This is a genomic window from Actinoplanes oblitus (genome assembly GCF_030252345.1).
GTDB lineage: Bacteria > Actinomycetota > Actinomycetes > Mycobacteriales > Micromonosporaceae > Actinoplanes > Actinoplanes oblitus.
Map to the genome: position 1 here is coordinate 7,030,749 of NZ_CP126980.1, position 57,671 is coordinate 7,088,419.

Here is a 57,671-nt window from a genome sequence, read left to right on the forward strand (position 1 = left end):
ACGTCGCCAGGCGACGGCTGGCGACGCTGGTCGCCGAGCTGTCCGCGCTGCCCGACGACGCCGACGAGCTGGACGCGTTCGTCGACGGGGTGTGGCATCACTTCTCCGCCCCGCTGTTCTGGGCCGCCCTGGAGTTGTGGAACGCGGCCCGCACCGACGCCGAGCTGCGCACCGCGCTGATGCCGGTGGAGAAGGAGATCTTCGGGGTGCTGCACGAGCGGGCGAGCGCGCTGCTCGGTGACGACCCGCGGGTGCCGACAGTGGTGCAGATGACCTTCGAGGTGATGACCGGCCTGGCGATGACCGGCATCGTCAGCGGGGAGCTGGGCCACCGCGAGTTGTTGATCCGCCGGTGGAAGAGGGCGGCCGCGATCCTGCTCGGCCGGCGCGCCCCGGACACCCTCGTCGAACGCGCGAAGGGAACCTGAGGATGTACGAAGATCCGTTCGAGACCGCGGAACGCGCCACGTTACGGGAGGCGATGGCCGCCTTCGTACGCCGGGAGGTCCTGCCGTTCCTGGACGACTGGGAACGGGCCGGCGAGATCCCGCGCGAGCTGCACGCCGGCGCCGCGAAGGCGGGACTCTACGGCGTCGGCTTCCCGGAGGAGGTGGGCGGCGACGGCGGGGACACCGTCGACATGGTCACCGCCACCGAGGCGTTCCTGGAGGCCGGCGGCTCCTCCGGTTGCCACGCGGCGCTGTTCACCCACGGCATCGCGCTGCCCCACATGATCGCGTCCGGCGACCCGGAGCTGATCGATCGGTTCGTCCGCCCGGCGCTGGCCGGACGGAAGATCGGCTCGCTCGGCGTCACCGAGCCGGACACCGGCTCCGACGTCGGCGCGCTGCGGACCACGGCGGTCCGCGACGGCGACGACTACGTGGTCAACGGCGCCAAGATGTTCATCACCTCCGGCACCCGGGCCGACTTCGTGACCACCGCGGTGCGTACCGGCGGGCCGGGCTCGGCCGGGATCAGCATGCTGGTGATCGAGCGCGGCACGCCCGGCTTCACGGTGTCCCGCAAGCTCGACAAGATGGGCTGGCTCTGCTCCGACACCGCCGAGCTGTCGTTCGCCGACTGCCGGGTGCCGGCCGCCAACCTGATCGGCGCGCCGGACGGCGGGTTCCCGCTGATCGCCCAGGTCTTCGTGCCGGAGCGGATCATCGCGGCGGTGCACGCGTACTCGATAGCGCAGCGCTGCCTGGACCTGAGCCTGGAGCAGGTGCGGCGCCGGGAGACCTTCGGCCGGCCGCTGATCAGCCGGCAGGTGGTCCGGCACAAGCTGGTCGGGATGCGGCAGCGGATCGAGCTGGCCCGCACCTTCACCCGCCGGGTCGCGGCCCGGCACGCCGCCGGCGAATGGGTGGCCGGCGAGGCCTGCCTGGCCAAGAACGCCGCTGTCGAGACCGCCAAGCACGTCGTCGACGAGGCCGTCCAGCTGCACGGCGGCATGGGGTACCTGCGCGAGTCCGAGGTCGAGCGGCACTACCGCGACAGCCGCATCCTCGGGATCGGTGCCGGCGCCACCGAGGTGATGACCGACCTGGCCGCGAAGATCTTCCAATACGACCACTGACTGTTGCCTTTCCCGACCGCTAACGATAGACATTTGTGTCTGTCCGATAGGGATCGTGGAGGGTGCCGTGACGGAGCCGAACGACTGGGTGCCGGCGGGGATCGACGTCAACCAGCCGAGCGCCGCCCGGGTCTACGACTACTTCCTGGGCGGGGCGCACAACTTCGCGGTGGACCGGGCGCTCGCCGAGCAGATCGCCGCGATGACGCCGAACATCGGCGAGACGATGCGCTCCAACCGGGTCTTCCTGCGCCGCGCGGTGCGCTACCTCGCCGAGCGGGGCGTCCGGCAGTTCCTCGACATCGGCTCCGGCATCCCGACCGCCGGCAACGTGCACGAGATCGCCCTCGCGGCGGCCCCGGACGCGCGGGTGGTCTACGTCGACATCGACCCGGTCGCCGTCGAGCACAGCCGGGCGATCCTGGCCGGCATCGACGGCACCGGGGTGATCCTGGCGGACGTGCGCGACGTGGACCGGGTGCTGGCCGAGGCGGCGAAGGCGGGACTGGACTTCAGCCGGCCGGTGGCGGTGCTGCTCGCCGGGGTGCTGCACTTCGTGCCGGACAGCGACGACCCGGCCGCGCTGGTGGCGGCGCTCGGGGCCGCCGTGGCGCCGGGCAGCTACCTGCTGATCTCGCACGCCACGGCGGACGGGCAGCCACCCGAGGTGGTCGAGGCACAGCGGCTCTCCGGGCGTACCGGGACCGAGATCGTGCTGCGCCCGGCGGCGGTGCTCGCGACGTACTTCACGGGTTTCGATCTCGTCGAACCCGGTCTGGTCTTCATCCCGCGGTGGCGCCCGGACCCGAGCGACCCGGTCGACGAGCATCCCGAGCGAGTAGGCGCGTACGCCGGAGTCGGCCGCAAGGGATGACCGACTTCGCCCAGCTCTGGCGGGAGCGGGTGGCACCCGAGGGTTTCGTGCCGCTGGACGGTGCCGCCCTGGAAGCCCTGCTAGACCGGCTCACCGGCCGGCTCCTCGAGGACGATCCGGACGCGGCCCGCGAGGTGGGCGCCGAACTGGTGCACGCCCACCTGACCGATCCTGCCGTGCTCGCCGCCACCATCACCACGATCGGCGCGGCCCTGCCCAGCGCGCGGCCCGCGGCGATCCAGGCCGCCGTCGCCGAGGGTTTCGCCCAGGCCCTGCGCGCGGCCACCATGGCCGAGCAGGAGCGGCTCACCCGGGCCGTGCTGGACGCGCACGCCACCGCCGAACGCGCGTTGCGGGCCAGCGAGTCCCGGCTGCGCGCGATCTTCCACAACGCCGCCGTCGGCATCGGGGTGAGCACCATGGACGGCCGCATCGTGCGGGTCAACCAGGCGTTCGCCGACCTGCTCGGTTACACCCCGGACGAGCTGTGCGCGATGACCGTGCCGCAGCTCGCCCACCCCAGCGACCAGCCGGGCATGTGGCGGCTCTACGACGAGATGCTCCGCGGGGAGCGGGATCACGTGCGGCTGGAGAAGGCGTACCCCCGCAAGGACGGCACGGCGGTCTGGACCGAACTGACGTCCTCGCTGATCCGCGACGAGGACGGCACCCCCGAGCTGACCATGGTGATGGTGCAGAACATCACCGACCGGCGCCGGCTCGAGGAGAGCCTGCAGTACCAGGCCGGCCACGACCCGCTGACCGGCCTGCCGAACCGGGTGATGATCGCCGCTCACCTCGACAAGGTCTTCGCCACCGCCGGCCGGGTCGGGCTCTGCTACCTCGACCTGGACGGCTTCAAGCGGATCAACGACACGCTCGGCCACCAGGTCGGCGACGCCCTGCTGGTCACCGTCGCCGAGCGGATCGCGGCGTGCGCCGACGAGCCGTGCCGGATCGCCGGCCGGATGAGCGGCGACGAGTTCGTCCTGGCCGTCCGCGACCCGTCCGGCCCGGCCGAGATGCGGGACCTGGCCGAGCGGCTGCTGGCCACGCTGACCAGGCCGTACGAGGTCGGCCGGCACCGGCTGCGGATCTCCGCGAGCATCGGCGTGGTGGACAGCGACGTGTCCAGCACGTCACCCGACGAACTGATGAAGGCCGCCGACCTCACCCTGTACGTGGCGAAGTCCGAGGGCAAGGCCCGGTTCGTGATGTACGACGCGGACCGCAACGCCCGGCAGGCCGCCCGCTACACGCTGGCCGCCGCCATCCCGGACGCCCTGGACCGCGGCGAGTTCACCGTGGTCTACCAGCCGCTGGTGTCGTTCACCGACGAGCGGCTGTGCGGTGTCGAGGCGCTGGTCCGCTGGCGGCACCCGGTGCTCGGCACGCTCTCGCCGGACACGTTCATCCCGCTCGCCGAGGAGACCGGGGTGATCGTCGCCCTCGGCCGCCACGTGCTGCGCCAGGCCTGCGCCCAGGCCGCGTCCTGGACCGGCGTCTTCGTCAGCGTCAACGTGACAGTCGCGCAGGTCCGCGAGCCCAGCTTCCCGGCCGAGGTGGCGGCGATCCTGGCCGAGACCGGGCTGGACCCGCGCCGGCTCGTCCTGGAACTGACCGAGAGCGCCATCATGGACACCGACGGGGCACCGCTGGCCGCCCTGGACGGCCTGGCCGCCCGCGGTATCCGGATCGCGATCGACGACTTCGGGACCGGGTACTCGAACCTCGCCTATCTGCGCCGCCTGCCCATCCACATCCTCAAGCTGGCCGGGCCGTTCGTGGAGGGGCTGCGCGCGTCGTCATCGGTCGACGAGCAGATCGTGCGGACGATCGTGACGCTGGCGCACGCGCTGAAGGTGACGGTCACGGCGGAGGCGGTCGAGACGCGCGACCAGGCCGACCGGCTGCGGGAGCTGGGGTGCGACACGGCGCAGGGCTATCTGTTCTCCCGGCCGCTGCCCGCCGAGTCCCTGCTTCCGCTCCTCCAGGAACCCATTTTCAGTACGCCGTGAGCACGGCCCCGCGGGCAGCGCCCCGAGCGCGTCCCGTGGAACCGCGACACCATGCCGTGCCCGACCGCGCACCCGCTTCGTTGAGCCGGGCATGTCTCGCACGCTTGTCCTCGCCGCTGCCGCCGCCCTCGCCGTCACCCTCACGGGATGCTCCAGCGGATCCGACTCGACGATCGCCCCGGCCGCGCAGAACTCCCCGCCACCGGTCGCCGGGCAGCCGCAGTCCGACCTGCGGGCCAGCATGGAGGCGCAGCTCGGTTTCCCGCCGAAGCCGGACGACCAGACCGCGCGGGCCTACCTCGCCGACCTGAAGAGCATCGATCCGGCGCTGGTCGCCGCCGGCACCCCGGACGCGCTGGTCAACCGTGGCCGCGACCAGTGCCGCGATCTGAAAGTGCGCCCGCAGAAGGACTGGACCACCGCGGCCAGCCAGCGGTTCACCACCCCACAGGCGCCCCGCGGCCTGGACCCGGCCGCCGCCGAAAAGATCATCAAGGTGGTCCGGATCCGCCTCTGCCCGACGTTCTGACGCGGTGACTCCCGGCCGTCGACCGACGAGGGCCGGCGATGACCTCCGCACGGGTGACGACGGTGGCGATCGCCCGGGCCGCCGGCCGGTCCGTCCTCACCGTCTCCCGGTGCCGAGGGGGCCGGACGGCGTCTCGCCGGCCACCTGCCGGACGCTCGCGGTGAGGTCATCGAAGAGCGCCTCCGGAACGGCGTCCACCAGCCGCCGCCAGTACCCGCTCCCGCAGGCCCACGCCGCGGCGATCGCCTCGTGCACCGCCCGCGGATCCCCCGCCGGGGCCGACGCCCGCCGCACCGCGGCCACCACCTCCGGCGGCAGCTCCCGCTCCGCCGCCCGGGACGGTGTCAGCCAGTGCTCGGTACGCCCCTCCGCCAACCGCGCCATCCACAGCAGATGCCGCTGCGCGTGCGCCAACGCGTCGACAGCCCGCAGCGTCTCCCCGCGCCGGGCCACCTGGTGCGCCAGGACCAGCCAGTTCGCGAACCGCCCGCACACCCGCGCGGCGTCCGGCAGCGCGGCGTGCGCCGGCAGCGACGCGAGAGCGGTCCGCAGCTCACCGGTGCGGTCCACCACGATCATCCGCTCGACGTCCGCGCCACGCGCCGGCCAGGTCGCCACCGACCCGATCTCGGCCGCCGTGGCGAAGTGGAACTCCCCGCGCAGCAGCCCGGGGAAGAACACCACGTGCGCGCCGAACTCGTTGACCACCACGTGCCGGAACTCGGCGATCGTTTCCAGCCACGCGACCGGGTCCGCGAGCGGCGCCCCGAAGAACAGCCAGTACTCGATGTCGCTGTGCTCGTCCGCCTCGCCGCTCGCGAACGACCCGTAGGTCAGCGCAGCCACCAGCCGCTGATCGCGGCGGCAGAGGTCGCCGACCCGCTCGATCAGCTCGTGCTGCCGCACCTCAGGCCATCAGGATGTCGTCGACCTTGACTGTGCAGTTGCTGACGTGCACGCCGTACTTCTCCACCGCCTCGATGACTCGCGCGCGCACCTCGCTGGTCACCTCGGCGACCACCTCGCCGGCCCGCAGGCAGAGCACCACGGTGATGTCCACGTCGATGCCGTCCACCTTGGCCGTCACCCCGCGCGTCGCGTCGCCGACCTTGTCCAGGCCGACCTTGTCGAGCACCGCGTTGAAGAACCGGGCCACGTCCCCGCCGAGCTCGGCCACCCCGGGCACCGACTTGGCGGCCGCCGCGGCCAGCTTCTCGATCACCTCACGCTCGAAGACGGTGTCCCCACGATAGGCCGCGACCTCGATCACCTCGGCCCCGCCGTGCTGCGGCGGCACCGGCTTGGCGACCGCGGGAAGGAACATCTCCTGGGTACGGTCCGCGTGGAACTCGGACTCGTCGTTCATCGAGCGATCCCCTGATTCGATAGGTGTGCCGTCAGCCTACAAGAGATCAATTCCTCGGCCCGGTGCCGAGTGCTCACCCGCGAAGCGCCGATCTCGAGGCACCACCCCGGCTGGTCCTCACGACCCCATCCCCGCCCCGAACACCCACCACAACCAGCCACCGAACCCCGGCTGGCACTCACGACCCTGTCACCGCCCCCGACACCACCACCACAACCAGCCACCGCACCCGAGCTGGCACTCACGACCCTGTCACCGCCCCGGACACCACCACCACGACCAGCCGGCGAACCCGGGCTGGCACTCACGGTCCTGTCAGCGCCCCGGATGGCACCACCACGACCAGCCGGCGAACCCGGGCTGGCACTCACGGTCCTGTCAGCGCCCCGGATGGCACCACCGCGACCAGCCGGGCGGTGCGGCGGGGCGCGTGCAGGGGGCGTACCGGAAATGCCGGACGGCGGCCGGAAGCGGGCGACCCACCGGAACCCACCGGGTCTGACCAGTCGAGGTCAGTCAGCCGGTTCCGGGGCAGAAATGGTCCGTTGCGGATGAGGTAGCGGGAACCCTCCGGCGGTGCACTGTGTCCATGTTCGATGACAACGGATCGTTCCTGCTGGCAACACTGGAGTTCTTCATCTTCCTGGCCTGGTTCATGTGCCTGTTCTGGATCTTCGGCGACCTGTTCCGGAGCAAGGACCTGGGCGGCTGGGGAAAGACCCTCTGGACCCTCTTCCTGATCTTCCTGCCGGTGATCGCGATGCTGGTCTACCTGATCGCCCGCGGCAACGGCATGACCGAACGCGCGATGGCGCACCAGGTTGAGCTGCAGCAGCGGCAGGAGGCCTACATCCGCCAGGTCTCCACCGCCACCCCGGCCCGTGACTCCGGCGCGGCCGGCGAGATCGCGGCGGCCAAGGAACTGCTCGACGCGGGCACCATCAGCGCCGCCGAGTTCGAGCAGCTCAAGAGCAGCGCCCTGCGGAAGACCCCGGCAACCGCCTGACCCCGCCCCCGGCGACGGCTGGCCGCCGTCGCCGTCCGGGCCGGCGACTACGATCGGTGCTCGTGTCGAGCGTCGCGGAACTGACCGAGCGGGTGCGCGCCTTCGCGCACGAGCGGGACTGGCAGCAGTTCCACACCCCGAAGAACCTGGCGATGGCCCTGGCCGGCGAGGTCGGCGAGTTGCTGGCCGAGCTGCAGTGGCTGACACCCGAGCAGTCGGCGCGGGTGATGGCCGATCCGCTGCTCGGGCCGCGGGTGCGCGCCGAGATCGGCGACGTCACCATCTATCTGGTGCGGCTGGCCGACGTCCTGGGGATCGACCTGGTCCAGGCCGCCACCGAGAAACTGGCCGAGTCCGCCACCCGCTACACCGTCGAGGCCGCCCGGGGCCGGGCCGACAAGATCAAAGACGTTTGACGGTACGGCGATCGTCCGCCCCCCGCAGCGTCACGCCGGTCCGGTCCAGCAGTTCGAGCAGCGGAACGGCGACCCGGCGGGTGGTGTCCAGTGCCCGCCGCGCCTCGCTCGGCGTGAACGGCTGCGGCCCGCTCGCCAGGATCGCCGCGGCGCGGGCCGGTGCGTCGGCGGGCAGCACCACGTTCGGCGCGAGCTGGACGATCAGGCCGAGGCGTACGGCGGCCCCGAGTTGGCGGGCGCCCAGGCCGAGCTCGGCCAGCCGGTGGGTCTCCGGCGCCGCGAACGGCCGCTCCGGGTCGAACGCCCGCCGTACCGCCGCCAGCAGTTCGGCGGGGATCCCGGACCGGGCCGGCGCGACCCGCCCGCCGTGCAGGGTCAGCGGATCCGTCACGAGCGCCTCGACGAGACTCCGATCAGGCAGCCCCAGTTGATGGCGCAGCATCTCCACCGGCATGCCGGGTTCCAACGGATTTTTCTCGACATAGTCGGTGACCTCGTCGGCGAGCCGTGCGCCCAGGCCCACCCAGTATTCCGGGTCCGCGAACCAGTCCCCCGCCACCGGCTCGCCCAGTGCCGGTTCGGCGAAGCCCATCCGCACCAGCTCGTCGCGCCGCATCAACCGCCGTCGCCGCAGCTCGCCACCCAGGTCGGCGCTGCCGTCCATCCCGGCCAGCTCGGCGGCCCGCGCCGCACCGGCCCCGCGCCGCCCCAGGCCGGGCGGCGCGACGTCGAGCACCGTCACCCCACCGGACACGTGATGCCGCCCCGGGTCCCGCAGCAGCGCCCGATCCCCGATCCGCAACGGCAGCGGCCGGTCCAGCCGCAGCCGGGCGGTGTCCACGCCGAGCGGCCGCACCCGCACCGGCACCGCCGCCGACCCGAGGTGCAGCGTGACGGTCTCCGGCAGCGACGCCACCGCGTCCCCGCGCACCCGCACGTCGACCAGCTCGGTCAGCCGGAACCGCCCCGGTGTCAGCAGCGCCTCCCCACGCCCCACGTCGGCCCTGTCCACCCCGCGCAGGTTGACCGCCACCCGGGCCACGGCACCCACCTCGTCCGCCGGCTCCCCGAGACACTGCAGTCCCCGGACCCGGACACCGCGCCCCGATCCGGCCAGCTCCAGCACGTCCCCGGTACGCAAGGTGCCCGCCCCGAGCGTCCCGGTGACCACCGTCCCGGCGCCCCGGATGGTGAACGCCCGGTCGATCCAGAGCCGCACCGCCCCGCCCCGATCCGCCGCCGGCAGTTCGGTGACCAGCCGGTCCAGGGCCGCCCGCAGCTCACCGATCCCGGCGCCGGTCACCCCGCTGACAGCGACCGCCGGCACCCGTCCGAGCGAGGTCTTCGCGATCTCCGCCAGTGCCGCCTCCGTCGCCGCCGCCGGATCCGCCAGGTCCGCCCGGCTCACCACCAGCAGCCCGTGCCGGACCCCGAGCGCGTCCAGCGCCGCCAGGTGCTCCGCCGACTGCGGCATCCACCCCTCGTCCGCCGCCACCACGATCATCGCCGCCGGCGCCGGACCCACCCCGGCCAGCATGTTCGGCACGAACCGCGCATGCCCCGGCACGTCGACGAACGCCACCGTCGCCCCGGACCCCAGCCGCGTCCACGCGAACCCGAGGTCGATGGTCATCCCCCGCCGGCGCTCCTCCGCCCACCGGTCCGGCTCCATCCCGCTGAGCACCCGGACCAGCGTCGACTTCCCATGATCGACATGCCCCGCCGTCGCCACCACGTGCACCCGGCGCCCACCTCCGTGAATACGACTCCAGCCGATCAGATCACCGCTCGCCGGCCCGGCTCACGCACCCGCACGTGGCGCGCTCGCGGCGCATCGGCGGATCGCGGCGGCGAGGGTGTCGTCCGCCGCCGCCGGTACGCAGCGCAGGTCCAGCAGCAGCCGGCCGTGTTCCACCCGGCCGACGACCGGGGGATCCGTGTGGCGGAGCGGCTCGGCGTACCCGGACGGCAGCGACAGCGACCACGACGGAAGCTGGAGTTCCGGCGCGCCCCCGCCGCCGACGACCGCTACCGAGGGGACCACCGAGGCGTCGGGATGGTTCAGCCGCGCGCACAGGCGGGTGGTGCGGTCCCGCAGCTCGTCCGCGTCGTAGCGAAGCGCCTGCCGGGTCGGCGGGAGCGGACCGGCCACTGTGGCCTGCAGTGCCGCGAGGGTCAGCTTGTCCACCCGCAGCGCCCTGGCCAGCGGATGCCGGCGCAGGCGCTCGACCAGCGCCGACGATCCCAGCAGCAGTCCGGCCTGCGGGCCGCCGAGCAGTTTGTCGCCGCTGGCGATCACCAGGTCGGCGCCGGAGCGCAGCGTGCCGGCGGCATCCGGTTCGCCGGGCAGCAGCGGGTCAGAGGCGAGCAGTCCGGATCCGATGTCGACCACGACCGGTACGCCCAGGCCGGTCAGCGAGGCGACCGGGGCCGCGCTGGTGAAGCCGCGCACCACGAAGTTCGACGGGTGCACCTTGAGGACGAAGCCAGTCGCCGGGCCGACGGCGGCCGCGTAGTCGGCGGGCGACGTGCGGTTGGTGGTGCCCACCTCGCGCAGCCGCGCGCCGGTCGATTCCAGCAGGTCGGGCAGGCGGAAGCCGTCGCCGATCTCCACCATCTCGCCGCGGCTGACGACGATCTCGCGCCCGGCGGCCAGCGCGGTGGCGGCCAGCACCAGGGCGGCGGCGCCGTTGTTCACCACGTGCACCGCCTCGGCGGCCGGTACCGCGGCGGCCAGGGCGGCGAGGGCGGTACGGCCGCGCCGGGCCCGCTTGCCGGTGTCCAGGTCGAACTCGACGTCGGTGTGCCCGCCGGCCGCCACTATCGCGTCGAGCGCCGCGGCGGACAGCGCGGCCCGGCCGAGGTTGGTGTGCAGGACGACGCCGGTGGCGTTGAGCACCGGCCGCAGGCCGCCGGCGGTCGCCGGGAGGGCGGTGACGGCGGCGTCCGCGACGTCGGTGGGTGCCAGCTCGCCGGCCCGGGCCCGCTGCTGGGCGGCCCGGACCGCGGCCTTGACCGGCTCCCGGCCGAGCCGCTCCACGGCCGCGCGCAGGCGCGGGTCGGCCAGCAAAGCGTCGGTCCGCGGAATCCCGCGCCGCCGGTCCACACCGGCCTGCCCCGCGGCGACCGAGGCGGTCCCGGCGGAAGCGGTCCCGGCGGAAGCGGTCCCGGCGGAAGCGGTCTCGGCGGAAGAAGACCCCGCGGCAGTGGACCCGTGGGAAGCAGAGCCCGCGGCAGCGGAAGACGGCCGATCCACACCGACCTCCCATGGCGCAGCGGAAACAGGCTGGCGGAGGCGGACGGGAATCGAACCCGCCTGACCCGGATACCGGGTCACGTCGGTTTTGAAGACCGCGAGGAGCACCAGCAACCTGAACGCCTCCGCGATCACCGTATCCGACGACGGAGGTCCTAGTGTGTAGCGGTATGACGCGTCTGACCCAATACGCCCACGGCGGCGGCTGCGCCTGCAAGATCCCCCCGGGCGAGCTGGAGCGGATCGTCTCCGGCTTGGCCGGTGCACCGCGGGACGCCAACGCCGAGCTGCTGGTCGGCCTGGACGGCGGGGACGACGCGGCTGTCGTCCGGATCGCCGATGGCACCGCCGTCGTGGCGACAGCGGACTTCTTCACCCCGGTCGTCGACGACGCCTACGACTGGGGCCGGATCGCCGCCGCCAACGCCCTCTCCGACGTCTACGCGATGGGCGGCACCCCGGTCGTCGCGGTCAACCTGCTCGGCTGGCCGCGCGACGTGCTTCCCATGGAGCTGGCCGCCGAGGTGCTGCGCGGCGGCCTCGACGTGGCCCGGACGGCGGGTTGTCACGTGGCCGGCGGGCACAGCGTCGACGACCCGGAGCCCAAGTACGGGATGGCGGTCACCGGCGTCGCCGACCCCGCCCGGCTGATGCGCAACGACGCCGGCCGCCCCGGCCTGCCGCTCACCCTGACCAAGCCGCTCGGCATCGGCGTGCTCAACTCCCGGCACAAGCGGACCGGCGAGGTGTTCCCGCAGGCCGTCGCGGCGATGACCGAGCTGAACCGGGACGCCTCGGCCGCCGCGCTGGCCGCCGGCGCGGTCTGCGCCACCGACGTGACCGGTTTCGGTCTGCTCGGCCACCTGCACAAACTGGCCCGGGCCAGCGGTGTCACCGCGCGCGTCGAGGCGGCCGCCGTGCCCTATCTGGACGGTGCCCGGCAGGCGCTCGCCGACGGCCACGTCAGTGGTGGCACCCGGCGCAACCTGGACTGGGTCCGCCCGCACGCCGACCTGGGCGGCCTCGCCGAGGACGAGTTGCTGCTGCTCGCCGACGCGCAGACCGCCGGCGGGCTGCTGATCGCCGGCGAGGTCCCCGGATACCCGGTGATCGGCGAGTTGCTGCCGGCACAGGAGGGCGTCACGCTCACCATCCGCTGATCAGAACCCGCTTCGGGTACGCCCGGAGCACCGTCCCATGGGGTGCCCACGGGACGGTGCTCACCGCGTACCCGAAAGCGGGTTCTGATCGTGGTGGGAGGGACGTCCTGCGACTACTTGACGATCAGCTTCTGGAACTGGGCCTTCACGTCGGCGGACTTGACGTCGACGTCCATGTGGCGCGGCGGACCGAGGTCGGTGCCGAACGTCGACTGGTAGTGCACCGTCTCCGGGCAGCTGGAGCCGCCGAACTGCATCGTGGTGTTGTAGACCACCCGGCCGGTGCGGATCTCGATCGCCTTCACCGACACCTTGACCTTGTGGAACGTCACCTTGTAGCTCGGACCGGACCCGTAGTTGCTGCGGTAGCTGCAGGTCTGCACCGAGGCGCCCTGGGTGTCGGCGCCGATGCAGACCACCAGCGTCGCGTTGGTGACGTCACTGGCCGACCAGCCCTTGGGCAGCCTGCCCGACTGCCCGGAGTTGCCGTAGAACAGCGCCCGGTTGGTGCCCTTGCCGTACGGCTTGGCGGCGCTGTACTTCGAGGGGCTGCCGCAGTACGTCGGGGTGCTGCTGCCGCTGCCGGTGGCCAGCTTCTCCTTGACCGTCTTCAGCTCGAGCTGGAGGTTGGCCCGGGCGATCCCGGCCTGCGCCTTCGCCTTGCCGCCGTCGTTCGGGTACGCGTCGATCAGGTGCTGGTAGACGCCCTTGGCGTCGGTCCACTCGCTGGCGGCCATGAACGAGTCGCCGCAGCTGAGCAACGCGGCCGGCTCCTGCTTGGCCACCAGCTCGGTGGTGCGGTCCAGCGTGTTGTTCGTCTTCGGCCGTTTCGCCAGCCAGTCCATGATCGTCGCGGTGTCGCAGCCGTCCTTGGCCGGCAGCTGCGTCATGAACTTGTCGACGACCGCGTCGGCCATCTTCTCGTGCCCGGGCAGCGTGGCCAGCACCGTGTTGATCTGGTTGAAGCCGGTGTTCAGCTCGGTGACGTCGGCCTCGGTGACGCCGGAGGTGAGCGTCTCGCCGGCCTCGGTCAGCTGGCGGCAGGCCTTGACCGTGTCGTCGCCCTCGGCCGCGAGCGGGGCGTCCGCCATCCGCAGGCCGAGCCACACCTTGTCCAGGCTCTCCATCGCGTGCTTGCAGTCGCCGCTGGCCTGGGCGTCGTCGACGGTCTGCCCGATGCTGCCGGCCTGCACCCGCAGCAGGCCGAGCACCAGCAGCACGACAGCGGCGGCGGCACCGCCGACGATCCGCTGGCGCAGCTGGGTGGCCGGCTCGACCGGGCCCTTGGCCAAAAAGTAGCCGTGCGCGATCATCGCGAGCCACCAGAGCACCGCGACGATCTCGATCAGCACGGTGTGCACCGACGGGACGACGAAGAACAGCAGGATGAAGCTGACCAGCAGGGTCAGCACGCCGAACGCGGCGCGGCGCATCATGAAGTAGCCGATGCTCAGGAACGACGCGTTGGCGAGCGCGACGGCGAGGCGGTCGGTCTTCTTCGGCTCGCGCGGCGGGGCCGGCGGCATCGGCTGCGGGGCCATCGGGGCCTGCCAGCCCGGCTGCGGCTGCTGCGGCCAGCCCTGCTGGGGCGGGTAACCGGGCTGCTGCGGCGGGAAGCCCGGCTGCTGCGGCTGCGGCGGGAAACCGGCCTGCTGGGGCTGCGGCGGGAAACCGGCCTGCTGGGGCTGCGGCGGGAAACCGGCCTGCTGGGGCTGCGGCTGCGCCGGCCAACCCGGCTGCTGCGGCCAGCCCTGCTGCGGATGCGGTGGCTGCTGGGGCCAGCCCTGCTGCGGCGGCCAGCCCGGCTGCTGCTGCGGGGGCTGCCAGCCCGGCTGCTGCGGCCAGCCCTGCTCGGGGACGGGCGGCTGCTGGGTCCAGGCCGGCGGGGGCGGGAAGGCGGTCGTCGGCGGCTCGGCCTGCGGGTCCGCGGGCATCGGTGTGGTCGGCGGCTCGGCCGCCGGCACGACCGGCTCGGTCGGCTGCGCGACGGACTCGGTCGCAGGTGCGACCGGCTCAGTCGGGTGCACCACCGGCTCGGTCGGCGGCGCGACCGGCTCAGTCGGGTGCACGACCGGCTCGGTCGCCGGCGCGGTCGATTCAGTCGGGAGCACGGCGGGCTCGGCCGGCTGCGAGGCGGGCTGCGCGGACGGCATCGGCGTGGTGGGCGGCTCGGCCGCCGGGGCGGCCGCGGCCGGGGCCGGCTGGTCGGCTGCTTGCGCGGCCGGCTGCTCGGCCGACGGCGTGGCCGAGACCGGAGTGGTCGGCGGCTCCTGGTCGGATGCGGACTGCTGATGCGGCACCTGCGGCGGCTGCCCGTCCTCGGACGGTGGCGGCTGCTGCGGCGGTTGCCAACCGGACGGCGGCTGGGTCATGGTGCTCCCCCGAGCTGAAGGCGTGCGGACAAGGCGCTACGGATCGAGTCCGTCACCTCCCCCGTGACCGATGGGCAATCCATCGACCAGATCCGCAGCGTACCGGACCCCTGCCAGGGAGTTTCTCAACGGGTATTACGCGGTTTTCCCGGATTGGGACAGCCGTTCCCGTTGCGGCACCACCGTGTACTTCGGATCCTTCGCCGACGCGACGCCGGCCTCGAAGATGCCGAAGCGGGTGGCCAGCGACGCGGTCAGGAGCGACAAACCGGACAGTACGGAGACCGTCCGGCTGCGGCGGCCGAGCACCGCCCCGGCCACCCCGGCCGCGGTCAGCGCCCGCCCGGCACGCAGCAGCCGGCCGGGACGCCCCTGGGCGTACGGTTCGCTCAGCATGCCCCGGCCCGTCTCGACGCGGTGCGCGCCGTACAGTTCGAGCGCCGCGCCCAGCACCGCCATCCGGCGGGCCGGCCCGGCTTGCGCCACCGGCGCCGCGAGCAGTCCCACTCCGGCGCCGCTGGCCAGCGCGCTGCCCGCGAAGATGACCGGCAGTTCCCGGTACGCCCCGTGCCAGCTGGGCGTGGCGGTGTCGGCGAGCAGCACCGCCGTGTAGGTGGCCAGCGCCGGCGCCACGGCGGCCGCGGCGTACTGCCCGGCTCGTCCCAACTGCCGCAGGCCGGGGATCCGGGGCGCCACCTCGGCCGCCGCCGCGATCCCGGCCGCCCCGCCGAACGCGCTGAGGATCCACGTACCCATCGACATCGGCGAGGTGGGTTTGGCGACGCGCAGCATGTGGTGGAAGCGTTCCGGCCGGCCGAGGTCGTTGACCAGGAAGTACGTGCTGGCGGCGAGCGCACCGAGGGCGGTCAGCCGGCCGGCGCGGCGCAGCGCGGGCCGGCCGGTGGCATCGCCTCCGGCGGCCAGCATCGCGGAGCCCGCCGCCAGCCCGCCGGTGAACAGGTAGGCGGCGATGTCGTGGGTCCAGACGGCCGGCCGCACGATGGGCCGGCCGTAGTAGGAGCGGAAGTCCGCTTTCGGCACCATCGGCCGATCTCTCACGGTTTCCCTCCCAGGAACGAGACGACCACGGCGGCGGCCATCGTGAGGCCGACCAGCCCGGCGCGTTTCCACATCTTCGGCAGGTCGCGGGTGGTCACGATCGGGTCCGGTGGCAGGCCGTACACCTCGGGCTCGTCCAGCAGCAGGAAGAACGCGCCGTCCCCGCCGACACCGTCGTCCGGATCGTGCCCGTACAGCCGCGCCTCGGTCACGCCCTGCTCCCGCAGCGCGGCCACGCGGTGCTCCGCCCGCCCGCGCAACTCCGCCAGCTCACCGTACTGAATGGACTGTGTCGGGCACGCCGTGGCGCACGCCGGCATCAGGCCGTCGCCGATCCGGTCGTAACACATCGTGCACTTCCACGCCCGGCCGTCGCCCTCGCGCTGGTCGATCACGCCGTAGGGGCAGGCCGGGATGCAGTACCCGCAGCCGTTGCAGATGTCCTCCTGCACCACCACCGTGCCGAACTCGGTGCGGAACAGCGAACCGGTCGGGCACACGTCCAGGCAGCCGGCGTGCGTGCAGTGCTTGCACACGTTGGACATCATCAGCCATTGGAGATCGCCGCCGGTCGCGGCCTCCTGAAAGACGTCGACCGTTTCGGGCACGCCCGGAGCGACGCCCCCGTGGTTCACCGCCACCGCCGGCTGTTCGATGAACGCCACGTGCCGCCACGAGTTCGCGCTCAGCCCACCGGTGTTGTCGTAGGAGTGCCCGAGCAGGTTGAACCCGTCGTCGGGCACCGCGTTCCACTCCTTGCAGGCCACCTCGCACGCCTTGCAGCCGATGCAGACGCTGGTGTCGGTGAAGAAGCCCATCCGCGGTGGCGCGTCCGGGTACCCCGCGTCGGGGGCCGGATCGAGCGGGCCGTACAGGCTGTTCTCGCCCACTCAGCGCTCCCCGGTGTCCAGGCCGGCCCGTTTCCGGTACCCGGCGACGTACGCGAGCAGTTCCGGGCCCCGCGGCCGGCGGCCCGGCTGGATGTCGCACGTCCCGACCTTGCTCTCCTGGATCAGCACGTTCGGGTCGAGGGTGATCCCGATCAGGTCGTTCGCCGAGTCGCCGGTGACCAGCCCGGCGCCACCCCAGTGATAGGGCATCCAGATCTGGTGCAGCACCCGGCCGTCGACGCGCAACGGCGTGAGCCGATCGGTGACCAGCACCCGGGCCTCGATGGCGGCGCGGGTCGTGACGACGTGCGCCCAGCCGAGGTGCTCCAGCCCGCGCTCGGCGGCCAGCTGCGGGGAGACCTCGACGAACATCTCCGGTTGCAGCTCCGAGAGGTACGCCAGCTGGCGGCTCATGCCACCGGCGGTGTGGTGCTCGGTCAGGCGGCTGGTGCTGAAGACGTACGGAAAGACCTCGGAGGTCGGGTTCACCGGGTTCTCCGGGCGGTCGTAGGTCTTGCGGGCCGGGTTGGCCTGCTGCCCGTAGAGCGGGTTGCGCACCGTCGACTCGGCCGGCTCGTAGTGCGTCGGCAGCGGGCCGTCGATCAGGCCGCTCGGCGCGTACAGCCAGCCCTTTCCGTCGCCCTGCATGATGAACGCGTCGTCGCCGGCGATCGCCTCGACACCCGACGCGCCGTCCGGCGGGCGGTAGCCGGGCGCCTTCGTCTTCTCGAAGTCGGGCACGTCGTAACCGGTCCACTCGCCGGCCTCGGCGTCCCACCAGACGTACTTCTTCCGCTCCGACCACGGCTTGCCGTCCGGGTCGGCGGAGGCGCGGTTGTAGAGCGTGCGGCGGTCGGACGGCCAGGCCCAGCCCCACTCGGCGGCCACCCAGTCCTGCTCGCCGCCGGGTTTGCGGCGGGCGGCCTGATTCACCCCGTCCTTGAAGACGCCGGAGTAGATCCAGCAGCCGCAGGCCGTCGACCCGTCGGCCTTGAGCGCGGTGAAGCCGGGCAGCGGCTTGCCGGTGGCGACCTCGTACCCGTTGATCTCCTTGAGCACGCCCTCGCCGTCGTCCGGGTCGTAGTCCCAGTTCAGCTTGAGCAGGGCCTGGTCGCGGGGCAGCGTCGAGCCGGCCAGCCGCTCCCGGAGGATCCGGCCGAGGTGGTGGAAGAACCACAGCTCGGAGCGGCAGTCGCCGGGTGGGTCCAGGGCTTTCTCCCGCCACTGGAGCAACCGGTGGGTCTGGGTGAAGGTGCCCTCCTTCTCGGCGTGCGAGGCGGCCGGCATGAAGAACACCTCGGTCCGGCACTCCTCGGGGACGATCTCGCCGGTGGCGACCTCGGGACTGTCCTTCCAGAACGTCGCCGACTCGATCATGAACAGGTCGCGGACCACCAGCCAGTCCAGGTTCGCCATGCCGAGCCGCTGCGCCTTGCCGTGCGCGGAGCCGACCGCCGGGTTCTGGCCGAGCAGGAAGTACCCCTTGATCTTGCCGTCGATCATGTCGAGGACCTGCTGATACGTACCGTGGTCGCCGGTGAGCCGGGGCAGCCACCCGAACCCCCAGTCGTTCTCCGCGGTCGCCGCCTCCCCCCAGTACGCCTTGAGCAGGCTCACCGCGTACGCCTCGGCCTCGGCCCAGAAGCCTTTCTGCTCGGGGTGCCGGATCGCGTCCACCCACTGGCGGAACGTCTCGTGCTGCGTGTGGTGCGGCATCGGCAGGTAGCCCGGCAGCAGGTTGAACAGGGTCGGGATGTCGGTCGAGCCCTGGATGCTGGCGTGCCCGCGCAGCGCCATCACACCGCCGCCGGGCCGGCCCATGTTGCCCAGCAGCAGCTGGATGATCGCCCCGGTGCGGATGTACTGCACGCCGACGCTGTGCTGGGTCCAGCCGACCGAGTAGACCAGCGCGGTGGTGCGCTCCCGGCCGGAGTTGCTCGTCCACGCCTCGCAGACCTCGAGGAACTTGTCCCGCGGCACGCCGCAGACCCGCTCCACCAGCTCCGGGGTGTACCTGGCGTAGTGCCGCTTGAGGATCTGGTAGACGCAGCGCGGATGCCGCAGCGTCGGGTCGCGGGGCACGTCGGCGGGCACCGGCGGGCCGTGCGACTCCTGCTCCAGCCCGGAGGCCGTCTCCCGGTCGATGTGCGACTCTTCGTGATCCTGGACCGCGTCGTCGTCGTGCTGCCCCTGGTACGCCCAGCTGGCCTGGTGGTACGCGCGGGTCTCCGGGTCGAAACCGGAGAACAGCCCGTCGAGGTCCTCGGTGTCCTGGAACTCCTCGCTCACGATCATGGACGCGTTGGTGTACGCCACGACGTACTCCCGGAAGTCCTTCTCGTTGCCGAGGATGTAGTTGATCACCCCGCCCAGGAACGCGATGTCCGCCCCGGCGCGCATCGGCACGTAGGTGTGCGCGAGCGCGCTGGTCCGGGTGAACCGCGGATCGATGTGGATCACCTTGGCGCCGCGGTTCTTCGCCTCCACGACGTACTGGAAACCCACCGGGTGGGCCTCCGCCATGTTGGAGCCCTGGATGATGATGCAGTCGGCGTTAGCCAGATCCTGGAGGAATCCGGTGGCCCCGCCGCGGCCGAAGCTGGTCCCCAGACCGGGGACGGTGGCGGAGTGTCAAATCCGCGCCTGATTCTCGATCTGCAACGCGCCCATCGCGGTGAACAGCTTCTTGATCAGGTAGTTCTCTTCGTTGTCCAGCGTCGCGCCGCCGAGGCTGGAGATGCCCATCGTCCGGTTCAGCGGGCGGCCCTGGTCGTCGGTGTCCTCCCAGGTGTCCGCGCGGGCCTTGAGCACCCGGTCCGCGATCATCTCCATCGCGGTGTCCAGGTCCAGGGTCTCCCAGTCGGTGCCGTAGGGCCGCCGGTAGAGCACCGTCTTCTGCCGGCGGTCGCTGGTGACCAGGCTCTTGCTGGCCGAACCTTTCGGGCAGAGGCGGCCCTTGGAGATCGGGCTGTCCGGATCGCCCTCGATCTGGGTGACCTCGCCGTCCTTCACGAAGATCCGCTGGCCGCAGCCGACGGCGCAGTAAGGACAAACCGAGCGGGCCATCGAGTCGGCGGTCTCGGTGCGGGCGGTCAGACTCCGGGACCGGGCACTCTGCACCGCGGCACCACGACCCAGCGGGTCGGTGCCGGTCAGCTGCCGATAGACCGGCCAGCCCTCGATCCAGGTGCGGACACCCATGTGATCGACCCTAACCCGGTTCGGATGACCGCGCACGGCTTGGCGAACGTGCCAGATACATGTTCGAGTGGGCGGTTGCCGGTCGTCGTCACTAATATCGTCCCGTCCGGTCACGGAGGGGAGGCATGGATGGATTCGGAGCGCGACGACGCGGAGCGGGCACGCAGCCCGGGGCCGTGGGACACGCCGCCGCCTCGCAAGGCGGCTGCCGCGCCGGCGTCCGCTGATCCTCCCGCGCCTCCTCCGCCGTCGGGTCCTCCGCCGTCGGGGTCTCCGCCGCCGGGGTCTCCGCTCAGCCGCTCGTCGGGCAAGCACCGGAGATCCACCATTCCGTCCCGGGCTCCTGCGCCCGAGCCACCGGCGCCGGTCGAGTCGCCACCGGCCGCGCCTCAGTCCCCGGCCACTCCCCCGGCGCCACCTGCCGCGCCACAGCCGCCACCCGCCACTCCTCAGTCGCCATCGGCCGTGCCCCAGTCGCCGGCCCCTCCCCTGGCGCCACCCGCCACGCCGCAGCCGACCACCGCGACCTCACCGCGGGCCGCGACGTCGCGGCTGGCGAACCCCTGGGCCACGGCGGCTCCGCCACGGGCCCCGGGGCCGGGCACGCCGCCGCCGCGCGGCCCGGATCCGAGTGCGCAGGCGCCTCGCCGGCCCGAACCGGTGACTCCCCCACCACAGGCTCCGGCACCGATCACGCCGCCACCTGTCGCTCCACCGCCTTCGTCCGGTTCCCCGCCTCGGCGGCCGCCGTTCGCCGCCGTTCCGAGACAGCGGCCGTCCGAAACGACGCCGCCGGCTCCTGCTCGCCGCCAGCGCGCGGAAACCCGTTCCCGGCGTGAGGACGCTCCCGGCTCGGCGACTGACTATCCGCAGAACTCCGCCGTACATGCGCCCGCGCCGGTCGTTCACCCACCACCGCCGGCCGCTCCATCGCCGGCTCCAGCCGGGCCTCCGCCGCCGGCCGCGTTTCCGGCGGCTCCGGGCGTGCACTCGCCGCCGGCCGCTCATTCGGCGGCTCCGCCGGCCGCCTATCCACCGGCCACTCAGCCGGCTCCGTCGGCCGCTTATCCGCCGGCCGCTCAGCCGGCTCCGTCGGCCGCTTATCCGCCGGCCGCTCAGCCGGCCGCTCCGGCGGTGCATTCGCCGCCGGGCGCTTTTCCGCCGCCTCCGGAACGCCAACCGGCTCCGCCGCCCGGTGCCTGGGAATCGCCGCCGGGCCACGCCGAGCCCGTACCCCGAATGCTCGTTCCGCTGCCCGTACCGCACAAGGAAACCGCGCGGAAAGCGGCGCTGGATCTGCCCCGGCGACATCTCGTGCTGATCTGCGTCGCGTTGCTCCTGGCGGTGGCCGCCGCCGGCAGCCTGGTCTATCTGCGGACCCGATCCGGCGATTCGCCGGACCCGAAAGCCGCCGCCGCGCAGGCCGCGGCGGCATTGCGTGGCCAGGACGCCGCCTCGCTCAAGGTGACTTTCTTCGACCAGACCGGATTGGACGTCACCGGCGATCTGACGGTCACCGCGGGCGGGACCGCGCAGGGCACGCTCACCGACGCGGGTGGCGGAAAAGCGGAATTCCGCGCTGCGCGCGACGACACCGCGATCCGCGGGGACGAGGCGTGGTGGGCACGTCGCGACGCCGCCCGGGTCGGGGCGTTGAAAGGCCTTTGGGTACGCCCGGAAGGGCTGGCGTTCCCCATCGAAACGCCCGCCCTGCAACCCGAATCGCTGGCCGGAATGGTGGACTGGGTCCGCAATGACGGGACAGCCGCGTCCGACGTGACCTCGGTCGCCGGCCAGCCCGTGGTGGGATTGCGGCGCGGCGGGTGGACGTTCCTGTTCAGCCGGGCCGAGCCGCACCGGCTGGTGTGGTTCGGCGGTGCGGTCCAGGACCGGGCGCCGATCGCGCCGCTGCAGCCGGGGACCGCCGCCAGATACCGCTCGTCGCAGATGGCGCCGCCGACGCCGCCCTACGTGAGCGCGCTGGTCGATCCGGCGCCGGCGGACGCCCGGATCGCCGATTTCCCGGACGACGCCGTGGTCGAGGAGAAAGCCACGGTGAAACGACCCGCCTTCGACGTCACCGTGAATGCCACCACCTGCCGGACGACGACCTGCACCTGGTCGGTGACGGTGACCAATACCGGTTCCGCGGCCGGTACCGCCTCGGTGGTCGCGTCGGTGTCGCCGGGCATGCCGGAGACCCGGGTCATCTCGCTGGGCACCATGCAGCCGGGCGCGATCAGGTCCACCGCGACGATGAGTTTCCGGAATCCGGCTCCGACCAACCGCGACGTGTCCGCCGACTACCGGGCCGAAGTGTTCGCCAAGGAGTTGCACGGCCCGAACCTGAAACTGATCCGGCGACTCCAGGAGAGCGGTGTGGTCGTCGGCCGCTCGGAAACGCTGACCGGCCTCGATCCGAGCCAGCTGCCGACAGCGCTACTGGTCCTGGACGCGATGCGCGCGGCGCCGCATTTCGACGCCGGCAAGGCGGTCGACGCGATGGAGAACGCGGTCACCTACGGCGCGTTGCCGGAACTCGGTGAGCTGGTCCGCTCCGGCCGTCTGGAGAACCCGGAGATCCTGTACCCGAAACTGCAGAACCTGATTTTCGAATACGACACCGGAGCGCCGGGGACACCCTTCCACGAGAAACTGGGCTCGCGGCGGCAGTTGCAGATCGCCGCCGGCATCCTGCTCGAGGACCCGGCCGCGAAGGTGACCCTCGACGGCGCGGCCGACGTGCTGGTCCACACCGGGCAGAACACCACCTCGGCCATTCAGACGAGGTCGGTGAGCAGCGATTCGGTGACCACCAACCTGCGCGGCGCCCTGAAGGAACTGGCGCGGGACGCGCCGCCCGGCAGCACCCGGGTCGTGTGGCTGCATCTGGAGGCGCCGTCGGGTCCCGCGCACGCCGCCGGTCGCGACTACTTCGACGCCGCGCTCAAGAAGGCCGGCTCCGACCTGTGCAAGAAGGCGGACGAGGTGGTCGTGGTCAACCAGTCCGGTGTCCAGCGCTGGACCAGGCAGCAGTTCCCCGGCTGTGACTGAGTCATCCCCGGCCCGGGACGCCGAGCCCCGCGAAGTGTGGCGTGAATCGCCCGATGTGCGCATCCGGCCGGCGACTCCGTATCCTGCCCACATGGACGAAACCGCCGCTACCAGCACCGATGCAGGATTCGCCGAGCTGGGGCTGCGTCCCGAACTGCTGCGCGCGCTCGCTGATCTCGGGTACGAGGAGCCCACGCCGATCCAGCGGGAGGCGATCGCGCCGCTCGTGGCCGGGCATGACCTGGTGGGGCAGGCGGCGACCGGCACGGGAAAGACGGCGGCGTTCGCCCTGCCCCTGCTGCAGCGGCTGACGGCCGGCGAGGCGGACGGGCCGGTGGCGCTGGTGCTGGTGCCGACCCGGGAGCTCGCCGAGCAGGTGTCGCAGGCGGTGCACCGCTACGGGCGGGACCTGAACGTGCGGGTGCTGCCGGTCTACGGCGGGCAGCCGATCCAGCGCCAGCTCCAGGTGCTGCGGCGCGGCGTGGATGTGGTGGTCGGCACCCCCGGCCGGATCCTGGACCACATCGAGCGGGAGACGCTGCGGCTCGACGCGATCCGTACCGTCGTGCTGGACGAGGCCGACGAGATGCTCGACATGGGGTTCGCCGAGGACATCGAGGCGATCCTGGCGGAGACGCCCGAGGAGCGGCAGACCGTGCTGTTCTCGGCCACCATGCCGCCGCGGATCGACGCGATCGCCCGGCGTCACCTGCGGGAACCGCTGCGGATCCGGATGGGGCGGGAGACCGCCGAGGCCGACGCGCTGCCGACGGTACGCCAGAGCGCCTACCTGGTGGCCCGCGCGCACAAGGCGGCAGCTCTCGGCCGGGTGCTCGACGTGGAGGCGCCGACCGCGGCGATCGTCTTCTGCCGCACCCGCGAGGAGGTCGAGGAGGTCACCGAGAGCCTGAACGGCCGGGGTTTCCGCGCCGAGGCCCTGCACGGCGGGCTGAGCCAGGACCAGCGGGACCGGGTGATGGGCCGCCTCCGCGCGGGCACCACCGAGCTGCTGGTCGCGACGGATGTGGCAGCTCGCGGGCTGGACGTCGAGCAGCTGACCCACGTCATCAACTTCAACGTGCCGTCGGCCCCGGAGGCGTACGTGCACCGCATCGGCCGGGTGGGCCGCGCCGGCCGGACCGGTGCCGCCATCACCCTGGCCGAGCCCCGCGAGCAGCGGATGCTGAAGGCCATCGAGCGGTTGACCGGTCAGCGGATCGTACTGGAAAAGCTCCCGACCGTGACCGACCTGCGGGCCCGGCGCCTGGAAGTGGTCCGCACCACCGTCCAAGAGGCCCTGGACGCCGACGACCTGGACCGTTTCCGATCGGTGCTGGCCTCCCTCACCGACGAGGCCGACCTGGAACAGATCGCGCTGGTCACCCTGAAGCTGCTGCACGAGGCGAACGGCGGCGACGTCGACGAGCCGGAGATCCCGTCGATCGCGCCGCAGCGTGAGCGCGAGTTCGACAATCGCGCCGCGCGCCGCAACGGTCCCGGCGCCGACCGCAACGGCGACCGCGGTCCGGGCCGAGGCCGGTCCGGGGGCGGCGCGGTGACCCGCGTCTTCGTCGGCCTGGGCCGGCGTGCCGGGCTGCGCCCGCAGGACCTGGTCGGCGCGATCGCCGGCGAGGCGGGCCTGCCGGCGCGGGACATCGGCGCCATCCAGATCACTGACCGTTTCTCGCTGGTGGAGGTCCCCGAGGCCGACGCCGACCGGGTGATCCGCGCGCTGAGCCACAGCACCATCCGGGGCCGCCGCCCGACGGTCCGCCGCGACCGCCCCCACCGCTGACGGGGATCAGGAGCGTCAGCCGAGCGGCCCGGGGTCGGCCAGCCGCGGCCGTTGCCCGGGTTGCTCGAAGTAGTACCGGAGCGCTCGGTAGGCGGGCACCGCGTTTCCTCCCAGCCAGGACGCGCGAATAACCATGAACGGCAGGAATTGCCCCTCGAATGCGTGGAGCCTGCCGGTGAGGCGACGCTCGCGTGTCCCCTCCGCCGGCACCGCCTTGACCGCGATCATCGGCTGCGCATCCTCCAACGGCAAGGATGTCGCCGATGGCTCCCCACGGGACGAAATGTTCGAGCAGCAGCGAGCGGTGATACACCCCGGTCGGCGTCAGCACGACTCTCCCCGGCGCCAGGCGTAGCAGGACGGTGAGGATCCACCCGATGCCGCCGGCAGCAAGCACCGCGACCACCGACTTCGCCCAGTCGGCAGGCGTCCCGTCCCGGGCGAAGAGCAACCGCGAAACAGTAACGCGACCCGGCCCTCCCGGGTCATCCGCAGATCGACGACCAGCTCACCCTGGGCCTGCACCGACGCGCAGGGAACGTACACAACCGGCGGGAATGCCATCGCCTCACGCCCACCGGGAACAGCTGACTCGCGCATCTCCGCCCTCCCGTCACCGGCGCTATGTGAGCGGGTACGTCTGGCGCAGGACTTCGGTTCGACACGTGACAGTGGAAGCGGCTACGGGACGCGCGAGACGAGTTGCTCCTGCCGCACAGGGCCCCAGCCAACGATGACCCCCGTCGTCGGCGGCAGCGACCCGTCCGTGCAGATGCGACAGCGGGACATGGCGCTCGTCGTCGCCGGGCTGAAGCTTCAGAGGTCTCGAGGCCACCGTCCGCGCGCGTTCCGGTCCCCTCGCCCGGAATGGGTGAGGTAGTCGGTGGACCATTCGACGGCTGCTCCCGGCTGCTCCGAGACGACATTCGCGAAGCAACACATTCGTCCTGGTGGCGAAAGCGGGCTCAAGTAGCACGGCCCGTCACCTTGGAGACGTCCTCACATCCCGGCGACGCCGAGATCCAGCCCGCCACAACGTTCTCGGCGAGGCCCCTTGGTCGCGTGACTACCAGCATTAAGACAAGTTGACGCCCATCTACCTCGTCGGTTCTTAAAGTCCGACCATGAGACGGCGCGAAAAGACGGGTGACATCGGAATCAACTGTCCAGTCAGTCCGTGCGGGGAGTTCGCCGGAGCGAACCTCCAGAGCCCATGGCCCACTCCGCAAAATCGGCCGGTTGAAAGGCTGCAACCGGGTGCCGGCCGATGGCCGGGAGAGGGAGCCTGAGCGATGGCAAGCAAGAATACCTGGGCACCGCTAGAGGCCTATTGGTCTGCTGACGATCTGGTGCGACGCCGTAATAGACTGATCAAAGAAGTCGAGCAGTGCTATCAGCGAGCCCATCCTAGCGGCTCAGGCCCCTCCCGAAGCGAAGTCCAGTCTTGGCGCGAGAGCCTCTATGAGGTCGCGACCACCCTCGTCGATAGCGGGCTGGGGCAGGTCTGGATGTTCATAGAATACCGAGTCGATCCGGGCATGAGCCCCATCGACGTGGTTCTCGCCGGAAGCCATCCGGTGGACGGCTTGAGTTACGCCGCCCTGGAGTTGAAACAATGGGGCTCCGCCGAACGGCCCACCGCCTCGATACCTGCCGGACTCTGCGCCTCCTGCAGATCCGCCGGAGGGTCTCAGCTGTGCAGAAGATGCTCTATCGAGTGCGTTTACGCGCCTTTCTACCAGAAACACAAGAAGCATCCCGCGATTCAGGTACGCGACAATCTGATCGCTCTCAAGAAGCACCACAGCATGTTCGACGACCGCTACATCAACCTCGTCGGCGCCGCCTACCTGCACAACCTCAAGGGCCAGGACGACCAATGGATCAGCCTCGTCGCCCCCTGTCCCGGCATCCCGACCTTCACCGCCCGGCATCCCAATGATCTACGAGAATTCCTCACGAGCAATTTCAGCCCCACATCGGGTGCCAAAGCCGCCCAGGCACTGCTTGAACGCCGCCGCTCGAATCTACCGATCACCAGCGAACTGGGTGCCGTTGTCAACGGGCACACTCGATTCAGCCTGGTAGAGAACCAGCTACGCGCCGTCACCAGCGTGATGGAATCGGTACGAACAGCCGCACCGTCCGGAGCGAAGAAGGTTTTCGTCGTGAGCGGTCGCGCCGGGACCGGAAAGTCGCTCGTCGCGCTCACCCTGCTCGGAAAGGCGCTCGAGAGCCGATACAAAGTGCGTTACGTATCCGGGGGAATCGCGTCACGCGAGACCTTCAAACGCGCCACAATCGGCCAGCGTCACGCGTTCACCACCCTGAACAATATCGCCGACAACATGACGGCCGACGAGCAGGACTTGATCCTTTGTGACGAGGCGCACCGGCTCACCGAGCGGCCGATGAGAGGGTCCTTCTCCGTGCGGCCCGGAGAAACGTCAGTCGCGGTGGTCGTTACGCGCGCCAGGGTGCCAGTCTTCTTCATCGACGGCGACCAGCGCCTGTTCGCTGACGAGGTCTGGAGCCCGGAGGTGCTGAAACGAGAGATCCAGAGCCTAGGCGCCGAGGTCGTACCGATCACCCTGGACAGGCCGCTGCGGGCCGTGGGCAGCGCCACGTACGACACGTGGATCCAGCGATTCCTAGCCGGCGACCCGGTCCCCTGGAATGCCGACGCCGACTCCGATCCGGAGCCCTTCGAGCTGTACTACGCCAACAGCGCCGCCCAGATGGAGGCCTTCCTTCGCAGCAAGGAGGAATCGGGCGCCAGCGCCCGGATCAGCGCCGGCCTGTGCTGGAACTGGACCGACGACACCGGCACCTTCCCGGATGTCACCCCCGACCCTGATTGGGCCCGTCCTTGGAACGCCGGTGACAACCACAAGACGCCGGGCGTGCCGAAGCGACGGTACTGGGCGACCGAGGCCGGGGGTTTCGGACAGATCGGCTGTGTGCACACCGCGCAAGGCCTGGAGTACGAGTGGGGCGGAGTGATCATGGGACCGGATCTCACGTTGGATGGCCGTACTTGGCGGGTGCACCGCGAGCACGTACGCAGCAAAGCAAGCAGAATTCGTAACGATCGGGAGCTCTTGCGGGCGATCTGCAACGCCTACGGAGTCCTCATGACCCGCTCTATCCGCGGCACGGTGCTCTATTCGGTCGACCCGGCTACTCGACAGCTCTTCGCCGACCTCGGCCTCAGCAAGATTTGAAATGCCATCGGCTGTCAGTTCCAGCGCGCTGGGGCTGACAGCCGATGGCGAGCAACTGAATCTGCGCGTTGACGAGGTGAGTAAACGCGCTGCGAACATCACGGGTGCCAGACCTTTCCGGCACGCCGAGCCTCTTGCATCGGGGCCCTCAGCGCCGGCAACGCGGCCGCGTAAGCGGGTTCCGAGACGGCCGCCCGCTCTGCCCGCCGGGCCAGCTGACCAGGGACCCCGCGCACCTCGTCAGCAAGCACGAACTGCGGGCCAGTTCGAAGACCGGGCTCAGCACCGGCGTGGTGCAGGGCAACCACGGGCAGGTCAAGGGGCGGCGAGTTCGCCGAACTGCCAACAGCGAAGTGCTGCTGCACCCGATCAATTCCGGACTGTGGTGCAGCGAGCAACCACGTCGCGATCGAGGTCGTCGGCTTGCAGGGACGACTCGGGATCGAAGGCGGCCGGGAGGCACTGGAGGCGCGGCGAAGTACTTAGGACCAGGTCGGAGGGGGTCGGCACGGCCCTGCGTGTCGGTAACGAGACCCCGGGCCGGGCCAAGTCGGTGACGGGCCGGTTTGTCCAGCGGGATCGCCGGCCCGGGCGCTCCGCCAGCGCGGCAACGACGAAGAGAGCGTCGACCGAAGCAGCCCCGACAAGGAGAGCACCGAGCCAGACGGCGATGACTAGCCGGAGCGGCGACCGGTGAGGCGGCGCCACAGGCGGGACGTCCAGGCTCGCGCGGTCAGCCACAGGACCTGGAGCAGGCTGGTCCCCCGCAACAGCGCCTCACCGGCACAGGCCGACGCCCGGTCCATGATCCGCAACGCGTGGGCATAGTCCTTCGGGTCCTCGCGCAGCTCCCACAGCGCCTCGGCCTGTTCCCAGGCCATCGCGCGGGTGGTGCGGACCAGGATGCGCTGGCTCCAGTCGTCCAGGTCGCCGACGCAGCGGTCGATCTGCAGCTGCCAGGCGGTGGCGAAGCGGCGGCGCAGCAGCGGGATCTGCTGGTAGAAGATCTTGTTGACCAGCAGGTAGTCCGGGTGTTGCGGGCCCTCGCCGGGGTAGCCGAGGCGGTCCCAGGTGGCGAGCAGGGCCAGGGCCAGGTCGTGGTTGATGTGCGCGTTGACGCCGAGGACCGCGGCGTCCATCACCGTCACCTTGTCGTCGTAGGCGCGGCGGAACAGCACCTCCCAGGCGTCGGCCGGATTCTTGCCGGGCACACCCCAGGCGCCGAGCGCCTTGAAGTACAGCCGGGCGAACTCGACGTCGAGGACCTCGAGCCACTCCGGGTCGACGCAGTCCGCGCTGCGCAGGCTGTCGGCGACCTGTTCGGTGATGGTCAGATAGAGGGTGTTGAAGGCCGCGACGCGGTTCTTGCCCGGACTCGGCGGCAGAAGATCAAGGATTTTCTGTACGGCCTTGAGCCGCTCGATCACACCGATGATGTCCTCGGGCTGCTCCTCGACCAGCGCCAGCATCTCCTCCTGCACCGGCGACCAGTCGCTCGCGACGGAGGCGACGGCCAGCGCGATCCGCTGCCGGCCCTCGGCGAGTGCGGCGGCGCTGGACTCCACTCGTTCTCGATCGAAATTCACGTTCTTCATGGTGGGGCTGTCACCCCGTACGGAAAACCTCTTCGGACCGTCGGATCCCTGACGTATCAGCCGAGCCCTTCGGGAATTTCCGGAATCTGCCATCGGCCCGGCGCCGGCCGTCAGGCGCCACCATGGTGCCCATGCCGGTTGCCGTCGCCGATCCCGGGCCGAGAACCGGCTGCGGAGCTGTCCGGGAAGGGACAGCGCGGCCCGGACCAGCGCGTGGTCCGGGCCGGCTCAGGCGTGCGTCACGATCTCGCTGGGTACCTCGATCGCCACGTCGGTGGTGCCGCCGGGCGGGCTGAAGACGGTGAGGTAGCCGTCGAACGGGGACAACCGCCGCTCGATGCCGGTCAAGCCGGTGCCGCGGGCCGGGTCGGCGCCGCCGACGCCGTCGTCGTGCACGGTGACCCGTAGCCGGCCGTCGGTGTAGCGCAGGTCGACGCTCGCCTCGGTGGCCCGCGCGTGCTTGACCACGTTGCCGAGCAGTTCGGAGATGACGAAGTAGACGGCCGACTCGACCGGCGGCGACACCCGGCCCGGCAGGTTCGCGGTGACCTCCACGTGCAGCGGCAGGGTGAGCGCCAGGGACCGGACGGCGTCCACCAGGCCCCGGTCGGCGAGCACCGGCGGGTGGATGCCGCGGACCAGTTCGCGCAGCTCGCGCAGGGCGTTCGCGGAACTGTTCTTCGCCTCGGTGACCAGGGCGAGGGCCTGGTCCGGGTCGTGCTTGAGCAGCGTCTCGGCGGCCGCCAGGGTCATGCCCATGGAGACCAGCCGGGCTTGGGCGCCGTCGTGCAGGTCCCGCTCGATCCGCTGGATCTCGGCGGCCTGCTGGCTGATCGCGTCGGACCGGGTGTCGGCCAGGTGCCGGACCCGGTGGGCCAGATCGGTCCGGCTGCGGCCGTCGAGCATGGCGCCGACCCAGTTGCCGTGCAGGCGCAGGAACCGCCGGCTGAGGTAGAACCCGGCGGTGATCTCGACGGCGGCGAGCACCCCGGCCAGGTTCGCCGTGGTCTGGCCGAGCAGCGGGACGACGATGAACCAGCTGTTGTTCCAGCCCCAGTCCTCCACCAGGATCCGCCAGGTGAACGGCAGAGTCAGGCCGAACGCCCCCTCCAGCACCAGCAGCACCGGCAGCAGGCCGAGGAACGTGCCGACCACCGGGTTGACCAGCAGCCAGCGCAGGTCGCGCCAGGTGGCCGCGTCGTTGACCATCCCCCAGGACCGCTGGAGGTGGCCGGCGAAGCCCGGCTGGGTCACCCGGACCGGCAGGTACTGCTCCTCGACCGCGACGCCCGACCACTCGCGGGCCAGCCGGCGCTGCCGCTCGGTCCGCGCACGGGCCGCGTCCAGCGCCCTCGGCAACAGCGGCACGCCGACGCCGATGGTCAGCACGCTCACGCACAGGTTGATCCAGATCAGCAGGAACAGGTCCGCGGTGGCCAGGCCGGCGAGTTTCAGCCCGCGTACCAAGGAAGTGAACATGCTCGAAGCATGCCAAGCGCGGTACACCGGGTCAGTGGTACTGGGACCACAATCGACTAGGGTCGTCGCGTGCGGCTGATTCTCGCGGAGGACCAATTCCTGCTCCGGGAAGGACTCGTCAAGCTGCTGGAGGCGCACGGCCACCAGGTGGTCCGGGCGGTGACCGACGGGCCGGCGCTGCGGGAGGCGCTCGCGGCCGAGGATTTCGACGTGGCGCTGGTCGACATCCGGCTGCCGCCCACGTTCACCGACGAGGGCCTGCAGGCGGCGCTCGAGGCGCGCCGGGCCCGGCCCGGTCTGCCGGTGTTGCTGCTCTCCCAGTACGTCGAGCAGCTCTACGCCACGGAACTGCTCGCGGACGGGGCCGGCGGGGTGGGCTACCTGCTGAAGGACCGGGTGTTCGACGGGGAGCAGTTCGTCACCGCGCTGCGGACGGTGGCCGGTGGCGGCACCGTGATGGACGAGGACGTGGTCTCCGGCATGGTCGGGCGCAGCGATCGGCTCGCCTCGCTGACCGCGCGGGAGCTGGAGACGCTGGGACTGGTCGCGCAGGGGCGGTCGAACGCGGCGATCGCGGCCCGGATGTTCGTCACCGAGAAGGCCGTCGCGAAGAACATCAACAGCATCCTGGCGAAGCTCCAGTTGCCGCCGTCGACCGACGACAATCGCCGAGTGATGGCCGTCCTCGCCTATCTGGGCGCCTGAACCCCGCAGATCAACCCCTTTCCGGTACGCCCACAGCTCCCGCCGCAGCAGCCCGTCAACCCGGCCCGGCTGGCCGTGACGGTGGTCTCCGGACCGCCGACACCACCGTCAGCACCAGCCGCCCGACCCGGCTGGCCGCCACGGTGGTCTCCGGGGCGCTGACACCACCATGAGCACCAGCCGCCCGACCCGGCTGGCCGCCACGGTGGTCTCCGGGGCGCTGACACCACCATGAGCGCCAGCCACACGACCGGGCTGGCCGTGACGGCGCACCGATCCGGCCACCGGTGGCCGCTACGGCTGCGGAGCTGACCCCGCAGGAGCGGCAGATCGCGGCCCGGGACGGTCGGTCGAGCACCGAGATCGGCGCGGAACTGTTCTTGAGCAGCCGCACCGTCGAGTGGCACCTGCGCAAGCTCGGGATCGCCAACCGGCGCGAGTTGCGGCCCGCCTTGCCGCACCGGGAACCCGGTGCACGGTACGAGGACCGCGCGCCCGCCCCCGCCGTACCGAAAACCGGTCCTGATCCTGATCGGTCAGAGCAGGCCACTGTCGCGGGCCAGGGTGACCGCCTCGGTGCGTCGCGAGGCGCCCAGTTTGCGATAGACCGACCGCATGTGCGCCTTCACCGTGTTCACCGAGACGCCGAGGTCGGCGGCGATCTCGGCGGCCGTGAGCATCGTCGCGAGATAGCGCAGGACCTCGGTCTCCCGCTCGCTCAGGCTCTCCACCGGCTGTTCGCCGCGGACCGGTCGCAGGGTCCCGACGAAGTCCGCGACCAGCGGGGTCAGCAGCCGCGCCCGCTGCAGCAGGGCGTCCAGTCGCGGGTCGGCGGGTATCAGGAACGGCCGGCGGATGTCCTCGCCGGCGGCCAGCGTCACCGCGTCGGCCAGCAGGTCGGCGGCGTGCACCGGCTGCCCGCGGGCGTCGGCCAGCAGCGCGGCCAGGATGCCGCTCTCGATCCGGCCGACGGTGTCCCGCTCGGCGGTGGTCACCTCGGCGAGCAGGCTCTGCGCCCGCCGCAGGTCCCCCTTGGCGAACGCGGCCCGGGCCAGCGGCAACGGCTCGGATCCGCCCGGATCGGCGCCCGCGGCCTGGTCGACCGCGGCCTCGGTGCGGGCCAGCCAACGGTCCAGGGCCGGCACCCGGATCCGCGGATGCCGGTCCCGCCGGGCGTCGTCGAAGAATTTCCGGGCGGCGGCGACATCACCCCGGGCAGCGGCGAGCCGGGCCTGCACCCCGACCGCGACGAGCCACTGCGCCGCCTCCGGGTCGCTGTGGTGACCGCGCAGCCCCTCCCGCAGCGCCTGCCCGGCCCCGTCCAGGTCGTGGCGTTCCAGCCGGACCAGGGCCAGCGCGAAATACGCGGCAACGGTCTGCAACGCGTAGCGCCAGCCGCGCGACTCGGCCAGCTCGACAGCGCCGCCGGCCAGCGTGGCCGCCTCCCGCACCGACCCGGACATCACCTTGAGCAGCGCCAGGTGGCCGGTCGCGTTGATCTCGGCGAGCTCGACGCCGGCCACCCGCGCGGCGTACGAGCCGGCCCACAGCTCGCGCTCCGCCTCGCCGGTCCGGTCCAGCCAGAGCAGGGCGACTCCGCGGTTGTTCAGGGCGATGGCCCGGTGCTGGGCGATCGCCGGGACCGGCACCGTCCGGGCGCTGCCGAGCAGGTCGACCAGCCGGTTCGCGCCGGCCAGCAGCGCCGGCATGTCGCCGGCCGCCCGGTCGGCGGACAGTTGCAGGGTGCGCGACATGATCTCGACCGGTTCCCGGGTGCCGGCCGGCCGGTCGCGCAGCAGCTCCCGGGCGGCGTACAGCCGGGCCGGGATGCCGTCGTAGTCACCGGCGTGGAACAACAGCAGGGCCGCGCAGATCATCAGCTCGGGGGTGGCGGTGAGCCGCTCGGCCGGGACGCCGCGGAGGATTCGCACCAGGGCCGGGCGGTGCGCGGACACCATCAGCGGGGCGGCCTGGGTGGTGACCAGCCGGCCGACGTAGGCCCAGTCGCGCGCCGACACCGCGTGGGCGAGCGCCTCCAGCACCGAGTTGTTCGCCGCGTGCCAGCGGGCCGCGCGGCGGTGCAGGTCCGGCACCACGGCCGGGCTCTCCAGCCGGAGCCGGTGCCCGAGCACGTCGCGCAGCAGCTGGTGGTAGCGGAACCACAGCGGTTTCGCGCCGAGCCGGACCACGAAATCGTTGTCGTGCTCCAACTCCTCGAGGATCCGCTGCCCGTCGGTGCGCTGGGTGATCGCGTCGGCCAGGCCGGCACAGACGTTCTCGCAGATGCTGGTCTGCAACAGGAAGCGCCGCTGCCGGCGGGTCCGGTCGGCCAGCACCTCCTCGGTCAGGTAGTCGTCCACCCCGCGCACGTCCCCGGTGAAGTCGGTGATCGTGCGGGTGCCGTCGTGCCCGGCCAGGAACGTGGCCGCCAGCTGCAACCCGGTGGCCCACCCCTCGGTGCGGTCCACCAGGGTGGCCATCTCCTCGGCGGACAGCGCCAGCCCGTGCCGCCCGACGATCTCGGCCGCCTCGTCGGGCGCGAACGCCAGGTGCTCGGCCCGGATCTCGGCGAGCTGCCCGGCGGCGCGCAGCCGGTGCAGGCGCAGCGGCGGCTCGGCCCGGCCGATCAGCAGCAGCCGCAGCGGCGCCGGCGGGTGGCGCAGCAGGTCGGTCAGCTCGCCCAGCACGTCCGCGTCGTCGATCTCCTGGAGGTCGTCGACGACCAGCACAGTGCCGGCGGGCAGCCGGGCCAGCCCGGCGGCGAACAACCGGCCGCGCTCGCGCGGGTCGGCTGGCACCGCCACGAGATCGGCGAGCGGGTTGCCGGCCGGTACCGCGCCGGCCACCCGCAGCGCGGCCAGCAGGTAGGACCAGAACACCTGCGGGTCGTTGTCGTGCCGGTCGACGCTGAGCCAGGCGACCGGCAGGCCACGCTCCTGAGCCCAGCCGGAGACGCCGGTGGTCTTGCCCCAGCCGGCGCCGGCGCAGATCAGCGTGACCGGTTTGCCGAGCGCGGCGTCCAGCAGGTCGTGCAGGCGCTGGCGGGCGACGCCGCCGCGGATCGTGCGCGGGCGCGACGTCTTCGCCGCGACCAGCGGTTGCAGGACCGCGGGCGCGACTCGGCCGGGTGTTTCCGCGTCCGCGCTCAATGCCTCCCCCGTCCCGTCCTATCACGATGGCCGCGGCAGTCGGATGCCGTCAATCGTCCCTCGTACGTTTGCTCAGCGGCCGCCAGTCGACGTCTGGTCATAATCGGACAGCTGGCACCGTTAGGAAACACTGAGCCTGGCCAGGATCTTGCGCATGTGCCACTCCACCGTGCGCGGGCTCAGGAACAGCGCCGCAGCTCGGCCGTCTCGCCTCCCCGGCCCGGCAGCCTACCGGGGGAAGTCGTCGGGGCACGCCAGAGGCCGAGGAGGCGGTACGGCAGCGCACCGCCTACGTCACCATCCTCATCGGAGCGCGCGACGCCTGCCGGTGGCCGACGTGCCGGCGATACGGGCCCCCGGGACCGGGTCAGCCGATCAGCGCGATCAGGTCCGCCTCGCTGCCCCGGAACGCGTTGCAGTCACACGTGTGCTGACCGCCGATCACGCTGTCCGAGGAGAACTGCAGGATCGCCGGGACCCGCCCGCTGTACGGCGCCCACCCCGGATGCCGGTCCTGCCCGGTGTGCTGCCACTCGGTACGCCAGTCGGCCGGCGCGCCGGACCCGCGGTAGTCGGACGCCCACAGCGGATCGGTGCCCGGGATGCTGTCGCCGTACGCCCATTTCGGCGCGTAGTGGAACCCCACCGGCTTGCCGGTCCGCCTGTTCAACTCGGTCAGCAGCGCCGCGCCGGTCTTCGGGCTGACGTGGTCGTAGACCACCCCGTGCGAGTCCCGCCACACCTCGGTGTCCACCTGCCAGCGGAACCGCTGGTGCCCGATCAGCCCGGGTGCCTGCGCGTCGAGCGTGTCGACGGCGAACCGCGCCTGGTCGGCGACCGGCCGCCCGGAGCGGGCCACCACGTAGGCGCCGAACCACACCATGCCCGCGTCGCGCGCCGCCGTGAGCATCTCGCCGCACCGCTTGTGCACCGTCCGGCCGCCGCCACCCCACTCGCTGACCTTGTGGGTGAAGAAACGGATCCCCTCGTCGTGCGCGGCCCGCAGGTGCCCGGTCCGCATCCCGCGCCCGTAGTCGAAGTCGGACGCGTCCCAGCCGAACACGAACCCGCCGCTGGGCACCAGCCCGGCGGTGCGGAAGAGCCGGGCGAAGTCGTCCGGCCACACCTGCCCGAAGAACCGGGTGCCGGGCATCTCGGCCCGCTGGAACGCGGTCACCGCGTCCGCCGTGAGCTTGCCGAACAGCCCGTCCGCCCAGTCGGCCGCGGGATCGGTCACCCCCGGCACGTACCCCTTGCGGATCAGCTGGCGCTGGATCTCCCGCACCCACGCCTTGTCCTCCGGCGTGGCCCCGCCGTGCGCCTGCGCCGGACCGCCGAGCCGGCCGAAATAGTGTCCACTCGGCAGCCGCCAGGTGGTCGAGAAAGCCATCTGCCTCTCCTCACCGACTGGTCGACCGGATCGCCACAGGTGGTCGTCCGTGTCGTGTTCGTGAGCGATCCCCCGACTCTCGACACCGCGGTCCCAGATCGGCAGCCATCTGTCCTCGATCCAGCCCAGCCGCCGCGTCCGCTCACCGCGCCAGGCGATCCGTTCCCACTGCGCGCCGACCGCCTGTCCGCTTCCACCCACCCCGCCGAGCGTGTGTCGGCTTCCACCCACCCCGCCGACCGCCTGTCCGCTTCCACCCACCACGCCGAGCGCCAGGCAGTCGATCCACTTCCGGTTTCACCCTTTTTTCGGTACGACTTGGCGTCCCGTGGCAGTCGGCTCGCGAGGCCGCGGCCACTGCGGACCGCGGCGCGTGTCGTGCGGGTCCGCTGACGGCCGGGGCAGAACTACGAGGCGTTCCGACCCGGCCACCGAGCATCGCGGGCCGGCTGTCACGGGACGCCGCGTCGTACCGGACAAGGATCCGGACCATCCCGGCGGTGTCGCGGCAGCGCGGATGGTTTGTCCGAAGTGGAACACGGGGCGGACGGATTTCCGGGGCGGGAGCAGAATGACCTGATGGGACGGCCTGACTACGGGTTGGACGCGCCGCCGGTGGTGTACACGTTCGCCGGGGTGACGGTGCTCGGGGCGCTGGTCACGGCGGCCGGGGTGGGGTTCGGGCACTGGCCGGTGACAGCGATCGGCGTGCTGTGGCTGGCGATCGGGGTGCTGACGGTGATCGCCATGGTGCTCTCGTCACGCGTCGGAAAGGTGCGGCTGCGGGACCGGCTGCTCGATCGGGAGCGGCTGGCCGAGGACGCCGACGTGCTGGATCTCGGGCCGGGGCGGGGGCTGATGCTGCTCGGGGCGGCGGTGCGGGCGCCGCGCGGGACGGCTACCGGGATCGACCTGTGGCGCGCCGGCGACCAGGGCGGGACCAGCCGGGAGAACTGCCTGGCGAACGCCCGCCGTCTCGGGGTCGCCGACCGGGTGTCCCTGGTCGACGGCGACATGAGCGACCTGCCGTTTCCCGACGGGTCGTTCGACCTGGTCACCGCGTCACTGGCGGTGCACAACATCGCCGACCGGGCGGCCCGGAACCGGACCGTCCGGGAGGCGGCGCGGGTGCTGCGGCCCGGCGGGCGACTGCTGCTGATCGATTTCAGTAAGACCGCCGAGTACGCGGAGGACGCCGCGGCCGCCGGGCTGGTCGAGGTCGAACGGTCCGGGCGCCTGTTCTCGATGTATCCGCCGGTGCGGGTGGTCACCGCCGTCAAGCGCTGACCGGCGGCGCGGTCCGACGACGAGCGCCGCCGGCTGCCCGCGGCCCGCACGAGCCGGCGGTGACCACCCGCGGACCCGCACGACACGCGTGGCGGTCCGGAGCGGCGGCGGTCTCGCGGGCCGGTTGCCAGGGGACGCCAAGTCGTACCGGAAAATGGTTGTCACAAGGCGGCGCGGCTGACGTCGGTGCGGGCCACCGGGGATTATCGGGGCGCCGGGCGGGTACCACAGGGAACTCACGCAGGTCGATGTCAGCTGTGGAGGCGGCATGACCAACACCGCACCTGTCGCGCGCGCCGACAAGGCGTTCTTCGGGCAGCCCCGGGCACTCGCCAACCTGTTCGGGGTGGAGCTGTGGGAACGGTTCTCGTTCTACGGCATGCAGGGCATCCTGCTGATCTACCTGTATTACGCGGCGGCCGACGGCGGACTGGGGATCAACCAGGACACCGCGACCAGCATCGTCGGGGCGTACGGCGGCGCCGTCTACCTCTCCACGGTGCTGGGCGCCTGGGTCGCCGACCGGCTGCTCGGCGCGGAACGGGTGCTGTTCCTCAGCGCGATCCTGGTGATGTCCGGGCACCTCGCGCTGGCGCTGCTCCCCGGCCTGCTCGGCGTCGGCGCCGGCCTGACGCTGGTGGCGGTGGGCAGCGGCGGCGTCAAGGCGAACGCCACCTCGCTGGTCGGCAGCCTCTACGACGAGCACGACGAACGCCGGGACGCCGGGTTCTCGCTGTTCTACCTCGGCATCAACCTGGGCGCGCTGGCCGGGCCGCTGCTGACCGGGCTGCTGCAGGAGAACGCCGGCTTCCACTGGGGGTTCGGGCTGGCCGCGGTCGGCATGGCGATCGGCCTGACCCAGTACACGCTCGGCCGCCGCAATCTGCCGCCTTCGGGCCGCGAGGTGCCGAACCCGCTGCCCGCCGCGCGCCGCCCGCTGGCCGCTGGGGTGTTCCTGGCGATCGTCGCGGCCATCGTGATCTCGGCGCTGACCTGGCTGTCCGCGGACCGGCTGTCCACTGTCGTGGTGGTGCTGAGCGTCCTGGCCGCGGCCGGCTACTTCACGGTGATCCTGACCAGCCGGAAACTCGACGGTACCGAGCGGCGGCGGGTGCTGGCGTTCCTGCCGATGTTCCTGGCCAGTGCCGCGTTCTGGTCGCTCTACCAGCAGCAGTTCACCGTCGTGACGATCTACTCGGACCAGCGGCTGGACCGGAACCTCGGCGGCTGGGAGATGCCGGTCTCCTGGGTGCAGTCGATCAATCCGGTGTTCATCATCGTGCTGTCCGGGGTGTTCGCGGCGCTCTGGACCCGGCTCGGCGACCGGCAGCCGTCCACGCCGATCAAGTTCGCCGCCGGCACGGTACTGATGGGCGTGGCGTTCCTGCTGTTCCTGCCGTTCGCCGGCGGCGGACCGAACAGCACCCCGCTGCTCGCGCTGGCCGGCATCCTGCTGGTGTTCACCGTGGCCGAGCTGCTGCTCTCCCCGGTCGGGCTGTCGCTGGCCACCAAGCTGGCGCCGCACGCCTTCCACACCCAGATGGTGGCGCTGTTCTTCCTGTCGGTCGCGCTGGGCACGGCGGCGTCCGGCACCCTCGCCCGGTTCTACGATCCCGGCCACGAGACGGCCTACTTCGGGATCCTCGGCGCGGTGGCGATCGTCCTGGGGCTGGCGCTGGCCGCGGCGGCCCGCCCGATCACCCGGCTGATGGGCGGCGTCCGCTGACCACGGTCCCGTGCCACACTATGGATCATGAGAGCGCTGGCCGTGTTCGACGTCGACGGGGTGGTCGCCGACGTACGGCACCGGCTGCGGCACATCGCGAACCGGCCGAAGGACTGGGCGGCCTTCTTCGCCGCCGCCGACCGTGACCCGGCCCTGGCCGACGGGGTGGAGCTGGTCCACGAGTTCACCCGCGACCACGACCTGGTCTGGCTCACCGGCCGCCCCGAACACCTGCGGGTGGTGACCGAACGCTGGTTCGCCCGGCACGGCCTGCCCGCCGGGCGGCTGCTCATGCGGCCGGCGCACGACCGGCGGCCGGCCCGCGACTACAAGGCGGACCGGCTGCACGGGCTGGCCGCCGACCGGACCATCGCGGTGGTCGTCGACGACGATCCGGACGTGGTGCGGCGGCTGAAACGGGACGGTTTCCCGGTGCGGCTGGCCGACTGGGTGCCGCACGAGAAGACGCTGCGGCAGGCACAGGAGCGCGACGGGCGTACCTGAAGCGGGTGCGCCGGTGCTCGTCGGCGCCGGCCACCCGCCCGGTATCCGTCTTACTTGGTGGTGCGCCGTTACTTGGTGGTGCGCCGTTACTTGGCGGCGCGGCTTTACTTGGCGGTGCGGCTTTACTTGGCGGCGCGGCTTTACTTGGTGGCGCGGCCGGTCAGCTTGTCGCGGAGCCGGTCGACCAGGCCGACGCCCGGTCCGACCAGCTTGTGGAAGAGCTCGCTGTTCGGCGCGCCCGGGTGCGGCCGGGTCGGCGCCAGCTTCTTCGCGGTCTCCACCTTGCCGGCCAGCTCGGCCAGCTCGTCCCGCGGGATGAGCCGGCGCAGCTGCGGGAACTGCTCCGACTCCTCGTCCTGCACGTGGTCGGCGAGCACCGTCTCGAGCTTGCGCAGCTTGGTCTCGAACTCGGCGCCGGACACGTCGACGTCCTCGAGCGCCTTCATCGTCGCCTCGAGCTCCTTGTGCTCCTCGATGTCGTGCTCGACGGCCTTCTCGCCCTCCGGCAGGTACTTCTTCATCGCCGGGTAGATGTACATCTCCTCGGCGACGGCGTGCCGCACCAGCTCGCTGATCGCGGTGTCGGTCAGGTCGCGACGGATCATCGGGTCGGCGACCTGCCAGATCTCTCCGATCAGCGCGGTCACGTCACGGTGGTCGCTGATCAGCACGTCGAACACGTCGGCGCGGGCCGTGTCAGTCACAATCTCCTCCAGGGATCACATCCATCAGACCTGCCACCGCATACCCAGGAACCGCTCCGTTAGTCACGCCGCCGGCTGGTGCCGCGGCTTCGCCGCCGGGACGTGTCGCGGGTTCACGGCCGGACCTACCCCGGCGTCACGGCCAGACCTACCCCGGCGTCACGGCCAGACCTACCCCGGCGTCACGGCCAGACCTACCCCGGCGTCACGGCCAGACCTACCCCGGCGTCACGGCCGGACCTACCGCGGCTTCGCGGCCGGGCCGCCGGTCGCGGTGGCGGATGATCGCGGTCAATGCGGAGTTGCGGCCGGTCGCGGTCCGCTGTCCGCGCGGTCCGCCCTTTCCAGTACGCCCGCGGCACCCGGCTGGTCGTGATGGTGGTGTGAGCGGCGCTGATACCACCACGGGCGCCAGCCCCGCCGCCGTGGCGTGCCTGCACCTGCGCACTTCCCGTGAGCCTGCGGCTGGCCGTCACGGTGGTATCCCGGCACGCGACACCACCCAGAGCACCAGCCGCCCCACCCGGCTGGCCGTCACGGTGGTCTCCGAGCACGGCAGACCACCCTGAGCACTAGCCACGGAAACTGGCTGGGCAGGACGGTGGCATCCCGACACGGCAGACCACCCTGAGCACCAGCCACGGGGACCGGGCTGGCCGTCACGGTGGTATCCGAGCACGGCAGACCACCGTCAGCACCAGCCGCCACACCCGGCTGGCCGTCACGGTGGTCTCCGAGCACGGGAGACCACCCTGAGCACCAGCCACGGGGACCCGGCTGGACAGGACGGTGGTGTGAGGGCTTGGGAGACCACCGTGAGCACCAGCCACGGGGACCCGGCTGGACAGGACGGTGGTGTGAGGGCTTGGGAGACCACCGTGAGGGCCAGCCACGGGGAGCTGGCTGGACAGGACGGTGGTGTGAGGGCTTGGGAGACCACTGTGCGGGCCGGCTGCGGGACGGATGGGGCGTGGACATGGGGAGTGGGGGCGGGTGAGGATCCCGGGGTGCGGTGGGTGATGACGGGGCGGGGGTTGCGGCGGTGGGTGATGACGGGGCGGGGGTTGCGGCGGTGGGCGATCCACGCGTTCGCGGCGTTCGGGGTGGTGGCGCTGCTGCTGCAGTCCTATCAGGCGGTGTGGGACAGGCCGCTGTGGCCCGGGCACGCGGGGACGGTAGCGGCCGCTGTCGCGATCGGCTCCCTGGGGTACGGCCTGGTCCGCACCCGCCCCGCGACGGCAGTGGTCCGGGAGTTGAAGCGACCCGGGTGCCGGATCGAGGTGGTGCCCGGTGACCTGTTCGAGCAGGACGACGCGCACCTCGTGATCGGGTTCACCGACACCTTCGACACCGACGTCACCGACGACCGGGTGGTGCAGGCCGGCAGCGTGCAGGGACAGTTCCTGACCCGGGTCTACGGCGGTGACCGGGAACGCCTCGACGCCGACCTGGACAAGCTGCTGGCCGAGGAGCCGGTGGTGACCGAGTTGACGCGCGCCACCAAGCCGTACGGAAAACTGCGCCGTCATCTCGTCGGGACCGTTCTGGTGCTCGGGGACCCGCGCCGGCATTTCTTCGCTGTCGCCTACAGCCGGATGGGGCCGAACCTGGTCGCCCAGTCGTCGGCGGACCAGCTGTGGCAGAGCCTGAGCCGGCTGTGGGCCGCCGTGCACGAGCACGGGCAGCGGCGCCCCCTGGCGATGCCGGTGGCCGGCGCCACGCTGGCCCGGGTGGACGCGCTCGATCGGGAGGCGCTGCTGCGGCTGATCCTGCTGTCCTTCGTGGCCGCCTCCCGCGATCACCTGATCACCACCCGGCTGCGCGTGGTGCTGCGCCCGGACGAGTTCGCCGAGGTGAACCGCGCCGAGCTGCAGGCGTTCCTGGACGCGATCTGAGCGCGAGCGGGCGTTGCCCGGTGGGACCGGGCGTGATTGAGTGGACACGCCACGACATCCTGGGGGCTTTCGTGACCGCAGCCGCCTCCCGCCGGCCGAACCCCTGGGCCCCCGGCACCTTCCTCGGCAGCCTTCCCGCCGAGGTCGCCCTGGCCCTGGTCGCCGGCAGTGTGAAGCGTCAGTTCGCCGCCGGCCGCGCGCTGCTGCGCGAGGGCACCCGGGACACCCACGTCTTCCTGCTGATCCGCGGCTTCGTCAAGGCGACCACGGCTGTCGACGGGGTGGAGACGCTGCTCGGCATCCGGATTCCCGGCGAGGTGGTCGGTGAGATCGGGGCGCTGACCGGCGAGCCGCGCACCGCGACGGTGACCGCGTGCGGGCCGGTCACCGCCGGGCAGGTCAGCCGCGCCGAGTTCGAGGCGTTCCTGCGGCGGCGGCAGGACGCGTCGGCGCTGGTGGTCACGGCGATGGGCCGGCAGCTGCGGTGGGCGAACCGGCGGCGGGTGGACTTCGCCGCGTTCCCCGCGCACATCCGGCTGGCCCGGTTGCTCGCCGAGATCGCCGACGTGTGCGGGCGGCCGCGGCCGGACGGCAGCGTCGAGATCGCGGTGCCGCTGAGCCAGCCGGACCTGGCCTCGATGATCGCCATCGCCCAGGCGACGGTGCAGAAGGCGCTGCACGAGCTGCGCGACCGCGGGCTGATCGCCACCGGTTACCGCCGGCTGATCATCACCGATCTGGAGAAACTGCGGGTCGCCGCCGAACTGTGACCGGTAATTCCGCCAGACCCCCTATTTGTAGGAGATCCGGTCGGTGCGGTGAGCCCACTATCGGGCGGTGAGGGTCGCGGCGCCGGTTCGCGAAACCGGACAACCGGCCGATAACCGATGTCATCCCGGCGAGTGTGACAGGCCGGACGACGAGTGGGTAAACCCCTTGAGGCAATTAACTTGATCACTCCAGCGGACCACAATCGGCAGTCCACCCTCGGAATCCGGCGAGCACGCGAGGGAGCACATCCTGGACACCCACGACCACGGCGGGGAACCGTCGTGAGCGGCCACATCGTCGGCCGCGCCGGTGAGCTCGCGGTACTGCGCCAGGCACTCGACGACACCAAGGACGGCCGCGGTGGCTGCCACGTCGTCGTCGGGCCGCCCGGGATCGGCAAGTCCCGGCTGCTGCTGGCGGCCGGTGACCACGCCGACGAGCGGGACATCGCGGTCGCCGCCCGCGAGGCGTTCCGGCACGATCTCGCCGCGCCGCTGGTCACCCTGGCCGGCGCGCTGCGCGCGTGCAGCCCGCCGACCGGCGACTTCGCCTGGTTGTCCGGCGTGGACGACCAGCCGGCCGGGAACTACGCCAAGATCCTCCGGTTGCGTGACTCGCTGGAGCGGTTCGCCGCCGCCCAGCCGCTGCTCATCGTGATCGACGACGCGCACTGGATGGACGAGCTGAGCGCGCTCGCCGTCCGCGAGCTGGTGCCGGCGCTCGCCTCGTTCCCGATCCGCTGGCTGCTGGCCAGCCGCACCCAGCCGGGCGACACCCCGGGCGGGCAGACGCTGAGCTGGCTGTCGCAGCGCGGCACCGCCATCCACCTGGACGTGCTCGACGACGAGGCGACCGAGCGGCTGTGCACCGAGCGGATCGGCGCCCGGGTAGACAACACGGTGCTGGCCCTGGTCGCCGGCTGCGGCGGATACCCGCTGCGGATCGAGCAGCTGCTGGACGCGCTGGTGGCCACCAAGCAGATCATGATCGCCGACGGGATCGCCACGGTGGTCGGCGAGGACCTGCCGTCCAGCTTCGTCGCCACGGTCCGGGAGATGGTCGGCAGCCTCTCCCCCGACGCGCAGCGGCTGCTGCGCTCGGCGTCGGTGCTGGACCGGCCGTTCGACATCGAGAGCGCGGCGCGGCTGATGGGCAGCACCGACCCGGCCGAGCTGTTCGGGCTGATTGACGAGGTGACCACGTCCGGCCTGCTGGTCGAGGACCAGGACGGGCTGGTGTTCCGGCACGCGCTGGTGCACCAGGCGGTGCAGAACAGCCTCGGGAACTCCCAGGCACGGCTGCTGCACGGCAAGGCGGCGGTGCTGGCCCGGGAGCACGGCCGCCCCACCGCGGAGATCGCGGGTCATCTGTTGCGCAGTGGGCGGGTCGGCGCCGGGGCGGCTGTCGACATGCTGCGCGGCACGGCCGCCGGGGTCGCGGCAACGGCCCCGGCGACTGCCGCCGACCTGATGTGCCAGGCGTTGCAGGCGATCGGCGAGCACGATCCGGCGCGGCCGGCGATCGTCGCGGACACGGTCGGCCTGCTCGCCGCGGCCGGCCGGGTCACCAGGGCACACGAGCTGGGCACCGAGGCGCTGCGCACCGAGCTGGACCCGCCCACCCGGGCGACCGTCCTGCTCGGGCTGGCCGAGGCGTTCCAGCACGCCGGGCGGAACGCCGAGGCCGCCCGGTACGCCGAGGACGGCCTGAACCAGTCGAAGATCGCCGAGGAGGTCCGGGCCCGGCTGCTCGCGATCCGCGCGCACACCGCGTTCGCCCTGGACGACCTGGCCGTGGCGGAGGCCTCCGGCGCCGAGGCGAGCCGGATCGGCCGGGAGCACGAGCCCGGCGCCGCAGTCCTCGGCCTGACCGCGCGCAGCCTGGTGGCCGGGGCCGAGGGCCGCCTCGACGACGCGCTGCGGCACGCGAGCGAGGCCACCGAGCTGGCCGACGCGGCAGGCGGCCCGGCGCCGCACCGGCATCCGCGGCTCTGGCTGGCGAACGCGCTGACCGCGCTGGACCGGTTCGACGAGGCGGAGCAGGCGCTGCGCCACGGCCGGCCGGAATCCGACGCGCTGGGCGCCGCGTGGGCGCAGCCGCTCTGGCACTACTACTGGGCGGCGTTGCTGACCGCCCGGGGCCGGCTCGACGACGCGGTGGCCGAGGCCGACGCCGGGGTGACCACGGCGGAGCAGCTGACCGCGTACCGGCTGGCCGTGCCGCTGCTCGGCACCCTGATCCGGCTGGCGGTGCTGCGCGGCGACCTGCCGCAGGCGCGCGGCCTGCTGGACCGGATGCGACAGCTGCGGGCCACCGGGATCACCGCGGCGCCGGAGGACGCGGCCTGGGCCGAGGCGACACTGCTGTGCGCCGAGGGCGCCGGGCCGGAGGCGTTCGCGCTGATGCGCGGCTTCTACGACACCGCGATCGACCGGCCCACCCTGCTGGTGCGGGATCCCGGCGCCGTCGCCGGCCTGGTGCGGCTGGCCGCGGCGGCCGGGGAGCGGGAACGCGCGGAGGCGGTGGTGGCAAGCGCGGCGCGGCTGGCGCGGCGCAACCCGCTGTCGCACGCCGCGGCCGGGGCGGCCGAGCACGCTACGGGGGTGCTCGGCCGCGACCCGCGCCGGCTGCGGGCCGCGATGACCGAGTTCCGGCTCGGCCGGCGACCGCTGGCCCTCGCCGCTGCCTGCGAGGACGCCGCCGACCTGAGCCGCGCGGCGGGCGACCGGGCCGGCGCGCGGGCCCGCTACGACGAAGCGCTGGCGCTGGTCACCTCGGCCGGCGCGCACGGCGTACGGCGGCGGCTGGAGTCCGGCCTGGGCGTCTGGCTCGGGGTCAGCGCGCCGGAGCCGGCCCCGGGCCGGCACGGGACCGGCCTGCCCGGGCTCTCCCCCGCGGAACGCCCGGTGGCGCTGCTGGTGGCCCGGGGCATGACCAACATCGTGGTGGCCCGGCAGCTGAACCTCTCCCCGCACACGGTGGACAGTCACCTCCGGAAGATCTTCATGAAGCTGGACATCCGCAGCCGCGTCGAGCTGGCCGCCCTGGTCGCCCGGGAGTGCCCGGACTAGCACCGGTTCGCCGGACGCGGCCGCCTCGGCGCCGGGCGCTAATCCCGAGGACGCGTGATGTGCCGCGCCGGCCGGCCGGCCAAGGATGGCGGTAGGTGTCGCCGACGTGCCGGGAAGGACCGGAATTGATCAGTACGACCGTATCCCGCACCCCGGTGCTCGTGGTCGGCGCCGGCCCGACCGGCGCCGTGCTCGCCCTGGAACTGGCCCGGCACGGCGTGCCCAGCCTGGTCGTCGAACGCGCCTCCCGCCCACCACACCACCCCGAGCTCAACCTGGTCGGCGGCCACACCCTGGACCTGTTGCGCCGGCTCGGCGTGGCGGAGCGCATCCTCGCCGCCGGCCTGGACCCGGACGGTCACGACACCGCGGTGTGGAGCCGGTCGATCGGCCGCCGGCCGGTGGCCACCGCCCCGCTCCCGCCACCCGACCGGCCGGGAGCGGACGGGCCGGGGGTGCTGGTCACCGGCACCGACCTGGTCGTCCGGCTGCGCGAGGCGGCCCGCGCCCACCCGCTCGTCGACCTGCGCGAGGGCTGGATCTTCACCGATCTGCGGCCGGTCACCGGCGGCGCGGTGGCGACACTGCTCGACGGGCACACCGGCATCCGGCACACCGTCGCGGCCGATCACCTGGCCGGTTGCGACGGCGCGCGGAGCACCGTCCGCAGATGCCTGAGCGTGCCGATGGACGAGACGCTGACCAGCGGGCACTACTACACGATCCAGTTCCGCAGCGAGCACCTGGCGCGCCGGTTCCCCCGGCCGGCCACGCTGATCGCCGACGGGATCGCGCTGACCCGTTGCTCCGGGCCCGGCATGTGGCTCGGCCACCTGCCGCTGGACGACCCGGACGCGGAGACCGCCGACCCGATCGCGCTGCTGCACAGCAAGCTCCCGGACGCCCTGGCCGCCTCGCAGATCCTCGAGGTGACCCAGTGGCCGGACCCGCTCGGGGTGGCCCGCACCTACCGGCGCGGCGCCGCCTACCTGGCCGGGCAGGCGGCGCACACCCTGCACCCGCCGAGCATCACCGTCGACACCTGCCTCGGCGACGCCGCCGACCTGGGTTGGAAGATCGCCGCCACGGTGCACCGCTGGGCCGGTCCGGGCCTGCTGGACAGCTACGAGCGGGACCGCCGGCCGCACGCCGTCCGCGACCGCGGGCTGCTCTCCCGGGAGCTGGCGACGCGGCGGCGGTTCGGCCGGCTGGCGGCGGCCGGCGCGTCCCGGGAACGCCTCGCCGGGGTACTGCGCCGGGACGAGCTGCGGCACGCCGGGGCCGGTACGCCGCCCCGGCTGCCGACCGACTGGCTCGGCCCGCAGTTCACCCTGGTGGACGCGACCGAGTCGGGCAGCGGCCGGGCTCTCGTGGCGACGGCGCGGACCCGCGGCATCCCGATGACCCACCTCGCGGTGGCCGACGCGCCACCGCGCAACCGCTGGCCGGACCGGCTGGTGCTGATCCGGCCGGACCAACTCGTGGCGTGGCAGTCGGCCGGCGAGACGGCCGACTGGGACGGCGTCCTCGATCGGGTGACCGGACGCCCGCCCAGGATCACGTGAACACGTGATGTGTCGCCCGCCCCGCTCCGGACACGCTCAACTGGCGAATGCGCCGACCCGAAAAGGACCGAGAACGATGACGAGGGCAATCGCGGATCTGGACAACACCGTCGTGGGCGGCTGGGTACGCCGGCTGGCCGGCAACGCCTCGCCGCGGCGGAACCACTGGAACACCCGGACCACCTACTACCGGGCCGCCGTGGCGGTCCTGAACGCCGCCCCGCGCACGGCGGTCACCTGGAAGTCGGTCGTCGCGGCGGCCCAGCCGTACGGGTGCCGCAGCACGTTCTACGAGGTGGCCGGCGCGCACGCCCGGCACCGGATGATCGACGACCTGATCGGTGACGGGCGCGCCGACTCGTTGCAGATCGCGCTGCGCTACCTGCGGGTGGACGCCGTGGAGCAGCTGATCGACGAGGCCAAGGTGTGGTCGTTCTGGCTGCACCGGCAGCAGCTGACCCGCCGGCTGACCGCCCAGATGACCACCGGCGAGCTGGAGAACGAGCTGATCGCCGAGGTGACCGCGTGGGCCCGGCGGCGGCCGGCGCTGGCCCGGGCGAACGGTGCCACGCCGCCGGCCTGCGCCGTGGAGGACCTGACCGTGCTGCACGGGCGCCGGCTGTCCGGCACCCAGGCCGCCAACCAGCTCACCGAGGTGGTGCGGGACGCGCTGTGACGGCGGGACGGCTCCGGGCGTACCGGAGAACGGGGTGACCGGGACCGGAAGCGGACCGTGCGGTCAGAGGAGGCCGGCGAAGCGATCGGTGTCGAGCCAGTCGGTGCCGGAGGTGTCGATCGGGAAACCGGCGATCCGCAACCGCTGGGCGATCTGCTGCACGAAGATCTCGCGGTCCCGCCGGGTGTCGCCGGCCAGCCGCACCACCTCGCGCCCGTCCAGCTCGGTGACCCGGCCGGGCCCGCCGATGCGCACCACCATGGTCCGTTCCGGGTGCGACGCGAGCGCCTGACCGGCCCGGATGAGCGTGTCGGGATAGGTCCCGTCGAGGTCGTCCGGGGTGAGCAGGACCAGTGACGCCGGGCCGATCGCGAAGCCGGCCCGCAGCACCTCCTCGCGGTACGGCATCGGCTTGCCGGTCCGGGCCAGGACCTCCTCCCAGTCCAGGGGGTGCAGGTTCAGCGAGCGCAGCAGCCCGAAGACGGCCGCGCGGGCCCGCTGCTCGCGGCCGTGGATCACGAAGATCTCCCGGCGGGCCGGCTCCGGGCCGGCCGGTGCGGCCGGGGTCACCGACCCGCCGGTCCACAGCCAGGCGGTCCGGCGGAACGTCTTGACCCGCACCTCGACGCTGCGGAACTGGTTCGCGTCCAGCCCCTCGTAGCCCTCACCCACCACGTCCTCGTGGGTGCGGTCGGTGATCAGCGCGACCACGTCGGCGTCCGGATGCTCCACGACCGCCTGGCGCAGCGCCGGGCTGTCCAGCAGCCGGCCGATACCGATGATGGTGTTGTCGCTGAACCCGATCGCGGCCGCCGCGAACGGCCCGGAGCCGACCGCGAGACGCAGCCGGATCCGGTCGGCCGGGTGCGCGGCATTGTCGGCGACCAGGCAGGCCCGCCAGCCGTGCAGCAGTTTCGGCAGCGCGAGGTGGGTCGGCACGCCGGCCGGCAGCACCACCATCATGCCGTCGCCGGCGTCCTGCCGGTCGGTCTCGTGCGGTTTCAGGCCGAGGCCCTCGAGCACCCGCTCGACCATGCCCGCGACGCGGCGCTGCACCTCGTTGCGGCTCGGCGCGGTCCGGGAGCTGTAGTCGACGACGTCGATGCCGAAGCCGACCCGGTGCTCGACGCCGGAGCGCGCCGCCGCGGTGGCCGGCGGCCGCTGCTCCGGGATCAGTTTCGCCGTCCGTTCGGCCTGCTCCCGGGTGGCTTCCAGATATTCCACCTCGTCGCCGATCCGGTCGGCCAGCCAGGTCGCGAGCTCGGCGTCGGCGGGCAGCTGCGGAGCGACCGCCTTGGCCAGGTTGGCCCGGGCGATCTCCACGCTGCGCGCCATCCGGCGCAGGCCGCCGAGCGCCGCGACCAGTTCGGCCTCGTCGGCGGTGTACTCGGTGAGGTCGGCCGGGCCGCTCGGCTCCACCCGGTCGAGCACCCGGGAACGCAGCGCCCGCAGCCCACCTGCGTCCAGTACCCGGGCGTGGTAGCGCAGCTTGGTGGCGTGCAGCAGGTAGCGGCCCAGGGGCGGCAGCGCGGAGTCGCCGGCGCTCCAGGCGAACTCGCTGAGGGCGCGTTCCTGGCTCGGCCGGCCGACGATCACCAGCCGCCGGTCGGGGCCGCCGCCGGTCGGGGTGACCTCCCAGGCGGCGAAGCCGTTCAGCACGCAGCGGTTGGTCCACCAGCCGGCGCCGTCGTCGGACCGGGCGGGCACCGCGTCGCGGACCCCGGCGCCGGCCGGGTCGGCGGCCCGGGCCAGGTAGACGATCGCGCCGCCGAGCAGCCCGCCCGGATCGGTGCCGCGCAGCCGCTCCCACCAGCGGGCGTGGTCGTGCCAGCCCGGCTGCAACGCGTAGCCCGGCCGCTGGGAGATGCCGAAGGAGACATTGAGGACGTCGTGCTCCCGGCGGACTATCGCCTGGCAGCGCAGCGCCGGATCCTGCAGCCCGGCGAGCGCGCCGTCCGGCTCCTGCGCCGGGTCGGCGGGCAGTCCGGCGGCCAGGTCCGCGGCGAGGATCGGCTCGGTCATCCCCAGCTGGGTACGGCATCGCTCCCAGAACCCGTCGAGCCAGGCGAGCGCCGTGGCGGCGTCGGGCCCGTCCAGCGGCGCGTACAGGTGGGCGACGAACTCCTGGTCAACGAGCTCGCTGGTCGTCATGCTCCCCCTTCGGCAGCGGTTTGCCGGTGAGCCGGTGCACCAGCTCGTTGCGCCGTTCGAGGACCCGCGCCGGAATGCCGGCGGCCGGGGCGCTGCCGATCGGGATGAGCCGGAACGACTCCCGCAGGCTCTCCAGCCCGATCGTGGCGTCCTCCAGCTCCACCAGGTCCCCGGCGTCGAGCGCCGCCTCGATGCGGTCCAGCACCCGGGAGACCGTCGCCCAGCGCTCCGGCGCGGTGGTGAGCAGGACCAGATCGTCCAGCGCGTCGACGGCAGCGGTCACGGACGCGGCGTCCCAGTGCTCGGGGAGGTCCATGGTGGGCACTGTAGCCAGCGCCGGGGCGTCGCGCCTCCACCGAGCAAACGACCCGTTCCGAGATCCGGCTGTTTAGCATCGGTCACATGCCGGACCCCCGCGAAGTCTTCGTCATTCACGGCCGCGACGAGCAGGCCCGTCTCGCCCTGTGGCGGTTCCTGCAGGCCATCGACCTGCATCCGCTGGACTGGGAGGAGGTCGTCGAGCGCACCGGCCGCGGCGTGCCGTACATGACGGAGGTGCTGGCCAAGGCGTTCGAGGAGAACCAGGCGGCGATCGTGCTGTGCACCCCGGACGACGGCGCGATCCTGCACGAGGAGCTGCGCGGGCGGCGGGAGCAGCCGTACGAGACCGAGCTGACCGGCCAGGTCCGGCCGAACGTGCTGCTCGAGATGGGCATGGCGCTGGCCCTGCAGCCGGCCCGCACGGTCATCGTGGAGATCGGCGACCTGCGACCGGTCTCGGACATCGCCGGGATCAACGTGATCCGCTTCAACGGCACCGCGGAGAGCCTCAACAAGATCGCCGGCCGGCTGGAGCTGGCCGGCTGCGCGGTCAACCGGAAGGGCACCGACTGGCTGGACACCACACCGTTCGAAAACCTGAAGGCGTACCAGCGCACCTTCCGCTGATCTCCGGCGCGGTTCCGGAACCTGAAACAAATGGAACATGTTGACACGCTTCTTCGGCGCGTGTTTCGCTGCGTTCAGCCATGAGGCATCGACTTGTTTCACTGTGTTTCACCGCGACCGGGTGGAGACCGACGATGAAGAGAGTCAGCTGTCGGGCCGGGACCGCCGCCCTGATCACGGTCCTGGCCGCGGCACCCGGCCTGGCCGGCACCCCGGCGAGCGCCGCCGGCCGGCCCGACGGCTCGGCCCAGGTCTGGGTCACCACGGTGGACCGCGCCGAGTTGCTGCACCGGCGCGCGCCCGTCGCCTTCGGCCGGCAGCCGTCCCGCCTGCCGACCATCGTGATCGACCCGGCGCTCACCTACCAGCGGGTGGACGGCTTCGGCGCCTCGATCACCGACTCGTCCGCGGCCGTGCTGACCGGGCTGCGCCCCGCGGTGCGGGAGCGGACCATGCGCGAGCTGTTCGACACCCGCCGCGGCATCGGCGTGAGCTTCCTGCGCCAGCCGGTCGGCTCGTCGGACTTCACCGCCGCCGCGCGGCACTACACGTACGACGACGTGCCGGCCGGGCAGACCGACTTCGCGCTGCGCCGGTTCAGCATCCGCCACGACCGGGCGCGGATCCTGCCGCTGCTGCGCGAGGCCCGGCGGCTCAACCCGCGGCTGACCGTGATGGCCACCCCGTGGAGCCCGCCGGCCTGGATGAAGACCACCGGCTCGCTGGTCGGCGGACGACTCAGGGACGATCCGGCGATCTACGACGCGTACGCCAGGTACCTGGTCGCGTTCGTCACCGCGTACGCCGCCGCGGGCGTACCGATCGACTACCTGTCGGTGCAGAACGAGCCGCAGAACCGCACGCCGTCCGGCTACCCCGGCACCGACCTGCCGGTGCGTCAGGAGGCGGCGGTGATCCAGCGGCTCGGCCCGCTGCTGCGCGCCGCCAGCCCGCGTACCAAGATCCTCGCCTACGACCACAACTGGACCACGCACCCCGGTGACGTGGCCGGCACCCCGCCGGGCGAGAGCCCGGAGACCGACTATCCCTACCAGCTGCTGGCCGGGCCGGCCGCCCGGTGGATCGCCGGGACCGCGTACCACTGCTACTCGGGTGACCCGAGCGCGCAGACCGCACTGCACGACGCGTTCCCGGACAAGGGGATCTGGTTCACCGAGTGCTCCGGCTCGCACGGCGCGGACGACCCGCCGGCCACGTTCTTCCGCGACACGCTGGTCTGGCACGCCCGCACCATCACCATCGGCACCACCCGCAACTGGGCGAAGTCGGTGGTCGACTGGAACATCGCGCTGGACAGCACCGGCGGCCCGCACCTGGGCGGCTGCGGCACCTGCACCGGCCTGGTCACCGTCCAGCCGGACGGCTCGGTCACCACCAACGCCGAGTACTACACGATCGGGCACCTGTCGAAGTTCGTCCGGCCGGGCGCGGTGCGGGTGGCCAGCACGTCGTGGGGCACCACCGGGTGGAATGGGGAGATCATGGACGTCGCGTTCCGCAACCCGGACGGCTCGACGGCGCTGGTCGTGCACAACGAGAACGACGAGCCGCGCGGTTTCGCGGTGGCGGTCGGCGGGCGGACGTTCGAGTACACCCTGCCGGGCGGCGCGCTGGCGACGTTCACCTGGCCTCGTTAGCCCGTGCTCCGGCCTCGTCAGCGGCGGCCCGGCCTCGTCAGCGGTGGATCAGGCCGAGCCGGGCGGCGGCGTCGTTGGCGAGCAGGAAGCCGACGACGCCGATGATCCAGGCCAGCGTGTTGCTGTTCGACATCCAGTCGCTGAACCGGGTCAGCGGCTTGGCGATCCGGTCGCCGGCGGCCAGCCGCAGGGCCAGCAGGACCAGCGCGGGAACGATCATCAGCAGGCAGTAGCCGGCCATCACCAGGGCGATCCGGGCGCCGGGCAGCCCCGAGGTGGCCAGCAGGCCGATCGCCGCCAGGTAGGGCAGCATCGTGGTCAGCTCGGCGGCGGCAGCGGCCAGGGCCAGCGCGGCCAGCCCGGCGGCGCCGCCGTCGTCGGAGAGGGCGCGCTCCCGCCAGCGCGGCAGGCGGCCACCGGAGGACGGCAGCCGGAAACTGCCGAAGAACAGCGCGACCCCGGCGACCAGCTGCAGCCACTTCGCCACCGAGGTGTCGAGCAGCCGGGTGATCTGCGGCAGGAAGGCGTCGGCGCCCAGCGCCACGGCCACGCCGACGGCGAAGTAGAAGGCGGCGACCGTACCCAGGAAAGCCACGATGCGGCCGGCCCGCACCGGCCCGGGATGCAGCAGCAACCAGATCGGGATCAGCAGGGTGCCGAAGCTCGTGGCATCGAGGAGAGCGAGCACCGCGAGCGAGCCGAGAAGCGTGACGTCCATGCCGCAACGGTGCCGCCGCGCGCGACGCGGCGCGTCCGCCGAAGGATGCCGGCACCGCTGACGCGTACACACTTCGAGGTACGACGAATGCCGCCGCCCGTGATGGGATGGGTCCGTGACGATCCGGGAACGCTGGCGCGGCAGCACCCGTCTGCAGGACGCCGGTGCCGCGGCCGCGACGTTCGTGGTGGGACTGGCGTTCAACCTGATCGGCCTGACCGGCATCTGGTCGAGCCTGCCCCGGGGCGACGGGGTGCCGTCCTGGTGGCACACCGGGCTGCTGGCGATCGGCTGTCTCGGCATGCTCGGCAAGCGCCGCCACCCGCTGCTCGCCCTCGCGGCCGGGGTGGCCGTGACCGTCGTGGACGGCGCGATCGGCGGCAGTGTCGCGCTGGTCCTGGTGCTCTTCGACGTGCTCTTCGCGGTCGGACTGTACGCCTCGGCGCGGGCCCGGACCGCGGTGACCAGCGTGGTGTTCGTGGTCATCGGCACGGCGAGCGTGGTCGGCGGCCTGGCCGCCGGCGAGTTCCGGATCGCCGTCTTCATCGGACTGAACCTGACCACCCTGCTCTTCGTGCCGCTCTGGTGGTCGGCCAACCTGCGTCAGCAGCGGCGGCTGGGCCTGCTCGACGCGGAGCGCACCGCGCGCGAGGCGGTGCTGGCCGAACGCGCCGCGATGGCCCGCGACCTGCACGATGTGATCGCCGCGCACCTGTCCAGCGCGGCGATCCACTCGGGTGCGGCGCTGGCCCGCCCGGCCGACAGCGACCGGGACCGGGCGACCCTGCGCGAGGTCCGCGCCGGCAGCCTCGCCGCCCTGGAGGAGATGCGCTCGATGATCCTGCTGTTGCGGGCCGACGACCCGGCGGCCGCCGACCCGACGCTGCCCGGCGGCCTCGACCGGCTGCCCGAGCTGGTCGCCGCGGCCGAGGCCGGCGGGTTGCGGCTGACCGCCGGGCTGCGCGAGGTGCCCGGGCTGCCGGCGGTCATCGGGCACACCGTGTACCGGATCGTCCGGGAGGCGCTGACCAACGCGGCCAAGCACGCGCCCGGCTCGGACGTGCGGCTCGACGTGCGCCCGGCCGGCGACCTGGTGACGGTGACCGTGACGAACGCGGTGACCGGCTCCGGCGCCGCCGACCGTCAGGCGCTCGGCTCGGGCACCGGGCTGATCTCGCTGCGCGAGCGGGCCGCGCTGCTCGGCGGTGAGCTGACAGCGGGTCCGGACGGGACCTTTTTCACGGTACGGGCGACGCTGCCCCGCCGCCCGGCCGGGGCCGGCGCGTGATCCGGGTGCTGCTCGCCGACGACCACGCGGCGATCCGCGCCGGGATGCGCCTGATGCTGGAACAGGCCGACGACATCGCCGTGGTGGGTGAGGCCGCCGACGGCGCGGTGGCGATCCGGCAGGCGGCGGCGCTGCGACCGGACGTGGTTTTGATGGACATCCGGATGCCGGGCACCGACGGGATCGGCGCGACCCGGGCGATCACCGCCGCCGGGGTGGCCGACGTGCTGATTTTGACCACGTTCGACCTCGACGACTACCTGTTCGGGGCGCTGCGCGCCGGCGCGGCCGGGTTCCTGCTGAAGTCGGTCGAGCCGGCCGCGCTGGTCGACGCGGTGCGCCGGGTCGCGGCCGGCGACGGGTTCCTGGCGCCGGAGGTGACCCGGCGCCTGCTCACCGCGTTCGCCGCCGCCGTACCGGCGGCGCCACCCGAGCCGCCGTCGCTGGCCGGGCTGACCGAGCGCGAGCGGGACGTGCTCGCCGCGCTCGGCCGCGGCCTGTCCAACGCCGGCCTCGCCACCGAGCTGGCGATCAGCGAGGCGACGGCGAAGACGCACGTGTCGCGGGTGCTGGGCAAGCTCGGCTGCACCTCGCGGGTGCAGGCGGCGATCCTGGCCAAGGAGGCCGGGCTCGCCTGAGGCCGGTCCCGGCCGCGGTCAGAGGCGGATCGGCAGCCGGGCCGGGCCGCGCAGGCTGATCCGGTCGTTCCACTCCACCTCGCCGTCCAGCCGCAGCCCGGGGAAGCGCCGCACCAGCTCGCCGATGGCGATCTTGCCCTCCAGCCGGGCCAGCGCGCCGCCGAGGCAGAAGTGGATGCCGCTGCCGAAGGAGAGGTGCCGGCGGGCGTTCGGCCGATCCAGCCGCAGCTTATCGGCGTCCGGCCCCCAGAACGCCTCGTCCCGGTTCGCCGACGCCAGGTTGGCCAGGACGAACGTGCGGGCCGGGATCACGTGGCCGCCCACCTCGTACGGCTCGAGCGTCACCCGCCGGCTGTTGTGCACCGCGGCGTCGTAGCGCAGCAACTCCTCGATCGCGTTGTCGTCCAGGTCGGTCCGGGTCCGCATCACCTCGAGCTGATCCGGGTGCCGCAGCAGCGCCAGGGTGCCGTTGGAGATCAGGTTCACGGTGGTCTCGTGGCCGGCCACGTAGAGCAGGGTGACCTGGGCGATCAGCTCGTCGTTGCTGAGCACGTCGCCGCCCTCCTCGGCGGCGATCAGCGCGGACAGCAGGTCGTCCGCCGGATGGCGCCGCTTCCAGGCGACCGCCTCGCCGACCATGGCGAACAGCTCGGTGTCGGCGGCCTCGACCGCCCGCAGCACCTCCGGGCCGGTGACCGGCTCGACCGAGCGCATCAGGGTGCCGCTGAGCTCGCGGAGCCGATCGTTGTCGGTGGGCGGCATCCCGAGCATCCGGGAGATGACAGTGAACGGCAGCGGGAACGACAGCGTCTCCACGAGGTCGCCGCCGCCCTGGTCGGCCAGCTCGTCCAGGGCCTCGCCGACCAGGTTGCGGATCAGCGGCTCCATGCCCTCGATGGCCCGGGGCGTGAACACCTTCGCGACGAGCCGGCGCAGCCGGGTGTGCCCCGGCGGGTCCCGGTCCAGCATGGCCAGGCCCTTGAGGCGGGGCTCGATCGGGACGCCGGCGTACTCGTAGGTCTTGCGGAACGGGCCGGGGCCGACGTTGCGCTGCTCGACCGACATCCCCGACTTGATCAGGGCGTTGACGTCCTCGTAGCGGTTGAGCATCCAGAAGCCCAGCGGGTGCTCGTGCACCGGCACGTGCTCGCGCAGCTCGGCGTAGTGCGGGTACGGGTCCTTCTTGAACTCCGGGGTGAACGGGTTGAAGACGACAGAGGTGGTGGTGGTCATGCGCGGTTCCCCGTCCGGGTGAGATGCTCGGCGGCGCCCTCCATCAGGACGTCCGCGATGGCGCCGACGGTGCGGGCCGGCCAGGGCTCCAGCTCGGTCCCGGCGACCACCTGGTTGAAGGCGCCCATCGCCGGCCCACAGTGCACCAGGTAGTCGGCGGACCGCTCGTCGCCCGCGACGGCCAGGCGCCGGCCGCGGGTGAAGTACGCCCGGAACAGCTCGGCCAGCTCGGCCTTCGGGTCGGCGCCCGGTGTCGTGGCGGGCGGCTGCTCACCGCCGAGATAGTTGTCCAGGACCCGCCCGCGGGTCTCGGCGGGAAGGTCGGCGAGGCTGTCGTGGCGCTGCCACAGCTCGTACAGCGCGGTGGCCCGGGCCGGGAAGAGCAGCCCCCGGCTCAGGTACCGGGCCGGCACGCCGAGCTCGAACAGCTCGCCCCACGGTCCGGTGGCGACGTCGAACTCGCCCGCCTCCTGCAGCAGGTCCTTGACCCGGCTGCTGGTCGCCGCCTCCACCGAGCACTGGTTGACCGAGCCGGTCAGCACGAAGTCGGCGCCCATCACGAACGCGGCGGCGACCGCCTCCGGGGTGCCCAGCCCGCCCGCGCAGCCGACGTGCACCCGGTGGCCGGGCAGCGCCGCCCGGTCCCGCAGCCGCAGTACGGCGGGCAGCAGCGACAGCGCGCCGGCGGTGCCGCCGAGCCAGCCGCCGTCCGCCTCGG

Annotated in this window: 44 protein-coding genes, 1 tRNA gene and 1 pseudogene (2 of these 46 cut by a window edge); 25 read left to right on the forward strand and 21 right to left on the reverse strand. The window is 72.5% G+C overall.

Features of this window, described 5'->3' with window-relative positions; genetic code table 11:
- The 5 genes from Actob_RS31755 to Actob_RS31775 all read left to right on the forward strand — a co-directional run.
- Positions 1-428, forward strand: partial view of a TetR/AcrR family transcriptional regulator gene (locus Actob_RS31755; protein WP_284915537.1) — the 3' portion only. Its footprint begins 193 nt before the window's first position; 428 of the gene's 621 nt are visible here — the last part of the coding sequence; the start codon falls outside the window, past its left edge; the stop codon is at positions 426-428.
- A gap of 2 nt (positions 429-430) precedes the next feature.
- Positions 431-1,582, forward strand: a complete 1,152-nt coding sequence (locus Actob_RS31760) for an acyl-CoA dehydrogenase family protein (RefSeq protein ID WP_284915538.1) — start codon at positions 431-433, stop codon at positions 1,580-1,582.
- A gap of 67 nt (positions 1,583-1,649) precedes the next feature.
- Entirely contained in the window at positions 1,650-2,456 is an 807-nt protein-coding gene (locus Actob_RS31765) for an SAM-dependent methyltransferase (protein WP_284915539.1), read from the forward strand.
- A complete protein-coding gene (locus Actob_RS31770) occupies positions 2,453-4,474 on the forward strand; it encodes a putative bifunctional diguanylate cyclase/phosphodiesterase (RefSeq protein WP_284915540.1) in 2,022 nt (673 codons plus the stop codon). The genes Actob_RS31765 and Actob_RS31770 overlap by 4 nt, the downstream gene beginning before the upstream one ends.
- A 91-nt stretch (positions 4,475-4,565) precedes the next feature.
- Positions 4,566-5,003, forward strand: coding sequence for a hypothetical protein (locus tag Actob_RS31775; protein ID WP_284915541.1), 438 nt, complete (start codon positions 4,566-4,568; stop codon positions 5,001-5,003).
- Between the two features lie 96 nt (positions 5,004-5,099).
- Here the strand turns inward: Actob_RS31775 and Actob_RS31780 are convergent, their stop codons facing one another.
- The gene (locus Actob_RS31780; RefSeq protein WP_284915542.1) at positions 5,100-5,909 is read right to left on the reverse strand and encodes a hypothetical protein; all 810 of its coding nucleotides are present in this window, start codon (positions 5,907-5,909) and stop codon (positions 5,100-5,102) included.
- 1 nt (position 5,910) lies between these two features.
- Entirely contained in the window at positions 5,911-6,369 is a 459-nt protein-coding gene (locus tag Actob_RS31785) for an Asp23/Gls24 family envelope stress response protein (protein WP_284915543.1), read from the reverse strand.
- 589 nt (positions 6,370-6,958) lie between these two features.
- Between Actob_RS31785 and Actob_RS31790 the strand changes: the two genes are divergently transcribed.
- Complete coding sequence (locus tag Actob_RS31790; protein ID WP_284915544.1) at positions 6,959-7,375, forward strand: PLD nuclease N-terminal domain-containing protein; 417 nt, start codon at positions 6,959-6,961, stop codon at positions 7,373-7,375.
- Between the two features lie 62 nt (positions 7,376-7,437).
- On the forward strand, positions 7,438-7,791 hold the full coding sequence (locus tag Actob_RS31795; RefSeq protein WP_284915545.1) for a nucleotide pyrophosphohydrolase: 354 nt from the start codon (positions 7,438-7,440) through the stop codon (positions 7,789-7,791).
- Here the strand turns inward: Actob_RS31795 and selB are convergent.
- From selB to Actob_RS31810, 3 genes are all read right to left on the reverse strand, one after another.
- Positions 7,778-9,532 carry a selenocysteine-specific translation elongation factor gene (selB, locus tag Actob_RS31800; RefSeq protein ID WP_284915546.1) on the reverse strand — a complete coding sequence of 585 codons (1,755 nt, stop codon included), beginning with the start codon at positions 9,530-9,532 and terminating at the stop codon, positions 7,778-7,780. The genes Actob_RS31795 and selB overlap by 14 nt on opposite strands.
- 60 nt (positions 9,533-9,592) lie before the next feature.
- A complete protein-coding gene (gene selA, locus Actob_RS31805; protein WP_284915547.1) occupies positions 9,593-10,897 on the reverse strand; it encodes an L-seryl-tRNA(Sec) selenium transferase in 1,305 nt (434 codons plus the stop codon).
- Positions 10,898-11,078: 181 nt separating this feature from the next.
- Positions 11,079-11,174: transfer RNA gene (locus Actob_RS31810), tRNA-Sec, on the reverse strand.
- A 43-nt stretch (positions 11,175-11,217) separates the two neighbouring features.
- On the opposite strand from Actob_RS31810, the gene selD reads away from it, so the two are divergent.
- Positions 11,218-12,207, forward strand: a complete 990-nt coding sequence (gene selD / locus Actob_RS31815) for a selenide, water dikinase SelD (RefSeq protein ID WP_284915548.1) — start codon at positions 11,218-11,220, stop codon at positions 12,205-12,207.
- 113 nt (positions 12,208-12,320) lie between these two features.
- Here selD and Actob_RS31820 read toward each other — a convergent pair whose 3' ends face one another.
- The 5 genes from Actob_RS31820 to Actob_RS31840 all read right to left on the reverse strand — a co-directional run bounded on the left by Actob_RS31820 (position 12,321) and on the right by Actob_RS31840 (position 20,301).
- Positions 12,321-14,579, reverse strand: a complete 2,259-nt coding sequence (locus Actob_RS31820; protein ID WP_284915549.1) for a hypothetical protein — start codon at positions 14,577-14,579, stop codon at positions 12,321-12,323.
- Positions 14,580-14,714: 135 nt separating this feature from the next.
- Complete coding sequence (nrfD, locus tag Actob_RS31825) at positions 14,715-15,623, reverse strand: NrfD/PsrC family molybdoenzyme membrane anchor subunit (RefSeq protein WP_284922410.1); 909 nt, start codon at positions 15,621-15,623, stop codon at positions 14,715-14,717.
- Between the two features lie 11 nt (positions 15,624-15,634).
- The gene (locus Actob_RS31830; protein ID WP_284915550.1) at positions 15,635-16,528 is read right to left on the reverse strand and encodes a 4Fe-4S dicluster domain-containing protein; all 894 of its coding nucleotides are present in this window, start codon (positions 16,526-16,528) and stop codon (positions 15,635-15,637) included.
- Positions 16,529-19,729, reverse strand: a complete 3,201-nt coding sequence (fdh, locus tag Actob_RS31835) for a formate dehydrogenase (protein WP_284915551.1) — start codon at positions 19,727-19,729, stop codon at positions 16,529-16,531.
- Between the two features lie 449 nt (positions 19,730-20,178).
- A complete protein-coding gene (locus Actob_RS31840; protein ID WP_284915552.1) occupies positions 20,179-20,301 on the reverse strand; it encodes a hypothetical protein in 123 nt (40 codons plus the stop codon).
- Between the two features lie 667 nt (positions 20,302-20,968).
- Here Actob_RS31840 and Actob_RS31845 point away from each other — a divergent pair.
- Positions 20,969-22,783, forward strand: a complete 1,815-nt coding sequence (locus Actob_RS31845; protein ID WP_284915553.1) for a hypothetical protein — start codon at positions 20,969-20,971, stop codon at positions 22,781-22,783.
- A 91-nt stretch (positions 22,784-22,874) separates the two neighbouring features.
- Positions 22,875-24,578: a DEAD/DEAH box helicase gene (locus Actob_RS31850; RefSeq protein WP_284915554.1), complete on the forward strand. Its 1,704-nt coding sequence runs from the start codon at positions 22,875-22,877 to the stop codon at positions 24,576-24,578.
- A 15-nt stretch (positions 24,579-24,593) separates the two neighbouring features.
- On the opposite strand, the gene Actob_RS31855 is transcribed toward Actob_RS31850, so the two are convergent.
- Positions 24,594-24,806: a hypothetical protein gene (locus Actob_RS31855; RefSeq protein WP_284915555.1), complete on the reverse strand. Its 213-nt coding sequence runs from the start codon at positions 24,804-24,806 to the stop codon at positions 24,594-24,596.
- Between the two features lie 1,064 nt (positions 24,807-25,870).
- Between Actob_RS31855 and Actob_RS31860 the strand changes: the two genes are divergently transcribed.
- The gene (locus Actob_RS31860; protein ID WP_284915556.1) at positions 25,871-27,802 is read left to right on the forward strand and encodes a DNA/RNA helicase domain-containing protein; all 1,932 of its coding nucleotides are present in this window, start codon (positions 25,871-25,873) and stop codon (positions 27,800-27,802) included.
- Positions 27,803-28,476: 674 nt separating this feature from the next.
- Here Actob_RS31860 and Actob_RS31865 read toward each other — a convergent pair.
- Both Actob_RS31865 and Actob_RS31870 read right to left on the reverse strand, forming a co-directional pair.
- Positions 28,477-29,388: a DUF5995 family protein gene (locus Actob_RS31865; protein ID WP_284915557.1), complete on the reverse strand. Its 912-nt coding sequence runs from the start codon at positions 29,386-29,388 to the stop codon at positions 28,477-28,479.
- A 237-nt stretch (positions 29,389-29,625) separates the two neighbouring features.
- A complete protein-coding gene (locus Actob_RS31870; protein WP_284915558.1) occupies positions 29,626-30,876 on the reverse strand; it encodes a sensor histidine kinase in 1,251 nt (416 codons plus the stop codon).
- A gap of 69 nt (positions 30,877-30,945) precedes the next feature.
- Here Actob_RS31870 and Actob_RS31875 point away from each other — a divergent pair, with 69 nt between their 5' ends.
- Together Actob_RS31875 and Actob_RS44120 are read left to right on the forward strand one after the other, a co-directional pair.
- Positions 30,946-31,581 (forward strand): response regulator transcription factor, encoded by a 636-nt coding sequence (locus tag Actob_RS31875; protein WP_284915559.1) that lies wholly within the window; start codon positions 30,946-30,948, stop codon positions 31,579-31,581.
- Positions 31,582-31,868: 287 nt separating this feature from the next.
- Positions 31,869-31,964 (forward strand): annotated as a pseudogene (locus Actob_RS44120) (hypothetical protein); the annotation flags it as partial.
- Positions 31,965-32,117: 153 nt separating this feature from the next.
- On the opposite strand, the gene Actob_RS31885 reads toward Actob_RS44120, so the two are convergent.
- Positions 32,118-34,730 carry a LuxR C-terminal-related transcriptional regulator gene (locus Actob_RS31885; protein ID WP_284915560.1) on the reverse strand — a complete coding sequence of 871 codons (2,613 nt, stop codon included), beginning with the start codon at positions 34,728-34,730 and terminating at the stop codon, positions 32,118-32,120.
- 367 nt (positions 34,731-35,097) lie between these two features.
- Complete coding sequence (locus Actob_RS31890) at positions 35,098-36,120, reverse strand: peptidoglycan-binding protein (protein ID WP_284915561.1); 1,023 nt, start codon at positions 36,118-36,120, stop codon at positions 35,098-35,100.
- A 579-nt stretch (positions 36,121-36,699) separates the two neighbouring features.
- On the opposite strand from Actob_RS31890, the gene Actob_RS31895 reads away from it, so the two are divergent.
- The 3 genes from Actob_RS31895 (at position 36,700) to Actob_RS31905 (ending at position 39,637) form a co-directional block, all read left to right on the forward strand.
- On the forward strand, positions 36,700-37,407 hold the full coding sequence (locus Actob_RS31895; protein ID WP_284915562.1) for a class I SAM-dependent methyltransferase: 708 nt from the start codon (positions 36,700-36,702) through the stop codon (positions 37,405-37,407).
- A gap of 268 nt (positions 37,408-37,675) precedes the next feature.
- Complete coding sequence (locus Actob_RS31900; protein WP_284915563.1) at positions 37,676-39,133, forward strand: peptide MFS transporter; 1,458 nt, start codon at positions 37,676-37,678, stop codon at positions 39,131-39,133.
- A gap of 27 nt (positions 39,134-39,160) precedes the next feature.
- A complete protein-coding gene (locus Actob_RS31905; protein ID WP_284915564.1) occupies positions 39,161-39,637 on the forward strand; it encodes a phosphatase domain-containing protein in 477 nt (158 codons plus the stop codon).
- 140 nt (positions 39,638-39,777) lie between these two features.
- Here the strand turns inward: Actob_RS31905 and Actob_RS31910 are convergent, their stop codons facing one another.
- Positions 39,778-40,341, reverse strand: coding sequence for a hemerythrin domain-containing protein (locus tag Actob_RS31910; protein ID WP_284915565.1), 564 nt, complete (start codon positions 40,339-40,341; stop codon positions 39,778-39,780).
- Positions 40,342-41,390: 1,049 nt separating this feature from the next.
- Between Actob_RS31910 and Actob_RS31915 the strand changes: the two genes are divergently transcribed.
- The 5 genes from Actob_RS31915 to Actob_RS31935 all read left to right on the forward strand — a co-directional run bounded on the left by Actob_RS31915 (position 41,391) and on the right by Actob_RS31935 (position 48,319).
- On the forward strand, positions 41,391-42,236 hold the full coding sequence (locus tag Actob_RS31915) for a macro domain-containing protein (protein ID WP_284915566.1): 846 nt from the start codon (positions 41,391-41,393) through the stop codon (positions 42,234-42,236).
- 32 nt (positions 42,237-42,268) lie between these two features.
- Positions 42,269-43,006, forward strand: coding sequence for a Crp/Fnr family transcriptional regulator (locus Actob_RS31920; protein WP_284915567.1), 738 nt, complete (start codon positions 42,269-42,271; stop codon positions 43,004-43,006).
- A gap of 282 nt (positions 43,007-43,288) precedes the next feature.
- Positions 43,289-46,078, forward strand: a complete 2,790-nt coding sequence (locus tag Actob_RS31925; RefSeq protein ID WP_284915568.1) for a helix-turn-helix transcriptional regulator — start codon at positions 43,289-43,291, stop codon at positions 46,076-46,078.
- A gap of 125 nt (positions 46,079-46,203) precedes the next feature.
- Positions 46,204-47,643 carry an FAD-dependent monooxygenase gene (locus tag Actob_RS31930; RefSeq protein WP_284915569.1) on the forward strand — a complete coding sequence of 480 codons (1,440 nt, stop codon included), beginning with the start codon at positions 46,204-46,206 and terminating at the stop codon, positions 47,641-47,643.
- A 76-nt stretch (positions 47,644-47,719) separates the two neighbouring features.
- A complete protein-coding gene (locus Actob_RS31935; RefSeq protein ID WP_284915570.1) occupies positions 47,720-48,319 on the forward strand; it encodes a hypothetical protein in 600 nt (199 codons plus the stop codon).
- A gap of 63 nt (positions 48,320-48,382) precedes the next feature.
- On the opposite strand, the gene Actob_RS31940 is transcribed toward Actob_RS31935, so the two are convergent.
- Positions 48,383-50,470: a CATRA conflict system CASPASE/TPR repeat-associated protein gene (locus Actob_RS31940; RefSeq protein WP_284915571.1), complete on the reverse strand. Its 2,088-nt coding sequence runs from the start codon at positions 50,468-50,470 to the stop codon at positions 48,383-48,385.
- Positions 50,448-50,786, reverse strand: coding sequence for a CATRA system-associated protein (locus Actob_RS31945; RefSeq protein ID WP_284915572.1), 339 nt, complete (start codon positions 50,784-50,786; stop codon positions 50,448-50,450). The genes Actob_RS31940 and Actob_RS31945 overlap by 23 nt, the downstream gene beginning before the upstream one ends.
- Before the next feature lie 86 nt (positions 50,787-50,872).
- Here Actob_RS31945 and Actob_RS31950 point away from each other — a divergent pair, with 86 nt between their 5' ends.
- Both Actob_RS31950 and Actob_RS31955 read left to right on the forward strand, forming a co-directional pair.
- The gene (locus Actob_RS31950) at positions 50,873-51,418 is read left to right on the forward strand and encodes a nucleotide-binding protein (protein ID WP_284915573.1); all 546 of its coding nucleotides are present in this window, start codon (positions 50,873-50,875) and stop codon (positions 51,416-51,418) included.
- 134 nt (positions 51,419-51,552) lie between these two features.
- Positions 51,553-53,076 carry a glycoside hydrolase family 30 protein gene (locus tag Actob_RS31955; RefSeq protein ID WP_284915574.1) on the forward strand — a complete coding sequence of 508 codons (1,524 nt, stop codon included), beginning with the start codon at positions 51,553-51,555 and terminating at the stop codon, positions 53,074-53,076.
- Positions 53,077-53,113: 37 nt separating this feature from the next.
- Here Actob_RS31955 and Actob_RS31960 read toward each other — a convergent pair whose 3' ends face one another.
- On the reverse strand, positions 53,114-53,794 hold the full coding sequence (locus tag Actob_RS31960; RefSeq protein ID WP_284915575.1) for a GAP family protein: 681 nt from the start codon (positions 53,792-53,794) through the stop codon (positions 53,114-53,116).
- 115 nt (positions 53,795-53,909) lie between these two features.
- On the opposite strand from Actob_RS31960, the gene Actob_RS31965 reads away from it, so the two are divergent.
- Both Actob_RS31965 and Actob_RS31970 read left to right on the forward strand, forming a co-directional pair.
- Positions 53,910-55,082 (forward strand): sensor histidine kinase, encoded by a 1,173-nt coding sequence (locus tag Actob_RS31965; RefSeq protein WP_284915576.1) that lies wholly within the window; start codon positions 53,910-53,912, stop codon positions 55,080-55,082.
- Between the two features lie 44 nt (positions 55,083-55,126).
- Positions 55,127-55,720 carry a response regulator gene (locus tag Actob_RS31970; RefSeq protein WP_407653726.1) on the forward strand — a complete coding sequence of 198 codons (594 nt, stop codon included), beginning with the start codon at positions 55,127-55,129 and terminating at the stop codon, positions 55,718-55,720.
- Between the two features lie 18 nt (positions 55,721-55,738).
- On the opposite strand, the gene Actob_RS31975 is transcribed toward Actob_RS31970, so the two are convergent.
- Entirely contained in the window at positions 55,739-56,953 is a 1,215-nt protein-coding gene (locus Actob_RS31975) for a cytochrome P450 (protein WP_284915578.1), read from the reverse strand.
- On the reverse strand, positions 56,950-57,671 hold the 3' portion of the coding sequence (gene fabD, locus Actob_RS31980; protein ID WP_284915579.1) for an ACP S-malonyltransferase. Its footprint extends 2,443 nt past the window's final position; 722 of the gene's 3,165 nt are visible here — the last part of the coding sequence; its start codon lies beyond the right edge, outside the window — the gene reads right to left on this strand; it ends in the stop codon at positions 56,950-56,952. The genes Actob_RS31975 and fabD overlap by 4 nt, the downstream gene beginning before the upstream one ends.

Excerpts from the sequence above, each read along its gene's own strand:
- Actob_RS31760 (WP_284915538.1), top strand. The coding sequence starts at position 431 with ATGTACGAAGATCCGTTCGAGACCGCGGAACGCGCCACGTTACGGGAG.
- Actob_RS31770 (WP_284915540.1), top strand. The coding sequence starts at position 2,453 with ATGACCGACTTCGCCCAGCTCTGGCGGGAGCGGGTGGCACCCGAGGGT.
- Actob_RS31775 (WP_284915541.1), top strand. The coding sequence starts at position 4,566 with ATGTCTCGCACGCTTGTCCTCGCCGCTGCCGCCGCCCTCGCCGTCACC.
- Actob_RS31785 (WP_284915543.1), bottom strand. The coding sequence starts at position 6,369 with ATGAACGACGAGTCCGAGTTCCACGCGGACCGTACCCAGGAGATGTTC.
- Actob_RS31790 (WP_284915544.1), top strand. The coding sequence starts at position 6,959 with ATGTTCGATGACAACGGATCGTTCCTGCTGGCAACACTGGAGTTCTTC.
- selD (WP_284915548.1), top strand. The coding sequence starts at position 11,218 with ATGACGCGTCTGACCCAATACGCCCACGGCGGCGGCTGCGCCTGCAAG.
- Actob_RS31820 (WP_284915549.1), bottom strand. The coding sequence starts at position 14,579 with ATGACCCAGCCGCCGTCCGGTTGGCAACCGCCGCAGCAGCCGCCACCG.
- nrfD (WP_284922410.1), bottom strand. The coding sequence starts at position 15,623 with ATGGTGCCGAAAGCGGACTTCCGCTCCTACTACGGCCGGCCCATCGTG.
- Actob_RS31845 (WP_284915553.1), top strand. The coding sequence starts at position 20,969 with ATGCTCGTTCCGCTGCCCGTACCGCACAAGGAAACCGCGCGGAAAGCG.
- Actob_RS31850 (WP_284915554.1), top strand. The coding sequence starts at position 22,875 with ATGGACGAAACCGCCGCTACCAGCACCGATGCAGGATTCGCCGAGCTG.
- Actob_RS31855 (WP_284915555.1), bottom strand. The coding sequence starts at position 24,806 with ATGATCGCGGTCAAGGCGGTGCCGGCGGAGGGGACACGCGAGCGTCGC.
- Actob_RS31860 (WP_284915556.1), top strand. The coding sequence starts at position 25,871 with ATGGCAAGCAAGAATACCTGGGCACCGCTAGAGGCCTATTGGTCTGCT.
- Actob_RS31870 (WP_284915558.1), bottom strand. The coding sequence starts at position 30,876 with ATGTTCACTTCCTTGGTACGCGGGCTGAAACTCGCCGGCCTGGCCACC.
- Actob_RS31890 (WP_284915561.1), bottom strand. The coding sequence starts at position 36,120 with ATGGCTTTCTCGACCACCTGGCGGCTGCCGAGTGGACACTATTTCGGC.
- Actob_RS31895 (WP_284915562.1), top strand. The coding sequence starts at position 36,700 with ATGGGACGGCCTGACTACGGGTTGGACGCGCCGCCGGTGGTGTACACG.
- Actob_RS31900 (WP_284915563.1), top strand. The coding sequence starts at position 37,676 with ATGACCAACACCGCACCTGTCGCGCGCGCCGACAAGGCGTTCTTCGGG.
- Actob_RS31905 (WP_284915564.1), top strand. The coding sequence starts at position 39,161 with ATGAGAGCGCTGGCCGTGTTCGACGTCGACGGGGTGGTCGCCGACGTA.
- Actob_RS31915 (WP_284915566.1), top strand. The coding sequence starts at position 41,391 with ATGACGGGGCGGGGGTTGCGGCGGTGGGCGATCCACGCGTTCGCGGCG.
- Actob_RS31935 (WP_284915570.1), top strand. The coding sequence starts at position 47,720 with ATGACGAGGGCAATCGCGGATCTGGACAACACCGTCGTGGGCGGCTGG.
- Actob_RS31940 (WP_284915571.1), bottom strand. The coding sequence starts at position 50,470 with ATGACGACCAGCGAGCTCGTTGACCAGGAGTTCGTCGCCCACCTGTAC.
- Actob_RS31945 (WP_284915572.1), bottom strand. The coding sequence starts at position 50,786 with ATGGACCTCCCCGAGCACTGGGACGCCGCGTCCGTGACCGCTGCCGTC.
- Actob_RS31950 (WP_284915573.1), top strand. The coding sequence starts at position 50,873 with ATGCCGGACCCCCGCGAAGTCTTCGTCATTCACGGCCGCGACGAGCAG.
- Actob_RS31955 (WP_284915574.1), top strand. The coding sequence starts at position 51,553 with ATGAAGAGAGTCAGCTGTCGGGCCGGGACCGCCGCCCTGATCACGGTC.
- Actob_RS31960 (WP_284915575.1), bottom strand. The coding sequence starts at position 53,794 with ATGGACGTCACGCTTCTCGGCTCGCTCGCGGTGCTCGCTCTCCTCGAT.
- Actob_RS31970 (WP_407653726.1), top strand. The coding sequence starts at position 55,127 with ATGCGCCTGATGCTGGAACAGGCCGACGACATCGCCGTGGTGGGTGAG.
- Actob_RS31975 (WP_284915578.1), bottom strand. The coding sequence starts at position 56,953 with ATGACCACCACCACCTCTGTCGTCTTCAACCCGTTCACCCCGGAGTTC.